Source organism: Streptomyces avidinii (assembly GCF_014650695.1).
GTDB classification, from domain to species: domain Bacteria; phylum Actinomycetota; class Actinomycetes; order Streptomycetales; family Streptomycetaceae; genus Streptomyces; species Streptomyces avidinii.
Genome location: NZ_BMVL01000012.1, coordinates 1 through 57,671, shown reverse-complemented (window position 1 = coordinate 57,671; position 57,671 = coordinate 1). Strand labels below are relative to the sequence as shown.

General features: G+C 71.3%; 45 protein-coding genes, 2 pseudogenes and 1 riboswitch (1 of these 48 running past the window's edge). Of the genes and pseudogenes, 28 read left to right on the top strand and 19 right to left on the bottom strand.

The genetic code is table 11. The features are described 5' to 3' along the window. From IE257_RS27570 to IE257_RS27545, 6 genes are all read left to right on the top strand, one after another. On the top strand, nt 1–275 hold the 3' end of the coding sequence (locus IE257_RS27570) for an ATP-binding protein (protein WP_189972602.1). Its footprint begins 1,252 nt before the window's first position; 275 of the gene's 1,527 nt are visible here — the last part of the coding sequence; its start codon lies beyond the left edge, outside the window; the stop codon is at nt 273–275. A gap of 12 nt (nt 276–287) precedes the next feature. Then, nucleotides 288–629 (top strand): nuclear transport factor 2 family protein, encoded by a 342-nt coding sequence (locus IE257_RS27565; RefSeq protein WP_030388488.1) that lies wholly within the window; start codon nt 288–290, stop codon nt 627–629. Between the two features lie 112 nt (nt 630–741). Further along, complete coding sequence (locus IE257_RS27560; protein ID WP_229920696.1) at nt 742–1,389, top strand: TMEM175 family protein; 648 nt, start codon at nt 742–744, stop codon at nt 1,387–1,389. Nucleotides 1,390–1,461: 72 nt separating this feature from the next. Next, nucleotides 1,462–2,763 (top strand): IS701 family transposase, encoded by a 1,302-nt coding sequence (locus tag IE257_RS27555; protein WP_189972601.1) that lies wholly within the window; start codon nt 1,462–1,464, stop codon nt 2,761–2,763. Continuing rightward, a complete protein-coding gene (locus IE257_RS27550) occupies nt 2,763–3,914 on the top strand; it encodes an XdhC family protein (RefSeq protein WP_189972600.1) in 1,152 nt (383 codons plus the stop codon). The genes IE257_RS27555 and IE257_RS27550 overlap by 1 nt, the downstream gene beginning before the upstream one ends. Before the next feature lie 145 nt (nt 3,915–4,059). After that, on the top strand, nt 4,060–5,502 hold the full coding sequence (locus tag IE257_RS27545; RefSeq protein WP_189972599.1) for a GuaB1 family IMP dehydrogenase-related protein: 1,443 nt from the start codon (nt 4,060–4,062) through the stop codon (nt 5,500–5,502). A gap of 61 nt (nt 5,503–5,563) precedes the next feature. Here the strand turns inward: IE257_RS27545 and IE257_RS27540 are convergent, their stop codons facing one another. The 8 genes and pseudogenes from IE257_RS27540 to IE257_RS39530 form a co-directional block, all read right to left on the bottom strand. After that, on the bottom strand, nt 5,564–6,805 hold the full coding sequence (locus IE257_RS27540) for a histidine kinase (RefSeq protein WP_189972598.1): 1,242 nt from the start codon (nt 6,803–6,805) through the stop codon (nt 5,564–5,566). After that, entirely contained in the window at nt 6,802–8,532 is a 1,731-nt protein-coding gene (locus IE257_RS27535; RefSeq protein WP_189972597.1) for a sodium/solute symporter, read from the bottom strand. Before IE257_RS27535 ends, IE257_RS27540 begins: the two co-directional genes overlap by 4 nt. Nucleotides 8,533–8,637: 105 nt before the next feature. Continuing rightward, nucleotides 8,638–8,913, bottom strand: coding sequence for a hypothetical protein (locus IE257_RS27530; protein ID WP_189740415.1), 276 nt, complete (start codon nt 8,911–8,913; stop codon nt 8,638–8,640). Nucleotides 8,914–9,121: 208 nt separating this feature from the next. Then, on the bottom strand, nt 9,122–9,955 hold the full coding sequence (locus IE257_RS27525; RefSeq protein WP_189972596.1) for a LytR/AlgR family response regulator transcription factor: 834 nt from the start codon (nt 9,953–9,955) through the stop codon (nt 9,122–9,124). Nucleotides 9,956–10,072: 117 nt separating this feature from the next. Then, nucleotides 10,073–11,032, bottom strand: coding sequence for an SCO0930 family lipoprotein (locus tag IE257_RS27520; RefSeq protein WP_189972734.1), 960 nt, complete (start codon nt 11,030–11,032; stop codon nt 10,073–10,075). 117 nt (nt 11,033–11,149) lie between these two features. Continuing rightward, complete coding sequence (locus IE257_RS27515) at nt 11,150–12,163, bottom strand: GDSL-type esterase/lipase family protein (RefSeq protein WP_229920694.1); 1,014 nt, start codon at nt 12,161–12,163, stop codon at nt 11,150–11,152. A 14-nt stretch (nt 12,164–12,177) separates the two neighbouring features. Next, nucleotides 12,178–12,963: an SDR family NAD(P)-dependent oxidoreductase gene (locus IE257_RS27510; RefSeq protein WP_229920693.1), complete on the bottom strand. Its 786-nt coding sequence runs from the start codon at nt 12,961–12,963 to the stop codon at nt 12,178–12,180. Between the two features lie 197 nt (nt 12,964–13,160). Beyond that, nucleotides 13,161–13,274, bottom strand: a pseudogene (locus IE257_RS39530) (LLM class flavin-dependent oxidoreductase); the annotation flags it as partial. 482 nt (nt 13,275–13,756) lie between these two features. Between IE257_RS39530 and IE257_RS27500 the strand changes: the two are divergent. Further along, nucleotides 13,757–15,211 (top strand): amino acid permease, encoded by a 1,455-nt coding sequence (locus IE257_RS27500; RefSeq protein WP_189972595.1) that lies wholly within the window; start codon nt 13,757–13,759, stop codon nt 15,209–15,211. Between the two features lie 10 nt (nt 15,212–15,221). Next, nucleotides 15,222–15,677: an Lrp/AsnC family transcriptional regulator gene (locus IE257_RS27495; protein WP_030388502.1), complete on the top strand. Its 456-nt coding sequence runs from the start codon at nt 15,222–15,224 to the stop codon at nt 15,675–15,677. A gap of 57 nt (nt 15,678–15,734) precedes the next feature. Here the strand turns inward: IE257_RS27495 and IE257_RS27490 are convergent. Further along, nucleotides 15,735–16,438, bottom strand: a pseudogene (locus IE257_RS27490) (GNAT family N-acetyltransferase). Between the two features lie 561 nt (nt 16,439–16,999). Between IE257_RS27490 and IE257_RS27485 the strand changes: the two are divergent. From IE257_RS27485 to IE257_RS27475, 3 genes are all read left to right on the top strand, one after another. Next, nucleotides 17,000–17,404: a glutathione S-transferase family protein gene (locus IE257_RS27485; protein ID WP_189972594.1), complete on the top strand. Its 405-nt coding sequence runs from the start codon at nt 17,000–17,002 to the stop codon at nt 17,402–17,404. Between the two features lie 189 nt (nt 17,405–17,593). After that, on the top strand, nt 17,594–18,394 hold the full coding sequence (locus IE257_RS27480) for a carbon-nitrogen hydrolase family protein (RefSeq protein ID WP_189972593.1): 801 nt from the start codon (nt 17,594–17,596) through the stop codon (nt 18,392–18,394). A 42-nt stretch (nt 18,395–18,436) separates the two neighbouring features. Continuing rightward, nucleotides 18,437–20,134 carry a flavin monoamine oxidase family protein gene (locus tag IE257_RS27475; RefSeq protein ID WP_189972592.1) on the top strand — a complete coding sequence of 566 codons (1,698 nt, stop codon included), beginning with the start codon at nt 18,437–18,439 and terminating at the stop codon, nt 20,132–20,134. A gap of 145 nt (nt 20,135–20,279) precedes the next feature. On the opposite strand, the gene IE257_RS27470 is transcribed toward IE257_RS27475, so the two are convergent. Both IE257_RS27470 and IE257_RS27465 read right to left on the bottom strand, forming a co-directional pair. Beyond that, complete coding sequence (locus IE257_RS27470) at nt 20,280–20,741, bottom strand: SUKH-3 domain-containing protein (RefSeq protein ID WP_189972591.1); 462 nt, start codon at nt 20,739–20,741, stop codon at nt 20,280–20,282. Then, nucleotides 20,738–26,992: an RHS repeat domain-containing protein gene (locus IE257_RS27465; protein ID WP_189972590.1), complete on the bottom strand. Its 6,255-nt coding sequence runs from the start codon at nt 26,990–26,992 to the stop codon at nt 20,738–20,740. The genes IE257_RS27470 and IE257_RS27465 overlap by 4 nt, the downstream gene beginning before the upstream one ends. A gap of 528 nt (nt 26,993–27,520) precedes the next feature. On the opposite strand from IE257_RS27465, the gene IE257_RS27460 reads away from it, so the two are divergent. Next, entirely contained in the window at nt 27,521–30,385 is a 2,865-nt protein-coding gene (locus tag IE257_RS27460) for a DNRLRE domain-containing protein (RefSeq protein WP_229920692.1), read from the top strand. A gap of 99 nt (nt 30,386–30,484) precedes the next feature. On the opposite strand, the gene IE257_RS27455 is transcribed toward IE257_RS27460, so the two are convergent. The 3 genes from IE257_RS27455 to IE257_RS27445 form a co-directional block, all read right to left on the bottom strand. After that, nucleotides 30,485–31,126 (bottom strand): DUF5995 family protein, encoded by a 642-nt coding sequence (locus tag IE257_RS27455; protein WP_189972588.1) that lies wholly within the window; start codon nt 31,124–31,126, stop codon nt 30,485–30,487. 75 nt (nt 31,127–31,201) lie between these two features. Continuing rightward, a complete protein-coding gene (locus tag IE257_RS27450) occupies nt 31,202–32,623 on the bottom strand; it encodes a uracil-xanthine permease family protein (protein ID WP_189972587.1) in 1,422 nt (473 codons plus the stop codon). Between the two features lie 82 nt (nt 32,624–32,705). Further along, on the bottom strand, nt 32,706–33,953 hold the full coding sequence (locus IE257_RS27445; protein ID WP_189972586.1) for an MFS transporter: 1,248 nt from the start codon (nt 33,951–33,953) through the stop codon (nt 32,706–32,708). A 55-nt stretch (nt 33,954–34,008) separates the two neighbouring features. Between IE257_RS27445 and IE257_RS27440 the strand changes: the two genes are divergently transcribed. Next, nucleotides 34,009–35,166, top strand: a complete 1,158-nt coding sequence (locus tag IE257_RS27440; RefSeq protein WP_189972585.1) for an ROK family transcriptional regulator — start codon at nt 34,009–34,011, stop codon at nt 35,164–35,166. Nucleotides 35,167–35,216: 50 nt separating this feature from the next. On the opposite strand, the gene IE257_RS27435 is transcribed toward IE257_RS27440, so the two are convergent. The 3 genes from IE257_RS27435 to IE257_RS27425 form a co-directional block, all read right to left on the bottom strand. Continuing rightward, nucleotides 35,217–35,987: an SDR family oxidoreductase gene (locus IE257_RS27435; protein ID WP_189972584.1), complete on the bottom strand. Its 771-nt coding sequence runs from the start codon at nt 35,985–35,987 to the stop codon at nt 35,217–35,219. Between the two features lie 52 nt (nt 35,988–36,039). Further along, the gene (locus IE257_RS27430; protein WP_189972583.1) at nt 36,040–36,939 is read right to left on the bottom strand and encodes an RNA polymerase sigma-70 factor; all 900 of its coding nucleotides are present in this window, start codon (nt 36,937–36,939) and stop codon (nt 36,040–36,042) included. A 95-nt stretch (nt 36,940–37,034) separates the two neighbouring features. Then, nucleotides 37,035–39,407 carry a chitinase C-terminal domain-containing protein gene (locus tag IE257_RS27425; protein ID WP_189972582.1) on the bottom strand — a complete coding sequence of 791 codons (2,373 nt, stop codon included), beginning with the start codon at nt 39,405–39,407 and terminating at the stop codon, nt 37,035–37,037. Between the two features lie 286 nt (nt 39,408–39,693). Next, a riboswitch (FMN riboswitch) is annotated at nt 39,694–39,824 on the top strand. A gap of 148 nt (nt 39,825–39,972) precedes the next feature. On the opposite strand from IE257_RS27425, the gene ribD reads away from it, so the two are divergent. The 10 genes from ribD to IE257_RS27375 all read left to right on the top strand — a co-directional run bounded on the left by ribD (nt 39,973) and on the right by IE257_RS27375 (nt 48,681). Next, nucleotides 39,973–41,112 carry a bifunctional diaminohydroxyphosphoribosylaminopyrimidine deaminase/5-amino-6-(5-phosphoribosylamino)uracil reductase RibD gene (gene ribD, locus IE257_RS27420; RefSeq protein ID WP_189972581.1) on the top strand — a complete coding sequence of 380 codons (1,140 nt, stop codon included), beginning with the start codon at nt 39,973–39,975 and terminating at the stop codon, nt 41,110–41,112. Continuing rightward, a complete protein-coding gene (locus IE257_RS27415) occupies nt 41,113–41,736 on the top strand; it encodes a riboflavin synthase (protein WP_189972580.1) in 624 nt (207 codons plus the stop codon). Further along, the gene (locus IE257_RS27410) at nt 41,733–42,386 is read left to right on the top strand and encodes a nicotinamide mononucleotide transporter family protein (protein ID WP_030388520.1); all 654 of its coding nucleotides are present in this window, start codon (nt 41,733–41,735) and stop codon (nt 42,384–42,386) included. Before IE257_RS27415 ends, IE257_RS27410 begins: the two co-directional genes overlap by 4 nt. Beyond that, a complete protein-coding gene (locus IE257_RS27405; protein ID WP_189972579.1) occupies nt 42,383–43,672 on the top strand; it encodes a bifunctional 3,4-dihydroxy-2-butanone-4-phosphate synthase/GTP cyclohydrolase II in 1,290 nt (429 codons plus the stop codon). The genes IE257_RS27410 and IE257_RS27405 overlap by 4 nt, the downstream gene beginning before the upstream one ends. A gap of 98 nt (nt 43,673–43,770) precedes the next feature. Then, nucleotides 43,771–44,256 carry a 6,7-dimethyl-8-ribityllumazine synthase gene (gene ribH / locus IE257_RS27400; RefSeq protein ID WP_007262951.1) on the top strand — a complete coding sequence of 162 codons (486 nt, stop codon included), beginning with the start codon at nt 43,771–43,773 and terminating at the stop codon, nt 44,254–44,256. 35 nt (nt 44,257–44,291) lie between these two features. Then, nucleotides 44,292–44,570 (top strand): phosphoribosyl-ATP diphosphatase, encoded by a 279-nt coding sequence (locus IE257_RS27395; RefSeq protein ID WP_052875834.1) that lies wholly within the window; start codon nt 44,292–44,294, stop codon nt 44,568–44,570. Between the two features lie 56 nt (nt 44,571–44,626). Next, complete coding sequence (gene hisG / locus IE257_RS27390; RefSeq protein ID WP_030388523.1) at nt 44,627–45,475, top strand: ATP phosphoribosyltransferase; 849 nt, start codon at nt 44,627–44,629, stop codon at nt 45,473–45,475. Nucleotides 45,476–45,569: 94 nt separating this feature from the next. Beyond that, a complete protein-coding gene (locus tag IE257_RS27385; RefSeq protein WP_189972578.1) occupies nt 45,570–46,034 on the top strand; it encodes a PH domain-containing protein in 465 nt (154 codons plus the stop codon). 200 nt (nt 46,035–46,234) lie between these two features. Next, nucleotides 46,235–47,641, top strand: a complete 1,407-nt coding sequence (locus IE257_RS27380) for a hemolysin family protein (protein WP_189972577.1) — start codon at nt 46,235–46,237, stop codon at nt 47,639–47,641. Beyond that, nucleotides 47,638–48,681 (top strand): hemolysin family protein, encoded by a 1,044-nt coding sequence (locus tag IE257_RS27375; RefSeq protein WP_189972576.1) that lies wholly within the window; start codon nt 47,638–47,640, stop codon nt 48,679–48,681. Before IE257_RS27380 ends, IE257_RS27375 begins: the two co-directional genes overlap by 4 nt. 52 nt (nt 48,682–48,733) lie before the next feature. Here the strand turns inward: IE257_RS27375 and IE257_RS27370 are convergent, their stop codons facing one another. Further along, a complete protein-coding gene (locus IE257_RS27370; protein ID WP_189972575.1) occupies nt 48,734–50,653 on the bottom strand; it encodes an AAA family ATPase in 1,920 nt (639 codons plus the stop codon). Between the two features lie 378 nt (nt 50,654–51,031). Beyond that, complete coding sequence (locus tag IE257_RS27365) at nt 51,032–51,664, bottom strand: uridine kinase family protein (protein ID WP_189972574.1); 633 nt, start codon at nt 51,662–51,664, stop codon at nt 51,032–51,034. A 152-nt stretch (nt 51,665–51,816) separates the two neighbouring features. Between IE257_RS27365 and IE257_RS27360 the strand changes: the two genes are divergently transcribed. The 5 genes from IE257_RS27360 to IE257_RS27340 all read left to right on the top strand — a co-directional run bounded on the left by IE257_RS27360 (nt 51,817) and on the right by IE257_RS27340 (nt 56,318). Next, the gene (locus IE257_RS27360; RefSeq protein ID WP_189972573.1) at nt 51,817–53,214 is read left to right on the top strand and encodes a C39 family peptidase; all 1,398 of its coding nucleotides are present in this window, start codon (nt 51,817–51,819) and stop codon (nt 53,212–53,214) included. A gap of 96 nt (nt 53,215–53,310) precedes the next feature. Continuing rightward, complete coding sequence (locus IE257_RS27355; protein WP_189972572.1) at nt 53,311–53,742, top strand: SPW repeat protein; 432 nt, start codon at nt 53,311–53,313, stop codon at nt 53,740–53,742. A 253-nt stretch (nt 53,743–53,995) separates the two neighbouring features. Beyond that, nucleotides 53,996–54,148 carry an SCO1431 family membrane protein gene (locus IE257_RS27350; protein WP_106977581.1) on the top strand — a complete coding sequence of 51 codons (153 nt, stop codon included), beginning with the start codon at nt 53,996–53,998 and terminating at the stop codon, nt 54,146–54,148. A 161-nt stretch (nt 54,149–54,309) separates the two neighbouring features. Continuing rightward, nucleotides 54,310–54,999: a TetR/AcrR family transcriptional regulator gene (locus tag IE257_RS27345; RefSeq protein ID WP_189972571.1), complete on the top strand. Its 690-nt coding sequence runs from the start codon at nt 54,310–54,312 to the stop codon at nt 54,997–54,999. Nucleotides 55,000–55,145: 146 nt separating this feature from the next. Further along, a complete protein-coding gene (locus tag IE257_RS27340) occupies nt 55,146–56,318 on the top strand; it encodes an acyl-CoA dehydrogenase (RefSeq protein WP_189972570.1) in 1,173 nt (390 codons plus the stop codon). Nucleotides 56,319–57,671 lie beyond the last annotated feature (1,353 nt).

The window sequence follows — 57,671 nt, the reverse complement described above, 5'->3', positions numbered from 1 at the left end:
TCGTCGACACCGGCCGCGGCATCCCGGCGGCATCGCTGCCGCGGATCTTCGAACCCTTCTACACCACCAAGGACGTCGGCAAGGGCACAGGCCTGGGGCTGCACCTCAGCTACCGCATCGTGACCCAGCGCCACCACGGGTCGATCACCGCCCGTTCGCGTCCCGGCGAAACCCGGATGGTGGTCCGCCTGCCCTTCGCGGGCGGCGCCCAGTCCTGCGTCTCACCTGCGGCAACACCCGAAACGGCACCCATCGTGGGCACCTCTCCCAGCTGAAACGGAGTCGACATGGCCAAGTACGACATCTCCACACTGCACCCGGTGTTCGTCCGTCAGATGGAGGCACTCGCCGCCCTGGACATCGAGGCCGTCATGAAGAACTACACCGAGGACGCGGTGCTGCTGCGCTTCGAGGGGGTGTCGGTCGGGATCGAAGCCGTTCGCGAGACGTTCACCGGCTATCTCACCGTGAAGCCCACGCTCGTGGAACTCCAGGAGTACATCGAGACCGAAGACACCATCTTCTACCGGGCGATCATGAACCTGAACGGTGAACCGGAGCATGCGTTCGGGACGCTCGTCGTCCGCGATGGCCGAATCTGGCGCCAGACAGCCGGATTCGGCGGCTGACGGCCGAAATCTGGGTAGCGTGTGCGGGGAGGGCGCCGCAACGTCCTCCCCGTATGTGTGGCGCGCCGTGCGGGCAAGCCGCTTATATGCAAGAAGTGGCAAAGGGGAGGCAATGGAAAACGAAACCGGGCGGATCGAAGCCTTCAGTGATGGCGTATTCGCCATCATCATCACGATCCTCGTTCTGGAATTAAAGGTTCCGGAAGAAACCGGATCGGACTTCTGGCTCGGGGTCCGGGAACAGTGGCCCCATTACGCCGCTTACGTCGTGAGTTTCCTCATCATCGGTGTGATGTGGGTGAATCACCACACCATCTTCAGCCACCTCAAGAGGGTCGACCGCCCCCTGTTGTTCCTGAATCTCCTGGTACTGATGGTGGTATCGGTGATTCCGTACACCACCAATGTGCTCGCCGAGCACCTCATGGAGGAAGGCGGCTCCGCCAACGCCGCCGCGGTCCTCTACAGCAGCGTCACCGTGGCCTACGCCATGGCCTTCCTGGCCTTCTGGTGGTACGTCACCCGGGTCGGCCACCTCTTCCACGAACGGGTGGACAAGGAAGGCGCCCGAGCCACTCGGGTGCGCTTCGGCCTCGGTGCCATCGCCTACCCCCTGACCGTGCTGCTCGCCTTCTACTCCGCAACACTCACACTTGTCGCCCACTTCCTGGTCGCGATCTACTATGCGGCGAACCAGATCCCGATTCCTCTCGTGGTAGAGGAAGAGCGGCTCGAATCTGCCAGCGACCTCAGGAAGTAGCCGCCGGGGCCTACGGCCGTTCTGCGCGGTCAAGTAGGGTATTGGATCTAGCTGGTCGCGGGGGAGGCCCAGATGGCTCGCGTAGTCCTGCCGGAGGATTCCACGGCGGAAATCTCCGAAATGATCGACGTCCTGATCTCTCTGCTCTTCGAATCCTTACCCCGGCGGGACCAGCGAAACTGGGCCCGCGTTTATCTGAACGGTCTGGTGCGGACCGCCGGAAAGAAAACAATTCGTAACATCGCCGGAACAGGGGCCAGTTCCGTCGAGCAGAGCCTCCAGCAGTTCATCAGCAAGTCCCCCTGGGACTGGACCCCGGTCCGCCGCTCCCTCGCCCAGCACCTCGAACGCACCGCGCAGCGCCCCCTGGCCTGGGTGCTCCAGCCCATGGTCATCGAGAAGGCCGGAGACCGGTCCGTCGGCGTCGGCCGGCAGTTCGTCCCCCAGCTCGGCCGCACCGCCAACTGCCAGCAGGCGAGCGGCATCTGGCTCGCCTCCAGCGAAGCCAGCTTCCCGGTCGAATGGACCCTCACCCTCCCCGGGCCCTGGACCAGCGAACTCCTGCGCCGCCGCCGGGCCGGCATCCCCGACACCGCCCGCTCCCTCACCCCCGCCCAGGACGCCGTACACGCCGTCCAGCGGATGGCCGCCACCTGGCAACTCCAGCGCCGGCCCGTGGTGATGGAGGTCGCCAACAGCGACCTGCCGCAGAGCATCGAGTCCTTCACCCTCCAGGACATCCCCTTCGTCTTCAAGGTCGACGGTTCCCTCCCCGTCTCCTTCGGCGGGGCCGGCCGGCACAAACCCGGTCCGCACACCGCCCCCGCCCGCGAACTCATCGACTCCCTGCGCTCCCAGCGCCGCGTCGTCGAATGGACCCGGCACGGCCGCGCCGAGGGCGCCGTCACCCTGCTGACCTCGGCCTCGATCTTCGCCACCCCCTGCGAGGACCGCCCCGTACCCGCGCCGCCCACCCCGCTGATGCTGGTCGGAGCCTGGACCGAAGCCGCCCTGCTGCCCTCCGAGTTCTGGATCACCAACATCGGCGACCGGCCGCTCGCCCAGCTCTTCCTGCTCGCCAAACTCACCGACCGCGTCTCCCTCGACTTCGCCGAGACCTGCGAACCCGTCGGCATCCGGGACTTCGAGGGCCGCTCCTTCCGCGGCTGGCACCACCACGCCACCCTCGCCAGCGTGGCCCACGCCGCGAAACTGCTCGGTGCGCGCCCGAAGCTGCCGGACGGATACCCCGGACCCACCCGGTCCGCCGCCGCCACGGCCCGGCCCCCCGCGGTCAGACCGGCCACCCCTGCCGTACTGCCGCCGCGCCCGCACGTGCCCGGACAGACCCCGCGCCGCGAATACATCCGCTGATGCTCGACATAGCCGACGAGCTACGCGCGTGGTGCGCCGCGCAGCGCGAGTTCGCCCTGGCCACCGTCGTCGCCGTTGCTGGGAGCGCTCCCCGCGGACCCGGCGCCTCCCTCGCCGTCGACGACCGGGGCACCGCCCTCGGCTCCATCTCCGGAGGCTGCGTGGAATCCGCCGTGCACGAGCTGTGCCTCGGCGCCCTCGCCTCCGGCGAAGGCGGCCTGCACCGCTTCGGCTACAGCGACGAAGACGCCTTCGCCGTAGGCCTGACCTGCGGCGGAGTCCTCGACGTACTGGTCACCCCGGTCCGCGGGCTCGACCCGGTCCGGTCCGTGCTCGGCTCGGTGCTCGACGCCGCCGCCGGGGGAACCCGGGCCGCGCTCGCCCGGGTGGTCTCCGGACCGCCGACCCAGCTCGGCCGCGCGCTCGCCGTCCACGCCGACGGCTCCTACGAGGGCGGGCTGGCGGGCGGACCCGACCTGGACCGGGCCGCCGCCCGGCAGGTACGGGCCCTGCTCCTGGCCGGGCGCACCGGCACCGCCGAGCTCGGCACGGCCGGCGGACTCTGCGGGCAGCCGCTCACCCTGCTGGTCGAATCGGCCGCCGAGCCGCCCCGGCTCCTCGTCTACGGGGCCATCGACTTCGCCGCGGCCCTCGCGCGGATCGGCGCCTTCCTCGGCCACCGGGTCACCGTCTGCGACGCCCGGCCCGTCTTCGCCACCGCGGCCCGCTTCCCCGACGCCGACGAGGTGATCGTCGACTGGCCGCACCGGCACCTGGCCGCGGAGCGGGCCGCGGGCCGCCTGGACTCCCGTACCGCGGTCTGCGTCCTCACCCACGACGCCAAATTCGACGTACCCCTGCTGGAACTCGCGCTGCGGCTGCCCCTGGGCTACGTGGGGGCCATGGGATCACGGCGCACCCACGCCGAACGCGTCCGACGCCTGCGGGCCGAAGGCGTCACCGACGCCGAGCTGGCCCGCCTGCGCTCACCCATCGGCCTCGACCTCGGCGGCGCCACCCCCGAGGAGACGGCCCTGGCCATCGCCGCCGAGTTCACCGCCGTCCGGCACGGCGGCTCGGTGCTCCCGCTGGCCCGCCGCCGCGGCCCCGTCCACCGCCGGACCCGGCCCGCCGGGACCAAGGTCCCGTAGGAAACGACCATCCGGCCCGGCCCGTCCTGGACGATCAGCCCGGGCGGCGTGAACTCCAGGTCGTGGGAGAATGAAGTACGTGCGTTTCCTCGGCTGTCCTGCCGGGGCGTAGACGGATCCTTCGATCGACTGGGATGTTCAGCACGTGCGTTTCCTCAATGACCTGAAGCCGCCGTACGACCTGACGTACGACGATGTGTTCATGGTGCCGAGCCGCTCCGCGGTCGGTTCCCGTCAGGGTGTCGACCTGTCCTCGCCCGACGGCACCGGCACCACCATTCCCCTTGTCGTGGCCAACATGACCGCCATCGCGGGCCGCCGGATGGCCGAGACGGTCGCCCGCCGCGGCGGCATCGTCGTCATCCCGCAGGACATCCCGATCGAGGTCGTCACCGACGTCATCTCCTGGGTGAAGACCCGCCACCTCGTGCTCGACACCCCGATCACGCTGGCGCCCACCCAGACCGTCGCGGACGCGCTGTCCCTGCTGCCCAAGCGCGCCCACGGCGCCGGCGTCGTCGTCGACGCCGAGGGCCGCCCGATCGGCGTCGTCACCGACCACGACCTGACCGGTGTGGACCGCTTCACCCAGCTCTCCGAGGTCATGTCGAAGGAGCTGCTGCTCATCGACGCCGACATGGACCCCCGCGAGGCCTTCAACCAGCTCGACGCCGGCCACCGCAAGCTGGCCCCGGCCGTCGACGAGGACGGCAGGCTCGTCGGCATCCTCACCCGCAAGGGCGCACTGCGCGCGACGCTCTACACCCCGGCCACCGACGCGAACGGCAAGCTGCGCATCGCGGCCGCCGTCGGCATCAACGGCGACTTCGTGGCCAAGGCCAAGCAGCTGCTCGACGCGGGCGTGGACACGCTCGTCATCGACACGGCGCACGGCCACCAGGAGTCGATGATCAACGCGATCAGGGCCATCCGCGCCCTGGACCCGCAGGTCCCGATCGTGGCGGGCAACATCGTCGCCGCCGAGGGCGTCAAGGACCTCATCGAGGCCGGCGCGGACATCATCAAGGTCGGTGTGGGCCCCGGCGCCATGTGCACCACCCGCATGATGACCGGCGTGGGCCGCCCGCAGTTCTCCGCGGTGCTGGAGTGCGCGGCCGAGGCGAAGAAGTACGGCAAGCACGTGTGGGCCGACGGCGGCGTCCGCCACCCGCGCGACGTGGCCATGGCGCTGGCCGCCGGTGCGTCCAACGTGATGATCGGCTCCTGGTTCGCCGGTACCTACGAGTCCCCGGGCGACCTCCAGCAGTCCGCCGACGGCCGCCTCTACAAGGAGTCCTTCGGCATGGCCTCCGCCCGCGCGGTGCAGAACCGCACGAGCGAGGAATCGGCGTACGACCGTGCCCGCAAGGGTCTCTTCGAGGAGGGCATCTCCACCTCGCGGATGTTCCTCGACCCGGCCCGCCCGGGTGTCGAGGACCTGATCGACTCGATCATCGCCGGCGTCCGCTCCTCGTGCACCTACGCCGGTGCCGGCTCCCTCGCCGAATTCGAGGAGAAGGCCGTCGTCGGCATCCAGTCCGCCGCCGGCTACGCCGAGGGCAAGCCGCTGCACGCCAGCTGGAGCTAGGCCGCCTCGTGGTCCCTCCGGGTCCGGGCCCTGCCCGGGCCCGGCCACCGGGGCCCGTCCGTCAGGGGCGGGGAGGCCGGTGACCCGAGGGCGAGCTGTGCACGCCCGCACGGTACTTGGGAATGCGCAGGGTGACCTTCATGCCCGCCCCGACGCCCGTCTCCATCACCGGACCGTACTCGTCCCCGTACACCTGCCGGATCCGCTCGTCGACATTGGGCAGCCCGATCCCGGAGGAGCCGGCGCGCTCCCCGGCCAGGATCCTCCGCAGCAGCGCCGGATCCATCCCGACCCCGTTGTCCTCCACCGTGATCACCGCCTCCGAGCCCGCGTCCTGTGCCGTGATGGTGATCCGGCACTCCTCGGTCGAGTCCTCCAGCCCGTGCTTGACGGCGTTCTCCACCAGGGGCTGCAGGCACAGGAACGGCAGCGCCACCGGCAGCACCTCCGGCGCCACCTGGAGGGTCACCTTCAGCCGGTCGCCGAACCGGGCACCGGCCAGGGCCAGATACTGCTGGACGGAGCGCAACTCGTCGGCCAGCGTGGTGAAGTCGCCGTGCCGCCGGAAGGAGTACCGGGTGAAGTCCGCGAACTCCAGCAGCAGCTCCCGCGCCCGCTCCGGATCGGTCCGGACGAACGAGGCGATCGCAGCCAGCGAGTTGAAGATGAAGTGCGGGGAGATCTGCGCCCGCAGCGCCTTGATCTCCGCCTCCATCAAACGGGTCCGCGACCGGTCCAGCTCCGACAGCTCCAGCTGTACGGACACCCACCGCGCGACCTCCGTCGCGGCCCGCACCAGCACCGCCGACTCCCGCGACCCGTACGCCACCAGTGCGCCCAGCACCCCGTCCTCGCCCGTGAGCGGGGCCACCACCGCCCACTTCAGCGGACAGTCGGGCCGCTGGCACTCGGTCCGCACGCTCTGACTGCGCCCCGACGCCAGCATCACCGCCACCCGGGCCATGGCCCGCCGCTCATGGTGGTCGGCGCCCGGACCGTCCCAGGCCAGCACCGACTCCCGGTCGGTGAGGCACAGCGCCTCCGTGCCCAGCAGCGACCGCAGCCGCCGGGCCGCCTTGCGGGCCGCGTCCTCCGTGAGCCCGGCCCGCAGCGGGGGAGCGGCCAGCGAAGCCGTGTGCAGGGTGTGGAAGGTGGCCCGCTCCACCGGGGTCCCCAGGTCCGTTCCCGCCGCCCGCTCGCCGCGCCGGGCGTGCCACCGGCCGGCCGCCCAGCCCGCCCCCAGCAGCAGGACCGCACCCGCCGCCGCCGGCAGGGCCAGGAGGGCCGGCGCCACCCCGCTCACCGCGGGCCCCCCGCCCGTTCCCCGGCCACGACCTCCGGCAGGTGCAGCCGGGCCAGGGTGGCCGCGGTCCCGGCCGGGATCCGCGACCGGGTCGCCAGCGACACCACCACCATCGTCAGGAACCCGAGCGGCACCGACCACGCCGCGGGCCACGCCAGCAGCGTGTGCAGCCAGCCCGGCGGGGCCAGATCGGCCCGGGTCGCCAGGACCGCGCTCAGCGCCGCCCCGCCGCCGGTGACCAGCCCGGCCACCGCACCCGGCGGGGTCAGCCCGCGCCACCAGATGCCCAGCACCAGCAGTGGACAGAACGAGGACGCCGACACGGCGAAGGCCAGGCCCACCGCGTCCGCCACCGGCACCTGCGTCGCCGCCACGCTCCCGGCCAGCGGCACCGCGATCGCCACGACCGCCGCCGAACGGAAACTGCGCACCCCCCGGGCCGGCAGCACGTCCTGGTGCAGCACCCCGGCCACCGCCATGGTCAGCCCGGATGCCGTCGACAGGAACGCCGCGAAGGCGCCGCCGGCCAGCAGCGCGCCCAGCAGATCACCGAGCAGCCCGCCGAGCATTCGCTCGGGCAGCACCAGCACCGCCGCGTCCGCGTCGCCGGTCAGGGCGAGCTCGGGGGCGTAGATCCGGCCCAGCGCCCCGTACACCGGCGGCAGCAGGTAGAAGACCCCGACCAGCGCGAGCACGACCAGCGTGGTGCGGCGCGCGGTCCGCCCGTCGGGGCTCGTGTAGAACCGCACCGCCACGTGCGGCAGGCCCATCGTGCCGAGGAACGTCGCCAGGATCAGCCCGTAGGTGGCGTACAGCCGGTACTCGCGCAGGCCGCCGGACATCGGCACCGACCAGGTGGACACCCCGGGCCGGGCCTGCGTCCGGGTGTCCGGAACGGGTGTGTCCGCGGCGAACTCCAGCCGCGCGTGGGCCCGTACGGCATGCTCACCGGCGGCCAGGGTCAGCGGGGCCGACACATAGCCGCGCCCGTCCACCTGCCCGGTCACCGTCACCGTCAGCGGCTGCGCCACGGACAGCCGCACGTCCTCCGCGACCGTCACCGAGGTGTGCTCCCGGAAGACGGCCGGGGCGTCGAAGGTGGCCCGCGGCGCGCCGTCCCCGGCCCACGCCGCGAGCAGGAAGAAGGCCGGTACCAGCAGCGCCGTGAGCTTCAGCCAGTACTGGAAGGCCTGGACGAAGGTGACCGAACGCATCCCCCCGGCCGCCACCGCCACCGTCACCACGAACGCGACGACCAGCCCCCCGACCCAGTGCGGGGCCCCGGTCAGGACCTCCAGGGTCAGCCCGGCCCCCTGCAACTGCGGCAGCAGGTACAGCCAGCCGACCCCCACCACGAACAGCACCGCGATCCGGCGCACCACCAGCGACTCCAGCCGCGCCTCGGCGAAGTCGGGCAGCGTGTACGCGCCGGAGCGGCGCAGCGGGGCCGCCACCAGCACGAGCAGCACCACGTACCCGGCGGTGTAGCCCACCGGATACCAGAGCATCTCGGGCCCCTGGAGGAGCACCAGCCCCGCCACCCCGAGGAAGGACGCCGCGGACAGGTACTCGCCGCTGATGGCCGCCGCGTTCAGGCGGGGCCCCACCGTGCGCGAGGCGACATAGAAGTCGGAGGTGGTCCGGGATATCCGCAGGCCCAGCGCGCCGACCAGGACCGTGATCACGACGACGACGGCGACCGCGGTCAGCGCGTACGTCTGGTTCACCGGTCGGTCCTTCGGCAGGGGGAGGGGTGTCCGGAGTCTATGCACGCCCCCTGACCGGGCGACAGGTCCGATTCGGACCGCCCACCGGACCCGCCGGAGAGCGGGTCACAGCGCCGGGTCGCGGTGCTCCGCGCAGTCACGCAGGGCGATCTCCAGCTCCACGTACGACTCCTCCGCGCGCCGGAAGGCCAGCGTCAGGGCGGCCTCCGCGCGCGGCGGCACCTGCTCGCGGACCCCCTCGCGGGCCTCGTACAGGACATCGGCCCAGCGGGCGGCGGCACTGCGCAGCCGGGCCAGCAGCACCTCGGCCTCGGCGGGTCCGGCGGGCCGGGCGCGGGGCAGCCCGCTCAGGGCGTCGACCAGCGCCTGGATCTCGGACATCTCGCTCCTCCCGCGCCGGAAGATCCACGATACGCAGGAGCCACGACCCCGGAGGGCCGATCGGACGAGCGGTGCGGCCGACGGCTCCGGCGGATCGCCGTACGCCCCTCCCGGCGCGACGAACGGCGCCGCCCAGCGCCGGACGGTCGCGGGCGAAGGGCACGAGGCGGGCGGCGGGCGGCGCACGGCGCCCGTGCGGCTGCCGGTTTCAGCCGGTCGCCTGCCGCATCAGAAGATCCCGCAGCTCCCGCGCGTGCCGGCGGCTCACCTGGAGCTCCGCCGCCCCCACCCGGACGCTCGTGGTCCCGGCCTCCAGCCGCAGCTCGTCGATCCGGGCCAGCGCCACCAGATGCCGGCGGTGGATGCGTACGAACCCGCGCGCCGCCCAGCGTTCCTCCAGCGTGGACACCGGGATCCGGACCAGGTGGCTGCCCTCGTCGGTGTGCAGGCGCGCGTAGTCGCCCTGTGCCTCGACGTAGGAGATGTCCGCGATGGCCACGAAGCGGGTGACCCCGCCCAGTTCGACGGCGATCTGGTCGCCGCCGCGGTCGGCGACCGTGACCTCGGTGACCGGGCGGCGCGGCACCGCCGCCGCGCCCGCCGGCGGGACCTCGGCGGCCCCCGCCGGGGCCGCCGCGGCCTCCTCGGAGCGGCCCAGCTGCTCGCAGGCCCGCCGGACGGCCTCGGCGAGCCGCTCGGGGCGCACGGGCTTCAGTACGTAGTCCACGGCCTTGAGGTCGAAGGCCTGCACGGCGAAACCCTCGTGGGCGGTGACGAACACGATCAGCGGCGGCCGCACGAACCCGGCCAGCAGCCGGGCGATGTCCAGCCCGGTCAGCCCGGCCATGTGGATGTCCAGGAAGACCACGTCGATGCCGTCGGCCCCGGCGGGGCCGGACTCCAGCGCCCGGGTGACCCGGCGCAGGGCCTCGGTGGCGTCCGAGGCGCCCTCGGCGCTGCGCACCCGGGGGTCCGAGCGCAGCAGGTAGAGGAGTTCCTCCAGGAGCGGCTTCTCGTCGTCGACGGCCAGTACGCGCAGCATGCGGCCGAGTCTAGAGAGGACTCCGTCCGGGCGGAACGGGGAAAGGGCGCGGCCCCCGCCCAGGGGGGATGTGGGCGGGGGCCGCGCGAACGGGGTGGGGGGAGGGAGTGGCCGGGACTACTGGACGGTGATGAGCTTGCCGTCGGGGGACACGGCGTACCAGGTGCCGCCCACGCCCTGGCCGTTGATGTCACCGGGCTTCTTGTCACCGCTGAAGGTGTAGACGGGCCAGCAGTCGACGCTCTGCTGCTTCTGGCCGTCCGGGCGGTTGAGCACCGTGTAGTTCTTCTCGACGATCCCCTTGTCCTTGGCCTTCTCCACCGGCGCGACGACCGGCCACTTGGTCAGGCAGTCGCCCACGCACTTGGAGGTCATCGGCCACTGGGTGTCCGGCTTGAACCGGTAGACGGTCATGCCCTTGCCGTCGACGATGTGGTCGCCCAGCTTGGGGTCCTTGGCCACCGACAGCTTCCCGTCGGCCTCGGCGGCGCCGCCCTCGGCCGGAGCCGGGGCCGCTGCCTCCGCCTTCGCGGCCTTCTTCCCGTCGGGCCCGAACGCGAACCACACCCCGCCGACGCCCTGGCCGTTGACGTCGCCGGCCTTGGCGTCCTTGTTGTAGCGGTACGCGGGCCAGCCGGCCACCGTCAGCTGCTTGCTGCCGTCGGTGCGCACGACCTCGCCCAGCAGCGCCGGGTCCATGCCGGCGGCGGCGGTGGCGTCGCCCGCGGCGACGACCGGCCAGGTCTTCGCGCAGTCCCCGTCGCAGTTCGACTTCGGCGGCTTGGCCGTGTCCTTGTCGAAGCGGTAGAGGGTGAGACCGGCGCTGTCGGTGAGCACCTGGCCGAGCTGGTCGTTGGGGGCGGCGGTCAGCTGACCGGCCGGCTTGGCGCCCGCGGCGCCCGCGGCGCCCGCGGCGCCGTCGGCGGCGGCCGGGGCCTGCCCGTAGTCCTGGGCGGCGGCGGCCCCGACCGGCTTGGTCGTGTCTGCGGCCTTGTCGTCCGTCGGGCCGCAGGCCGTCGCCGCCAGGACGACGACGATCGCGGCCGTGGCCAGGGTGGTTCCGCGCTTGATGCCCATCTTGATCTCTCCCACTTCGGTGTCCTTCGCGTCCGCCACCGGGGTGGCGTCAACTCTGCCCAGGACACGCCGCGGTGGGCGAGATCTGTTCAACCCGTCCGGTGTGGGCTGTTTCACTCACCCCACGCCGAACCCGGAGCGCCGCAGGGCCGTGGCCACAGCGAGGCCGAGCACCTGGTGTCCGCTGTCGTTGGGGTGCAGCCCGTCCGCCAGGTGCTCGGGTCCGAGCAGGTCACGGCCCGGGAGCACGGCCAGCCGGTCGTCCCCGGCGGCGATCCGGTCCCGGGTGGCGCGCTCCATCGCGTCGCGCAGGGCGCCCAGCGTGGCGCCGAGTTTGTTGGGGGTGCGCTCGGCGTCCGGCCGCAGGACGGGGGAGACCAGCAGGAGCGGGGTCCGCGGGTGGCCCTGGCGGACCAGTTCGAGGAAGGCGCGCGTGGTTTCGTACAGCAGGGGCGCCGAAAAGGGCACCCGGGACCAGCAGTTGGTGCCGAAGGCGAGGGTCAGGGCATCGGCGGGCAGGCCCGCGAGCTGTTCGGCGGTGGTCAGTTCACCGCGAGCGGCGCCGGCGTAGCCGAGGTTGACGGTGTCCCAGCCGAGCGCCCGGCCGGTGACGGCGGGCCAGCCGTGCGCGGGGCGGGTGGACCACCACCCCTCGGTGATGGAGTCGCCGTGCACCACCCAGCGCGGGGCGGGCGGCGCCGGGGTGAGCGGCCCGCCGATCCCGCGCAGGCCGAGGATCAGCGGGGACTGGGTCTCGGGCGGGTGGACGGTGAACGGACCGCTTCCGCCGCCCAGGCCGATCCGTACGACGGCTTCCGCGGCCGGTTCGGTGAACACCTCGGTGACCACCCCGTGCCGGTCCCAGAGCGCGAAGCCGTGCGCCAGGTCGCGCAGCGCGTCGGTGGGGCCGGGCAGGGTCGCCCGGTAGCGGATCTCCACGGCCCGCGCGGTCTCGGTGGTGAACTCCAGCCGGACCCCGATGGGCAGGGTGGAGCGCTCGCCGGTGTCCCAGGGCAGCCGCATGGTGTCGGCCGGGTCGGCACGCACCGGACGGCCGCGGTCCAGCCAGGCGACCCCGCGCAGGAAGGGCTGCGCGTCCTGCCAGGGCGACGGCTCGTCAGGGCCGCCCACCGGTCCCGGTGGTATCACAGGTCGCCTCCGATCATCGGGTACGGGAACTTCACGCCGACCCCGCCGTCCACCACGAGCGTCTGCCCCGTGACGTACGCGGACAGCGGCGAGGCAAGGAAGTACAGGGCGGCCGCGATGTCCGCGGTCTCGGCGACCCGGCCCAGCGGGGCGTTCTCCGCGTTGCGTCGCCGCCCTTCCGTGCCCAGCAGCGCGGCGACCCGCGGGGTCCACACCACCCCCGGTGCCACCGCGTTCACCCGTACCCCGCGCGGACCCAGTTCCACCGCCGCGGAGCGCACCAATGACATCAGGGCGGCCTTCGCGGCCCCGTAGGCCGCGTGCTGCGGGGCGGCGGTCAGCCCGGAGACGGAGGCCACGAAGACCAGCGGGCCGCCCCCGGCGGCCGCGACGGCCTCGCCGCCGTACTGCACGGCGAGCAGGGCGTGCCGCAGGACGACGTCGAAGTGCCGGTGCCAGCCGGCGTCGTCCAGCGCGGGCAGCCCCGCGTACCGGGCCGTGCCGACGATGTCGACGACCCCGCCCACCGGGCCGCCCAGCAGCCCCGGAGCCTCCCGGAAGAGGTCGCGCACGGCGGCGCGACGGGTCACGTCGCAGCGATAGGGGAGGCCCCCGGTCTGGGCGGCGACGGCCGCGGCCCGGTTCCCGTCGAGGTCCACGCACAGCACGCGGGCGCCGCCGGCGGCGAGCGCGTGGGCGCTCTGGCGCCCGATGCCGTTTCCGGCGCCGAACAGGACCATGCGGCGGCCGTCGAGGCGGTGCAGGGCCGCGTAGTCCGGCACGGGGGAGGGCCGCCCGGTACGCAGCCACCTGCCGGGCCATCGCCTCCAGCGGCTGCATGATCGAGAACGACAGCAGCCCGAGCCCGGCGGCCCCGGCCACCTCGGCGGAGCCGGGGGAGGCGGCCGCCATCCAGGCCGGGGGGGTGCGGGTCCTGCACGGGCTTGGGGGTCACCATCCGGCGCGGGAAGCGGAACCGTTCGGAGGCGTACTCGAAGTACTCCTCCCGCCACATTCCGGTCACGATCCCGATCGCCTCGCGCCAGTCCTCCCGGGACCGCTCCCGGTCCACCCCGAAGGCCGCCTGCTCCATGGGCGTGGAACGCCCGGTGCCCGGTCGGTGAGCCGGATCTTCCCCCGGACTCCGTCCGGGAGGGGCCCCCGGACGGCCTCCCGGTAGGCCCGCTGCTCGGCGGTGCGCCGGCCGTGCGGATGGGTCCCGGGCCCCGGTCTCGGCACGTCGATCTCGTAGAGCACGTCCAGGTCCATGGCGGCACGCTGCGGCAGATCTGACGAAGTGTCAAGAAAAGGGCGCGGACGGGGTTGCGCAGCGATCGATCATCCACACGCAACAAACGACTGTCAGTGACAGATCCGCGCAATGATCGTGCGTCAATGTGCAAGGATGGTGCATTACGGGCGGTATCACTCAGCTCGTAGGCTCACTCGCTGTACGTGGAGTGGCGTGGACCGCCTGCTCGGCGGTTCCCCATGCCCAGGCTGGCTCCTGCCCGCCCGCTCCGGACCGCTGCGGTCGAAGCCTTATCCCCACCCGCAGTGTCAAAGGAGTCACACGTGCTCGAAACCGGCCAGGCGCCACCGCTCACGTCCGAGCCCAGTAGGCCCGTCCACCCGCTGATGCGCCGCAAGCCCGTCGAGCAGCTCGTCGCCGAGGGCGGCCAGGGCGAGGGCGGTTCGCTGCGCCGCTCGCTCACCATGTGGCAGCTGACGATGATCAGCATCGGCGCCACCCTGGGCACCGGCATCTTCGTCGTCCTCGGCACCGCGGCCCCCAAGGCCGGCCCCGCCGTGACGATCTCCTTCGTGATCGCGGGTCTGACCGCCCTGTTCTCGGCGCTCTCCTACGCGGAGCTCGCCGGATCGGTCCCGGTCTCCGGGTCCTCGTACTCCTACTCCTACGCCACCATGGGCGAGCTCGTCGCCTGGATCTGCGGCTGGTGCCTGGTCCTGGAGTACGGCGTGTCCGTGGCGGCGGTCGCCGTCGGCTGGGGCGAGTACCTCAACGAGCTGCTCGACGGGACGATAGGCATCACCATCCCCGAGCAGGTCTCCGCGCCCCTCGGTGACGGCGGCCTGATCAACCTGCCCGCGCTCGTCGTGGTCCTGCTCGCGATGGTCTTCCTGATGCGCGGCGCCAAGGAGAGCGCCCGGATCAACTCGATCATGGTCGGCGTGAAGATCGTCACCCTGCTGCTCTTCATCGGCATCGGCTTCATGGGCATCAAGGCCGGCAACTACGCCCCGCTCGCCCCGCTCGGCGTCACCGGCATCAGCGCCGCCGCCTCCACGCTGTTCTTCTCGTACATCGGCTTCGACGCCGCCTCCACCGCCGGTGAAGAGGCCAAGAACCCCAAGCGCGACCTGCCCCGCGCGATCATGCTCTCGCTGCTGATCGTCACCGTGCTGTACGTCCTCGTCGCCTTCGTCGCCGTCGGCGCCATGCCGTGGCAGGACTTCGAGGGCACCGAGGCCGCGCTCGCGCAGATCATGACCGACGTCTCCGGCCACACCTTCTGGGGTGTCGTCCTCGCCGCGGGCGCCGTCGTCGCCATCGCCTCCGTCGTCTTCGCCGTGCTCTACGGCCAGACCCGCATCCTCTTCGCCATGTCCCGCGACGGCCTCGTTCCCAAGGTCTTCGCCAAGGTCAACCCGAAGACCGGCGCCCCCCGCGCCAACGTGGTGATCGTCTCCCTCTTCTGCGGAGCCCTCGCGGCCTTCATCCCGCTCGGCAAGCTGGCCGACGCGACCAGCATCGGCACGCTCTTCGCCTTCGGCCTCGTCAACGTCGCCGTCATCATCCTGCGCAGGACCCGCCCGGACATGCCCCGCACCTTCAAGGTGGCGCTGTTCCCGATCACGCCGATCCTCGGCGTCATCGCCTGCGGCTACATGATGTTCAGCCTCGATACCGCCACGTGGATCGTTTTCGGTGGCTGGATGGTCGCGGGCCTCGTGTTCTACTTCCTGTACGGCATCCGCCGCTCCCGACTGGCCACAGCAGAGAAGTGATCCACCCGCAGTGCGACTGAACGATCTCGACGAACGCATCGTGCACGCCCTCGCCGAGGACGCCCGGCGTTCCTACGCGGACATCGGCTCCGAGGTCGGGCTCTCCGCCCCCGCCGTCAAGCGGCGCGTGGACCGGCTGCGCGCCGAGGGCGCCATCACCGGCTTCACCGTCCGGGTGGACCCCGCCGCCATGGGCTGGGAGACCGAGGGTTTCATCGAGATCTACTGCCGCCACAACACCTCGCCGGACGACATCCGGCGAGGGTTGGAGCGGTACCCCGAGGTAGTGGCCGCGTCGACCGTCACCGGCGACGCGGACGCCCTCGTCCAGGTCTTCGCCTCCGACATGCGCCACTTCGAGCGGGTCCTGGAACGCATCGCGGGCGAGCCCTTCGTGGAACGCACCAAGTCGGTGCTCGTCCTCTCCCCGCTACTGCGCCGCTTCACCTCCGGCGCCCCTGCCTAGGACGTCTCCTTCGGATCCTGCCGGGCCCCCAGGGCGACCTGGGCGGGGCGGCCCCGCTCAAGTGGTGCGCAGGCCCAGGAAGACGGGGCTGCGGCGCAGGGTGAAGCCCATCGCCCCGTAGAGCCGGATCGCCCCGGTGGTCGACGCCGCCGCGTGCAGGAACGGGCTGTCCCCGCGCTCGCGGGCCGCCGCCGCGACCGCGCGGACCAGCCGGCCCGCCAGTCCCCGGCCCAGGTGGTCCGGGTGGGTGCACACCGCGCTGATCTCCGACCAGCCCGCCGGCCGCATCCGCTCGCCGGCCATCGCCACCAGCCGGCCCTCGTGGCGGATCCCGAGGTACGTGCCCAGCTCGACCGTCCGGTCCAGGAACGGGCCCGGCCGGGTCAGCCCCACCAGCTCCAGCATCTCCGGTACGTCGGCGCGCCCCAGCGGGACCGCTTCCGGCTCGGCCCCGGCCCGTACCGCACGGCCGTCCAGCTGCACACCCGCCACCGTCATCAGCGTCCGCCACCCCGGCGGCGGGATCGCAGCCCGGTCAGCCAGACCTCTTCCCCGGAGCCCGCCAGCGCTGCCAGGTCCGCCCACGCCCGCGGGTCCAGCGGATCGGCGAGCGCCGAGAAGGGAGACGTGTCCGGCGCGTAGCGGGCCGCCATGCCCGCGGGCCCGAACTCGGCGAAAGCGCGGTGCGTGCCGGTCAATGCAGCCCAGACCGGGTTGTCGAGTACTTCACTGCCGCACAGCGTGCCGGTCTCGGGGGACATGGGTGCGCAATTCCTTCCGTGGGGCGGCGGCGTCCGGGTCGTGACCGCCTTCTTGACGGCCCCCGGCGCCGCCACGAGACTGCGGGGGACGGCCACGACGGACCGGCCCGCCACCGGAAAGCCCAACCAGCACCGGTCGGGGGCGGCCGAGGGACAGAACGGGGGTGGGGGGACGTGGAGACAGCCGCAACGGCACACCCGCACCCCCACTCGTACCCGCACACGCGTCCCCGGGCCCTGCGGAGCTGGTGGCTCACCAGGCGCCTGCACATCGACCTCCTGCGGGTGTGCAGCGCTTTCGGCCCGCGCGGCTGACCCCCTCAGAGACGAGTGACCCGGACCGGGCGCACACCGCGCCGCCCGGAGCCCCGCCGTCCGGACCGTCTCGTCCGGATCCTGCCGGGCCCGGCCCGCCCGCACGGCACCTCGCTGCGTTGTCGGGGCGCCCGAGTACGTCCAGTACACGAGCGCCCCTCCGCCTTGCGAGGCACCGCACCGGGCGAACCGGGCTCATCCGGCAGGCCCGAAAGAGACGGCCCAGTCCTCCACCCCAGGAGAGTCATGTCGCACACCGTCCTGCCCCGCACCCGCAGCGTGCTGCCCCTTACCGGCCCGGTCCCCGCCCCGCGCGGCCGCATCGGAGCCGGCTTCTCACCCGTCCCGCACCGCTACCACCTCTACCTCCGCGCCGGCTGTCCCCGCTCGCAGCAGGTCACCGACGCCCTCGCGGCGCTGGGCCCGGCCGACTCGATCACCGCCACCGTCCTCGGTCCGGACCCCCTCGGGGCCGAGTACACCGCGCTGCGCCTGACCTACGAGGCCACCGGCCACCACTTCGACGGCGCCCTCACCGTCCCCGCCCTCGTCGACACCTGGAGCGGCCGCGTCGTCTCCGACCACACCCCCGATATCCTCGACGACCTGCGCCTCCTGGCCGGCCACCCGGCCTTCCGTACGGGCGCGTAGCAGGGGCCGCTCCGGGCTCGCACGGGAGCCATGACGGGGCGCCCGAGGCGCCCGCGCAACGAATCGCCGCGGCACCCGCGGAACACGCAACGAATCGATGCGCGGAGCGCAACGCTCACGGCTTGTCGGGGTCGAACGCGCGAACGTACCGTTTTATGACCCCCACCCCGCCTGTCACAGAGGTAGCCCATGCCCCCGCTGCGCACCGCCCTCCTCCAGAGCTCCGGCGTTCTCGGCGACCCCGCCGAGAACCTCAAGGCGCTCGACGAGGCAGCGGCGCGCGCCGCACAGAGCGGGGCCGGGCTGCTGGTGACCTCGGAGATGTTCCTGACCGGCTACGCGCTGGACCTCCAGGACATCCCCGGCCTCGCCGAACCGGCCGACGGCGCCTCCGCACGGGCCGTCGGCGAGATCGCCCGCCGCCACCGGGTCGCCGTCCTCTACGGCTACCCGGAGAGCGCGGACGGCGTCGTCTACAACGCCGCCCAGCTCATCGGCCCCGACGGCGCGGCCCTGGCGAACTACCGCAAGACCCACCTCTTCGGCTGCTTCGAACAGGACGCCTTCACCCCCGGCGACACCCCCGTCGTCCAGGCGGACCTGAACGGCCTCCGCATCGGCATCATGATCTGCTACGACGTGGAGTTCCCCGAGAACGTCCGGGCGCACGCGCTCGCCGGCACCGACCTCCTCCTGGTGCCGACCGCGCAGATGCACCCGTTCCAGTTCGTCGCCGAACAGCTGGTGCCCGTACGGGCCTTCGAGAACCAGATGTACATCGCGTACGTCAACCGCACCGGCCCGGAAGGCGAGTTCGAGTTCGTCGGACTCAGCTGCCTGGCGAGCCCCGACGGGGTCACCCGGACCCGGGCCGGCCGCGGCGAGGAGCTGGTGTTCGGCGAGGCCGATCCCGAGCTGCTGTCGGCCTCGCGCGAGAACAACCCGTACCTGCGCGACCGCCGACCCGGGCTCTACGCCTCCCTCGTCTAAGACCTCTCTTCCCCCAGCCCTGCCGCAAGGAGACGTACCCCCATGACGTCCACGGTGCCCACCACCGCCGTCCCGCACAGCGACGGACAGCCGCCGATCACCATGTTCGGCCCGGACTTCCCGTACGCGTACGACGACTTCCTCGCCCACCCGGCGGGCCTCGGCCAGATACCGGCGACCGAGCTCGGCACCGAGGTCGCCGTCATCGGCGGCGGGCTGTCCGGCATCATCTCGGCGTACGAGCTGATGAAGATGGGCCTGAGGCCCGTCGTCTACGAGGCCGACCAGATCGGCGGCCGCCTGCGCACCGTCGGCTTCGAGGGCGCCGAGACCGAGGGCCTCACCGCGGAGATGGGCGCCATGCGCTTCCCGCCGTCCTCCACGGCCCTGCAGCACTACATCGACCTCGTCGGCCTGGTCACGGAGCCCTTCCCGAACCCGCTCGCCGAGTCCACCCCCTCCACGGTCGTCGACCTCAAGGGGGAGTCGCACTACGCCGAGACGATCGCGGACCTCCCGCAGATCTACCGCGACGTGTCCGCCGCCTGGAACGCCTGCCTCGACGAGGGCGCCGACTTCTCCGACATGAACACCGCGATGCGCGAGCGGGACGTCCCGCGCATCCGTGAGATCTGGGCCAAGCTCGTCGAGAAGCTCGACGACGAGACCTTCTACGGCTTCCTCTGCAAGTCGGAGGCCTTCAAGTCCTTCCGCAAGCGCGAGATCTTCGGCCAGGTCGGCTTCGGCACGGGCGGCTGGGACACCGACTTCCCGAACTCCATCCTGGAGATCCTGCGCGTCGTCTACACCGAGGCCGACGACCACCACCGCGGCATCGTGGGCGGCTCGCAGCAGCTGCCGCTGCGCCTGTGGGAGCGCGAGCCGGAGAAGATCGTGCACTGGGACCGGGGCACCTCGCTGTCCTCCCTGCACGGCGGCACCCCGCGCCCGGCGGTCACCCGCCTGCACCGCACGGCCGGCAACCGCATCACGGTCACCGACTCCTCCGGCGACATCCGCACGTACCGCGCCGCGATCTTCACGGCCCAGTCCTGGATGCTCCTGTCGAAGATCGAGTGCGACGACACGCTGTTCCCGATCGACCACTGGACGGCGATCGAGCGCACCCACTACATGGAGTCGTCCAAGCTGTTCGTCCCCGTCGACCGGCCGTTCTGGCTGGACAAGGACGAGGAGACCGGCCGCGACGTCATGTCGATGACGCTGACGGACCGGATGACCCGCGGCACGTACCTGCTGGACAACGGCCCTGACAAGCCCGCCGTCATCTGCCTCTCGTACACCTGGTGCGACGACAGCCTCAAGTGGCTGCCGCTGTCCGCGAACGAGCGGATGGAGGTCATGCTGAAGTCCCTCGGCGAGATCTACCCGAAGGTCGACATCCGCCGCCACATCATCGGCAACCCGGTCACCGTCTCCTGGGAGGACGAGCCCTACTTCATGGGCGCGTTCAAGGCCAACCTCCCGGGCCACTACCGCTACCAGCGCCGCCTCTTCACCCACTTCATGCAGGACCGCCTCCCCGAGGACAAGCGCGGCATCTTCCTCGCGGGCGACGACATCTCCTGGACGGCCGGCTGGGCCGAGGGCGCGGTCCAGACCGCCCTCAACGCCGTCTGGGGCGTCATGCACCACCTCGGCGGCTCCACGGACTCCACCAACCCGGGCCCGGGCGACGTCTACGACGACATCGCCCCGGTCGAACTCCCCGAGGACTGACCCCCCCCGGGTCCTAGGGCCACGGGCCGTCCCCGCGCGAGCAGCGCGGGGACGGCCCGTTCTCATTGCCCGGCACGTCTGAGGCGTCCGGAACGGCAGAAGCCCTGCCGGAGAATCCGGCAGGGCTTCCGTGGACGGAGATCCGTCAGGGTTCTATGAGGTACGCCTTGTCCCAGTTGTCCGAGATCAGTGCGGTCATCGACGGGAGGAACCCGTGGCCGACCCGCTGGACGCCCGCGACGTCGCCGAAGTAGATGTCGCCGTCATCCGACAGGAGGACCGTGCTGTCACCGAAAGCCGTTCCGACAGGGAGCAATCCCTTGCCGGCGATCTTCGCGTAGTACCCGATGCGGATGATGTGCTCGTTCAGGGCACCCTCGATACTGATCTCCAGTTCAGTCTCGGATCTACCCTGGTGCAGCCACGAGATGGTGATCTCTCGATACTGTTCCAGGAAGTCGAGCAGGCGGGGAGTGACCTCGTATCCCTCTTCCCGGTACTGGTCGCAGATCGTCTCGACGTCCAGGTCCCCGTACTCCACGGCCGTCGCCCCGGGAAGGGCTTCTACGACCTCGTCCAGGTTCGGACGCTCGTTCTCGATGTTCATCCGGTCAGTACGTTCCTCACTACTGAGAAGATCCATGTCGAGCAATTTTCACATGCGCCGAACTTTTTTCCCTTGGTGTTTACGGTGGCTATGTCCAGGTTCTTCAGTTTCGCTCCGTCGTTGAGGGCATTGGTGCACATGCGTGCCTCCGCGCAAACCTGTGGCGGTCGCCCCTTGGGGTGCTGGGAAGTCCTCGGGAGAAGGTTCCGCACGGTCGGGTGAAGGTTGTCCGGAGAGCCGCTTGCGCCGAGATACGTCTTGCCGGTGGTGGAGTCCCGACCAACGCTGAATGCACCGGGCGCGTGACTTCGCTCCCCTCTGGCATGCTCGGCCAGCATCTCAGTGATGTGATCCTTTCCAATGTCCATCAGCTCTTTCTTGAGTTCGTCGTTCGGTCCCTTCTTCGGGGCGTTCTGCTGCTGCTTCGGCGGTTTCTGATTGGCCTTCGGGGCCTTCTTCGCGGCCGCCTGCTGCTTCGGCGCCGCCTTTGCCTGCGGCTTCTTGGCGACCTGCTTCGCCGCCTGCTTCTTGGCCGCCTGCTTGGCGGCTTCCTTCGCCGCCTGCTTCTTGGCGGCTTCCAGTGCCACCTTCTTCGCAGCCTCGATCGCTGCCTTCTTCGCCGCTTCCTCCGCTGCCTTCTTGGCGGCTTCGGCAGCAGCCTTCTTGGCGGCTTCTATAGCGAGACGCTTCGCGAGCTCGGCTGCTGCCCTCTTGGCGGCCTCGATAGCGGCGCGGCGGGCGATCTCCATCGCGATGCGCTGGGCGGCGATGCGGATGGCTATGCCGACGAGGATGGGGATGATCTTGCCGTCGGGGTCCGAGATGGACACCGGGTTGTTGTTCGCGTACGCGTACCCGTTCATCTGCTGCGGGTCGTCGATGTCGATCAAGGGGTCGACCGACAGGAAGCGCCCGGTGGCCGGCTCGTAGGAGCGGACGCCCAGCTGGGTCAGACCGGTGGAGGCGTCGACTGTGCCGCCGACGAAGCCCTTCTGGTCCGGCCACGCCTGCGGCGCGGCGCCCCGTGTCTCACCGTAGGGGGTCATGTCCCGCCGGGTGGCGGTCATCGAACCCGCGGCGTCCACCGAGATGGTCGCGGTGTTGTGGTGGTCGGCGGAAAGGTAGGAGACCTTCCCGTCCGAGGAGCGGACGGCAACTGTCGAGCCGCTGAACCCGTACCCGCGGGTGGCCTTCGTGCTGCCGTCCGGAGCCAAGGCCACCTCGGTGGTGCCCAGGTAGAGCGTGGTGCCCGAAGGGTCCTTGCGCAGCAGGCGGTTGCCCTCGGCGTCGTAGACGTACTCGGTGACCTTGGTGCCCTCGGTGACCTTGGTGAGCTGCCCCTCGGTGTCCCACTCCAGCTTCTGCTCGGAGTTTCCGACCTTGCGGAGGGTGGTGTTGCCGGTGGCGTCGTAGGCGTAGGAGTCCTTGCGGGTCCCGGTGGGCTCGACGACGTCGACGCCGCTCAGGGCGTGCGGCTGGTTGCCCTTGGCGGCCGGGTAGGTGTAGGTGCGGCGGGTCTCGCCGTTGCCGACGTCGTGCTTGGTCTCGCTGGTGCGGTTGCCCGTCGGGTCGAACGTGTACGAGTGCCAGTACGGCGACACACCGCCGACGGTGGCCGCGGACGGTCCGCCCGCGCAGGTCGTCTTCGCGGTCCAACCCTCGGTCATACGACGCAGGTAGTCGTAGGAGAAGCACTGCGTGTCGCGGGTGGTCCCCTCGCGCAGTTCGCTGAGAGAAGTGATGTTGCCCGCGGGGTCGTAGGCGTAGTCGACCTCGGACAGAGCGGACGGTGCGACCTCACGGTCCGCGAACGACTTGGTGACCCGGCGGGTCGAGTCGTCCAGGTAGTTGGTATGGATCATGCGCTTGCCCTTGGCGCCCTGCATGTACTGCATGAGCTCGCCGAAGGGGGTGTAGCGGCTACTGCTGACGTACTCGGCCGCGCCCTTGAGGGTGCTGGGCACCCCTGCGGCGTTGTAGCCGAAGTCCACCTTCTCAGCGGCGAGTCCGCCCACGGCGGGCAGGTGCGCGGAGACAGGCTTGCCGACGCTGTCGTAGTCGACCTTGGACTCGTAGCTTCCGGAGAGCTTGCCCAGCCCCTCCGGAACCGTGGTCCTGGATCCGGTTGCAGTTCCGCTGTCGTCGTAGCCGAGGACCGAAGTGGTGTACGCCTTGCCGTCGACGTGGCGGGTCGAGGACGTCGGTCGGCCCTTGGACAGGGTGTCGTAGGTCCACTCGGAGAGCTTCTGTCCCGAAGGCCCCCCGTCGCGCACCGCGAGGCGGCGGCCGAGTTTGTCGTAGGAGGCGTGCACGGTGTTGCCGCGGGCGTCGGTCGTCGAGACGGGCTGGTCACCGTCGTCGAAGGTGTACGTGGTGACGCCGCGATCGGGGTCGGTGTCCTTGGTCTTGCGACCGCGCAGGTCGTACTCGTGCGTCCAGGTGTTGCCGACCGGGTCGACGACCTTGAGCAGCTCACCACCGGGGCCGTGCTCGTAACGGGTGCTGTCGTACGCGCCGCCGGCCTCGCGGCCCTTGTACTGGCGCAGTTCGACGGTGTTGCCGCGGGCATCGCCGATGGTGGTGGTGACGGTCGCGCCCTGGGGCGGGACGACGTGCTGACGGTCACCGCCGTAGACGGTCGTGCTGCGCCACTTCTCCGTGCCGAGGCTGTAGAACAGCTCGGCGGTCTTGCGCCCGGCACCGTCGTACAGGTATCCGGTCTGGCGGATGATCTGGTTGTCCGGGACGGAGACCAGGGTGGTGGCGGGGTTGCTCTTCTCCAGGTAGGGACCCGATGCCTTGACCTGCAGGCCACGGGAGTCGTACACCGTGTCGGTGACGACGCGGCCGGAGCGCGCCTCGTCGTTCTGGTTGAGATCGGCGCGCGTGGCCTGGGTCTGACGCGGGCGCATCAGACCGTCGTACAGCTCGTGGCTGACGGTGTACGTGTCGTCCGCGAGGCGGGTGCGGGTGGTGACGGCGGAGGGGCCGTCCTTGCGCGTCAGGTACGAGACCTCGACGTCGGGCTTCTGGTCCCGGGTCCGTCCCGCCGACCAGCCCTTGGTCAGGCGGCCGAGGGCGTCGTACTCGGACTCCTCGCGGCGGCCGTCAGCGTCGATCTCGGTCAGGGTCCGGCCCCGGGTGGGGTCGATGATCTCGGTCTCGGTGTGCCCGAGCGCGTTGGTCGTGACCACCTGGTGCGGCATCTCGCCGGTGGCCGGGGTGTACGCGGTGCCGGACGTGTTGCCCAGGACGTCCGTGGTCTCCACGGAGCGGCCGTACTGGTCGAACTTCTCCGTTCCGGTGACCACGTAGCGCGGCTGCCCGCCGACGTACTCGGCCAGCTCCTCCGCAGCCGTGGCGTCGCCCCGCTCCGGAGTTCCGCCGAAGCCCTTGCCGTCGTAGTGGGTGCGCTCGTCGGAGATGACGTGCGCGGGCCGCTGGACGGTGGCGCCGCAGGCGACCGAGACGGTCTCCTGACGGGAGACCAGGTCGAGCAGGTGCTTGCCCGCGTTGCGGGCATACTCGGTGCGGACGCAGCGGTCGTCGCCGGCGGTGGAGGTGTCGCCGAGGTCGTAGACCTTGGTGATCAGGCCGTGCTCGTCGTAGGTCTTCTCCACGGCGGTGCGCCGGAGGCCGCCCTCGACGGCGGTGCGGGTGCGCTGCGCGCCGTTGTTGAACCGGTGCGCGGTCAGCGGAGTCGTGCCGGTGCGGTTGCGCGTCGCGGTCGCGGCGCTGATGAACGGCTCGTACGAGGTCGCCGCGATCAGCGGGCCGCCGTCACCGTTGTAGCTGAGGGTCTCCCGGGTACCACCGGCCTGCGAGAGGTGGTCGGTGATCTGGTTGCCCTCGGAGTCGGCGACCTTGACGGTGCGCGTGCCGCCGGAAGCGGTGCGGTCGCCGTCCAGGCCCCGGAAGTAGACGTTCTCCGAACGCGTGCGCTGGTCGGCGCCGTCGCCCGTGCGGGTGATGACCTTGCCGTAGCCGCGCCACTGGTTCCAGGTGCGCTCGGTGTCGCGGAGGAACTCGGAGGTGTCGTACGCCCAGGCCGGGGCACCGGAGTACTCGTACCGGGTGACGGTCGACGGGGATCCGCCGACGAGGTCGTTCTCGATGATCTGGGTGGCGACGTACTTGTGGAAGTAGTCCTTGTACGGCTTGGGCCGCCCGTCCGGGCCGATGGGCTGCCCCGGAGCGGACCAGTTGACCGGATAGCAGCGCAGGGTGTTGTCGGCGTCCGAAGCCGGCAGGGTGCCGTCGCGGTTGCACTCGGGCGCGGAGTAGGTGACGCCGATCAGACCACCGGATTCGGTGCTGATGGCGTTGATCCGGTAGCGGATGAAGGGCGGCAGGCCCTCCAGGCCGTCCACGCGGTTGGCCAGCTGCTGGCCGGAGAAGGTGATCTCCGGGGTGCTGAGGTCACCGTTGGTCTTGCCGGTGTGCTTGACCGAGGCCAGCCACAGGCCGTTGCTCGTGCCGTCGCCGGTCTGGGGGAAGGAGTGGGTCAGGTCCCAGCGGTCGACGTCCTTGTACGCACCCCGGGTGAGCACCTGGGTGCTGATGGCCGAGAACCGCTTGCGGGTCCAGAAGGTCGGGGAGTGCTGGTTCTTGCACTCCTTGCCGGGCGCGCAGTACTGGTCGACGGGGACGTCGGGCCAGTTCTTGGCGTTCTCCTTGGTGAACTTGGCGTCCGAGCAGTCCGCGCCGGGCAGGCAGCGCTCGCCGGTCTCGATCAGCACCTTGGCCGGGGCCTTGGTGCCGTACTCGGCGCCGGTCCGCAGGCCGTACTCGACACGGCTGAGGTGGCCGCCGCGGGTGTACTCGACGCCCTGGAGCTTCTTGTCCGCGCCGTAGCGGTTGGTCTCCTTGGCGTAGTAGTAGACCATGGCGTTCCCGCTCACGTCGGAGACGTGGTCGAGGTTGTACCGCCAGGCGCGCTGCTTGCCGCCGTCCTTGCCGTACAGCGGGACGGTGAACGCGGAGTTGGTCTCCTGGTCGCCGGCTTTCCAGTTGCCCGGCCGGTTGAGACCGAAGGTGAAGACCGTGCCGGAGACGGTGGTCAGCCGGAAGTAGCCGCCTTCGGCGTCCCCGTTGCTGGCACCGGTGAGGTACTCGATCCTGGAGCCGTCGTCCTTGACGCCCTTCCAGGTGCCGGTGGCATCATCCCTGACCAGCTCGGTGCCCGAGCCGTTGAGGGAGAGCATGGCGTTCTCGGAGGCGAAGCACAGGTCGCCCTTGCCGTCCTTGTAGGCCACTCCGGAGCCGGGGACGTCCGAGCAGGGCTGGAAGCGCCGCTCGATGAAGCCGCCGGAGGTGAGCTCGAACCCGTCGCCCGCCTGCGAGGGCTGGGTGTTGCCGGCGGCCATGCGGCCGTCCACGCTCTGCGCAGAGTAGTTCAGCCCGAGCTCGGGAGAGAGATCTCCGGGAGCCTCCGGGGTGGACATGGGGTAGGTCCAGTTGAAGTCACCGGAGGCCCCGCCGGACTGCCAGCTCGATGTGGGGGCGAGGGGTGTCGCCTTGAAGTCCCCGCCGGTGCCGGAGGCACCTCCCTCGGCGGCCAGGACCATAGGAGCCGCGGCGGCGGCGCTCATCGCGGAGAGCTGCTGAGGTGATTTGGTGCCAGAACCGGTACCGGTACCCGGCAGGGCGATCCGGGCGGTCAGCGTCTTGTTCTTGACGTCATTTCCGCTGTCGACCGGGGTCGCGGTTTTGCACTCGGCCTTCTCCGGCGTGGTCAGCACACAGGCCGGGTACTGCACGACGCGCATGCGGCCCGCGAAATTCGCGCCGAACGCTCCCGCGAACGCGGAGTAGTCGACGGCGAGTTCGACCTTGCCGGGCGAAGGGGCACCCGCGCCCGCTTCCACGGCCATCAGCACACCGTTGATGCCGGCCTTCTCGGCGTGGGCCTGGTTCTTGACCGAGACCTTCACATTGGCCGGGGCGGCCGGAGCGGCCGCCGTTCCCGCTCGGGTGAACGGGACTGTCGTGGAACGGATTCCGACGGGAAGGCCGCCGACGTCACTGCGGGCGGGAGCAGCGGTCTGCGCTCGCGCAGCCACGGTGGAGCCGGGCTCCAGGAATGCATCGCCGCCCTTGGGCCAGGTGACCTTGGGAGCCTTCTTCTGGGCGTTCTGCGCTGCTTCGTTCTTCGGCGCGGACTTCAGCGGGACCGAGGCGCCGGCGAGTACCGGTTCGCTCTGGGTGGCGCGGACCTTGAACTTCTCGGTGGCCGCGGCCGCGGTGCTCACGCCTGCCGAGACCAGCAGGGCGGAGCTGACCGTAATGGCAATGGCCTGGGCGGAACGGCGAATGTATTTGGGCCAGTTCCATACGTTGTCGGAGCTCCAATGGGGCTCGGTTCTCCGGGGTATTTGCGACGGACTCACGCAGTTCCTCTATGCAGATCGAGGCGCGTTGACGATCAACGCTCCTATCACGCACACAGTAAACGATCAATCCCGTCACGGTCATGTATAAGTCAAGGTAGTCCCAAAGTGGAACCGGACTAACCCCTTCCGATGGGTCTGTAAACCCAGGGGAAGGTCAAGGATGAGTATAAGTATGATCTAGTTCCGTAAGGTTCTGGGTGCGTGTGATCTTCGGCTCGCCCTCGGTCATCCGCCCGCTAGGACGCGGAGCCCCTGAACTCTTCACGCGTGCCGCCGACGAGGCGGTCGCCAATCCGATCGCCGTCACCCTTGGATGGTTTCGCCATGCACTCCGCCCCTCCCTCGAGGAGCCCACGACGACCACAGGCCTGGCCGAACGCCCTGGCCGTGCTCGCGCTCACCGGTCTGTGCGTCAGCCTGACGCCCGCCCACGCGACTTCCGCCCCCACGGCTTTGCCGACCGTGGACGTGAAGGGCATGACGCCGGAGCAGAAGGCGCAGAACAGCGCTCGCTCCAGCGGGAAGCCGGTGGAGATCCTGGAGCAGCGGACGGAGGACACCCGTACCCTCGCGAACCCTTCCGGAACCTTCACCCTGGAGCGCCACACCAGCCCCAAGTGGGTCAAGAAGGCCGGTAAGTGGGTGGACCTCGACGCCTCCCTCCAGGTCTCTGCCAAGGGAGTCCTGACCCCGAAGGCCTCGCTCCTTCCCCTCTCGCTGTCCGGTGGCGGAACGGGACCGCTGGTCAGCCTCACCGACGGGGACAAGGAGATATCCCTGACCTGGCCCCAGGCTCTGCCGAAGCCGCGGATCAGCGGAGACACCGCCACCTACCCCGAGGTGCTCCCGGGAGTGGACCTGAAGGTCCGCGCCGGTATCGAGGGCTTCTCCCAGGTCCTCGAGGTCAAGTCGGCCGAGGCGGCCGCGAATCCGAAGCTCACCGAGATCGGCTTCGGCCTCAAGGCCAAGAACCTCGCCGTGGCCGCCGACGGCCATGGCAACCTGACCGCCAAGGACGCCGCCGGGAGAATCGTTTTCGGTGGGCCGACCCCGACCATGTGGGAGTCGACGCCGACCGCCGGGCAGCAGAAGGTCGCCTTGCTGGCCCGGAGCGCCCCCGCTGCGCAGGACGGCAGCGCCCCCGCGGCGCAGGACGGCAGCGCCTCCACCGCCTGGGAGCCGGGTCTGAACGCCAAGCAGGCCCCGATGGCCACCACGGTGGACGGCACCACCCTGAAGGTGGTTCCGGACCAGAAGATCCTCAAGGGCAAGGACACCGTCTACCCGGTCTTCATCGACCCGTGGATGAGCGGCGGCCGGATCGCCTGGACCCGGGTGTACAAGAAGTTCCAGGACACCGCGTACTGGAACAAGAACGAACTGGCCCGCGTCGGCTACGAGAACGAGTCCAACGGCCTCTCCCGGTCGCTGTACCGGATGGACACGGCCGGGATGGCCGGTAAGAACGTCATCCGGGGCACGTTCTCCACCCAGCTCGAATGGTCCTGGTCCTGCGAGGCCCGACCGGTACAGCTCTGGTTCACCGGAGCGATCAGCTCCAGCACCACGTGGCGGAACCAGCCGGGCTGGACCCAGCACCTTGCCACGGTGAACACGGCCAAGGGCTGGGGGCCCAACTGCCCGGCCGGCGGTGTGGAGTTCGACGTCACCAACAAGATGAAGGAAGTGGCCGCGGCAGGCTGGTCCGACGTCACCCTGGGGCTGAAGGCGGAGAACGAGTCCGACACCTTCGGCTGGAAGAAGTTCCTCAACAGCGCCACCCTCTCCGTCGAGTACAACCAGACGCCGAATCCCCCCGGCGAGCTGCAGATGACTCCGCAGCCCACCGCCCAGGGCTACATCGGCAAGACCAACCTCGCAACCGGTGTACACCTGCGCGCACGGATCTCCGACCCCGACAGCGGGAACGTCACCGCCCGCTTCCGCGTGCACTACGTCGACCGCGGCGGCTGGTTCAACGAAGCCACCGTCAATGTCCCCAGCGGTGGTACCGCCGACTTCCGCATCCCCGACACGTGGTTGCCCTGGGACGAGTCGTACGCCTGGGAAGTGCAGGCCGACGACGGTACGAGCGCGTCCGCGTGGCAGGGCGGCGGCCGGTTCACCGTGAAGCGGACCACTCCGCCGGCCCCGAAGATCGAGATCGATCCTGTCAAGGGCATCGCCACCCTCACCGCCGAAGGCGCCACGGGCGGGGAGCACATCCAGACCTACCGGTTCGGCATCAACACGGATCAGCCCACCCGACGGGTGGAGGCCTGGCACGGGAAGGCCGCGGTACTGCTGCCCAAGATGGGTGAGGGGCGCTACGAGATCAAGGCCTACGCCACCGACAAGGCGGGCAACGACTCCGAGGCCACTCTCAACAGCGGCCTCCAGTGGGACGACAACAACACGGCCACCTCCCTCGCCGATGCCACCACCACCCAGGGCGGCCACATGGTCGCGGTCGTCGAGGGCCGTGTGTGGCACGGGTTCACCGGAGGCAGTGTCGAAGACACGACACCTGTCGCGGGCGCGCTCCCGAACGTCGAACAGGTGGCCACCATCGGCGCCGACAGCCAGCTCCACGTGCTGGCACTGGCCGACGGCAAGATCCACCACGCCGTGCGGCTCCCTGGTTCCTGGCAGGCCTGGGGTGACGCCACCGCCGCTGCCGGCGGGCTGCCGAGGGTGACGCAGATCGCCGCGGCCCAGGACGGCTGGAACATGGTCGTCGCAGCCGTTGCGGACGGCAAGGTCTACCTGACGACGCGCCATCCCGACCGTTGGGACCCCTGGCGGCTCGTCCCGGGTACCCCCGCACAGGTCGACCAGATCGCCCTCGCCTCGGTAAACGACCAGCCGCAGCTGGCGATCCTCTCCGCCGGCCTGGCCTACCACGGGGGTCAGGCGAGCCCCGGAAACTGGTCCGCTTTCACGCAGCTTCCCCTCACGAAGCCGCTGACCTCGATCGACGCATCGGCAGCCGCCGGCACCGGTGGGGAGTTCCAGCTCGGCGCGGCCTCCGAGGGCCGCATCCACCACATCACCCGCAGGGCCGACGGCAGCTGGACCGCGTGGGGAGACGTGACCGCGCTCGTGGGCGATCCCGGCTACATCCGCAAGCTCCTCGCCACCCCCGTGGGGGACGGTTTTCGGCTGACCGCCATCGCCAACGGCACCATCAGCCAGACCACCCGCACGGCCAACGGCCACTGGAACGGCTGGAAGGACATCTACCAGCCGTAACGGGACCGCCGGACCGGGCGCTTCGAACAGCGGGCCGTCCCTCCCACGACAGGTGGGGGAGACGGCCCTGTCGTGTTTCCCCAGCCCACCGACGGCGTGTCAGCCCCGCGGGGTCAGCAGGCAGCGGCCGACCAGCCCCACGCCCGCGTCGAGGGAGTCCGTGAACTCCTCGGCCAGTTCCGGTACCCGGCGCAGCGTCCACAGGAGCCGGGCCGCCGACCAGGCGCCGGCGCGGGCGCGCTCCAGGCTCCACGAGCCGACCAGGTGGGTCAGGGGGTCGGCGACCTGCAGGAGGTCCGGGCCCGGCATCAGGTCCTCCCGGATGTGCTCCTCCAGGGAGATCAGGGTGTCGCCGACCCGGTCGAAGTCCGCCTCCAGGGCCCGTGGTTCGCAGCCCAGCTCACCGCACGTGGCCACCACGGCGAGCGCCAGGTCGTGGCCGATGTGCGCGTTGATCCCGGCCAACGCGTGCTGGAGCGGCCGGATCCCGGGATGGCGGCGGTACTGGAGCAGCGGGCGCCAGCAGGCCGGGGCCCGCTCCGCCTCCACCGCCGTCAGGTACCGCTCCGCGAACCGCACGCTGAGGGTCTGCGCCCGCCGGGGCGCCGGGAACCCGCCGTGCTCGATCCGCCGGTGCAGGGTCTCCGTCACCGTCAGGTAGACCCGGTTGAAGACGGCGACGCCGTCCTGCGGCGGGAGCCGCTCCTCCAGGGCGCGCATCCGCGCCAGCACCGCATCCATGGGGGCAGAGTCGCAGGCGCCGACGCGGATCCGGGGAACTTGGCCGTACGCTTCCCCGGTTCGGGCGAAACACCGTCAACGGGGCTTGTCCTGGCCGTCCCCGGAGCCGTCCCCGGAGCCGTCCCCCGAGTCGTCGTCGTAGGCGGAGGTGCCCTCGTCGAGCAGGGGCTCCTGCTTGAGGTGCGCGGGCGCGAGGTAGCGCAGTGCGTGGTAGCCGGTGATCACCACGATCGTGCCCAGGGCGATGCCGCCCAGCTCGAAGGTATCGGTGATCTGCAGCTTCACACCGCCGATGCCGATGATGATGCCCGCCGCGGCCGGTACCAGGTTCAGCGGGTTGCGCAGGTCCACCCGGCCGGTGATCCAGATCTGGGCGCCGAGCAGGCCGATCATCCCGTAGAGGATGACGGTGATGCCGCCGAGCACCCCGCCCGGGATCGCGGCGACGATCGCGCCGAACTTGGGGCACAGGCCGAAGAGCAGCGCGAAGCCGGCGGCCGCCCAGTAGGCCGCAGTGGAGTAGACCCGGGTGGCCGCCATGACGCCGATGTTCTCGGAGTAGGTGGTGTTCGGCGGGCCGCCGACCGCCGTGGACAGCATCGATGCGGCGCCGTCCGCCGCGATGGCCGTGCCCAGCTTGTCGTCGAGCGGGTCGCCGGTCATCTCGCCGACGGCCTTGATGTGCCCGGCGTTCTCGGCGATCAGCGCGATGACCACGGGCAGGGCGATCAGGATCGCCGACCACTCGAAGGCGGGCGCGTGGAAGGACGGAAGGCCGATCCAGTCGGCCTTGGCGACCGCGGAGAGGTCGAGCCGCCAGTGGTCGACGGCCGCTTCCCCGCCCACCGTCGAGTGGATCATGCCGAAGAGCAGGTCGAAGATCCAGGAGATGCCGTACCCGAAGAGCAGGCCGAGGAAGATCGCGATGCGCGACCAGAATCCGCGCAGGCAGACCACGGCCGCCCCGGTGAACAGCATGGTCAGCAGCGCCGTCCACTGGTCCTGCGGCCAGTAGGTGCTCGCCGTCACCGGCGCCAGGTTGAAGCCGATCAGCATCACCACCGCGCCCGTCACCACCGGCGGCATCGCCGCGTGGATGATCCGGGCACCGAACCGCTGAACCGCCAGGCCCGCCAGGAACAGCGCCACACCGACGACGAAGACGGCGCCCGTGACCACCGCGCTGTCCCCGCCCGAGGCCCGGATCGCCGCCGCGACACCGACGAACGACAGCGAACAGCCCAGGTACGACGGGACCCGGCCGCGCGTGGCGAGGAGGAAGATCACCGTCGCCACGCCGGACATCATGATGGCCAGGTTCGGGTCCAGACCCATCAGGACCGGAGCGACGAAACTCGCTCCGAACATCGCCACGACGTGCTGGGCACCCAGCCCGGCGGTCCGCGGCCACGACAGCCGCTCCTCCGGCCGGACCACCGCGCCGGGGGCGGGAGTCCGCCCGTCTCCGTGCAGGGTCCAGCCCACGCCGAGGCCCATGTTCCACTCCGTTTCTCCGGCTGCTGCTCACACATCGAGGCCGCAGCGCACGGAGTGCGTGCCGCTGCGGCCGGTCGACATATTACGGCCGGGTTTGGGCAGGTTCGTCGAGGTCGGTGGCCCCGGACCCCGCCGTGGCCCCGCCGGGGCCGCCCCCAGCCTGCCCGACCGGCGGTCCCTGGCGCAGTACCGTCGCGCCCGCGATCAGCGCGAACGCCAGCAGGGTGACCAGCCCGAAGGACACCACCAGCGAGGTCGCGTCCGCGACGGCGCCGATCGCCGACGGCGCGATCAGCCCCGAGGTGTAGGTGATCGTCGCGACACCCGCGATGGCCTGGGCCGGCGCCGGCCCGCTGCGCCCCGCCGCCGCGAAGGCCAGCGGGACCACCACCGCGATGCCGAGCCCGATCAGCCCGAACCCGGCCAGCGCACCGGCAGGATGCCGGACCCCGACCACGAGCAGCCCGCCCAGGGTGGCCAGCACACCGCCGGCCCGGACCGTGCGCACCGCCCCGAACCGGTCCACCACGCGGTCGCCGACCAGCCGGGCCACGGCCATGGTCAGCGCGAAGGCGGTGGTGGAGGCGGCGGCCAGGCCCGCGTCCGTGTGCAGGACGTCCCGCAGGTAGACCGCAGACCAGTCCAGGCTCGCGCCCTCGGCGAACACCGCGCAGAAGCCGACGGCCCCGATCAGGAACGCCGACTTGGGAGGCAGTGCGAAGTGCGGCGGCGCCGGCGCCTCCTGGTCGCTCCTCAGGTCCAGCACACCCCCTGCGGCGAACAGGCCGGCCGCCGTGAGGGCCAGCGCGGCGACCAGGTGGTGCAGCCGGGCGTCCGCCCCGGTGTGCGCGGCGACCGTACCCGCGGCCGAGCCGAGCAGGGCGCCCACGCTCCACATGCCGTGCAGCGAGGACATGATCGAGCGGCCCAGCCGGTTCTCCGTCTCCACGCCCAGCGCGTTCATCGCCACGTCCGACATTCCGGCGGTGGCTCCGTAGACGAAGAGCACGAGACACAGGGTCGGCAGGTTCGGGGCGAGGCTCGGCAGGATCAGCGAGAGGGTCCACAGCGCGAGCAGCACCCGCAGCGCGGTACGCGCGCCGAGCCGGTGGTTGATCCGGCCCGCCAGCGGCATCGCGAGGGCCGCGCCCACCGCGGGCGCGGCGAGGGCCAGACCCAGGGTGCCCGCGCTGAGCTGGGCGTGCTCCTGGATCCAGGGGATACGGGTGGCGAAGGAGCCGGTGACGGCGCCGTGGATGCAGAAGACGGCGGCGATGGCGTAGCGGGCATGGCGCAGGCGCGCCGGGCTGAGGTCGGTGTCCCCGGTCATGAGGATTAAACTATCAGGGACCCTGCCTGATAGATAATGGGCCCGACTCCCTAGGATGGGCGCCGTGATTCCTGCCCCCGCCAGCACCCAGGTACCGGCCCCCGCCTCGCCCAGCACGGCCCGGGCCATCAACGACCGCCTCGCCCTGCAACTCCTCCAGGAGTCCGGGCCACTGACGGCCACCCAGCTCAAGACCATGACCGGCCTCTCCCGCCCCTCCGTCGCCGACCTGGTCGACCGGCTCACCGAAGCCGGACTCATCGAGGTCGCCGGCGAATCCGGCGAACAGCGCCGCGGCCCCAACGCCAAGCTGTACGGGATCGTCGCCGACCGCGCCCACCTCGCCGCCCTCGACGTGCGCACCGACCGCGTCACCGCCGTCGTCACCGACCTCCTCGGCCGCCCGCTCGCCCAGGCCGCCCTGCCCGTCGGCGCCCCCGAGGACGCGGTGGCGGCCCTGCTGCGCACCGCGCGCGAGGCCGGGGCCGCCGAACTGCACACCGTGGTCGTCGGCGCCCCGGGCCTGGTCGCCCCGGCCACCGGCGAACTCCGCGACACCACCGGCCTGCCGGCCTGGCACCGGGACCTGGTCACCGCCCTGCAGCGGAGCCTGCCCGCCGTGGTCGTCGTCGAGAACGAGACCAACCTGGCCGCCCTCGCCGAGCAGCGCCTGGGCGTCGCCCACGACCTGGACTCCTTCGTCCTGCTGTGGCTCGGCGCGGGCGTCGGCGCGGCCGTGGTCCTGGACGGCCGGCTGCGCCGGGGCGCCTCCGGCGGGGCGGGCGAGATCGGCTTCCTCCCGGTGCCCGGCACCGGCGGCCTGCCCTCCGCCGCGGACTGCGGGGGCGGGTTCCACGCCCTGGTGGGCCGCGAAGCGGTGACCGCGCTGGCGCGCACGCACGGATTCGCAGGGACCGTGGAGGAGGCCGTGGCCGGGGCGGCGGGGGAGGCGTTCCTCGAAGCCCTGGCCGAACGCCTCGCACTGGGCGCGGCGGCGGCCGCGGCGATCCTGGACCCGGGCTGCGTGGTCCTGGCGGGCGAACTGGGCCGGGCGGGCGGCCCCGCCCTGGCCGCGAGGGTTGCCCACCGCCTGGCGAAACTGACCCCGGTGCCGACGGAGGTCCGCGCGACGACGCTGGGCGACCCGGCGGTCCTGGCGGGAGCCGAACTGGCGGCGCGGGAGGCCGCGCAGGCCGTGCTGTTCGGCGGATAGGGGATCGCCCGGTACGGGGTGGCCCCGGCCCCGGAGCCACCCCGCACCCGTCAGTCCCGCCCCGCCGCAGCCCCCGCCGCTGCCGCGAACTGCGCGAAGGTGCCCCGGCCCACCGCGTGCGACGGGGCCAGGTTGCCGCCCCGCCTGAAGGCGGCGTAGGCCTTGCCCGCCAGGGGGATCGGGAGCACCCGGCGGCGACGACCCGTCGCCGCCAGGTAGGTGCGGGCCAGCTCCGGCAGGGTGCGGATCTCCGGGCCTCCCATGTCCGTGACCCGGCCCGCCGGGGTCGGGACCGCCAGCTGGGCCAGGCGGTCCGCCACCTCCCCGACGGCGATCGGCTGCACCCGCACCCCGCCGGGCACCGGCACCGGCACGAGCGGCAGCTTCGCCGCCATGTCCACCACCTGCGCCACCAGGTCGTGGAACTGCGTCGTGCGCAGGATGGTCACACCGAGCCCGGAGCGCTCCAGCAGCTGCTCCACCTTCAGCTTCGTCCGGTAGTAGCCGAACGGCACCACGTCCACCCCGACGATCGAGATGTAGACGATGTTGGTGACGCTTCCCGCCCGCCGGGCCGCGTCGATGAGGTGCCGGGTGGCGACCTCGTCGTTCCTGCCCCCGCCACGCGTGTTGCTCGCGCAGTGGACGATCACCTCCGCTCCGGCCGTCGCCGCGTCCAGCCCGCTGCCGTCCATCAGGTCGACCGGGTATTCGGGGGAGCGCCGGCTCAGGACGCGGACCTCGTGGTCCGCGTCCCGGAGCCGTGCGACGACCGGTGCGCCCAGGGTGCCGGTGCCTCCGGTGACGAGGATGGTGCTCATGCGTTCGCCTTTCGCCGATGCGGTGCCTTCACCGGCGGAGACCGGACAGCCCTCAGGAACGTGACAGCTGCCGCCGGAGGAATTCCAGCTTCTCCGGGTTGAGCACCGTGCTGAGACCGCTGACCAGCCCGTTCTCGAATTCCACCAGAAGAACGGCACTCTCGCCGAAGAGCAGCGCCGGCGATCCGTTGATCTCCGCGACGCTGACCGGCAGGTCCCCGGCGTACTTCTTGAGCACCCCGACCGCGAACCGGGCCACCTTCTGCCGGCCCAGGATCGGCCGCAGCGCCGCACTGACCACGCCTCCGCCGTCCGAGACGAACCGGACGTCGGCCGTGAGCAGCCCCTCCAGCCGGGCCAGGTCCCCGCCGCGCGCCGCCGTCATGAAGGTCTCCACGAGGCTCTGCCACCGTTCGGGGTCCGGCGTGAAGCGGGCCTCCGCAGTGGCAGCCCGGTCCGTGGCCACCCGGCCCGCGGCCCGCCGGTAGAGCTGCCGGCAGTTGGCCTCGGTGAGGTCCAGGACCGCGGCGATCTCCCGGTGGCTGTAGGCGAAGGCCTCGCGCAGCACGTAGACGGCCCGCTCGACCGGGGTGAGCTGCTCCAGCAGCACCAGCAGGGCCAGGGACACGCTGTCCCGCTGCTCCGCGGAGTCCAGCGGGCCGAGGGTGCCGTCGTCGGTGCGGACGGGCTCCGGCAGCCAGGGGCCGACGTACTCCTCGCGCCGGACCCGCGCCGAGGTGAGGGTGTTGAGGCACAGGTTCGTGACGACCTTGGCGAGCCAGGCGCCCGGGTGCTCGACGGCCTCGCGGTCCGCGGACGCCCAGCGCAGGTACGCGTCCTGCACGGCGTCCTCGGCCTCCGTGGCGGAGCCGAGCATGCGGTAGGCGATGCCGAACATCCGGGGACGGTTTTCCTCGAAGTCCGCGTCGGACGCGGTGACGTGTGTGATCACCCGAGCAGCGTACGAGGCCGGGTCCGGCGGAACGTGCGAGGACCCGGTGGCCGCCGGGCCACCGGGTCCTCACGTTCACTCATGCATCATGAAGGTCAGCAGGCGCCCTGGTCCTTCCAGACACCCCATTCACCCGTGGTGCCGGGCTCCTCGTTCTGCGTCCACCACTGGGCCTTCCAGTTGCGGCCCTTGTGGGAGACGAGGTTGCCGCTGTTGTAGACCGTGCCCGCCACGTACGCCGGGTTGGTGCAGGTCCCGCCCGGAGGCGTGGTCGGCGGGGTCGTGGGGGGAGTGGTCGGCGGGGTGGTCGGAGGAGTCGTCGGGGGAGTGGTGGGCGGCTGGGTGGAGCCGGGCTGCACCAGCGTCGTGCCGCGCGCCAGGTCCCCGGCGAGGGCGTAGGTGGTGCCGGAGATGTTCACCGTCCAGTTCGACGGGGTGGACACCGGCAGGTAGTAGTTGAACGCCAGGTCGACGGAGGCGCCCGGGGCCAGGGTCTGCCAGGCCGGGAGCTTCAGGGAGACCCGCTGGAAGTCGCCCTTCAGGCCGCCGACGTTGTTGCCGGTGTGGCCGCTGCTGATCACCGTGGTGCCGAAGCCGGACTGGTCGGAGGCGTTGTTCGGGGCCGAGGTGCCGTAGTCGAACCGGAACTCGGTGCCGCCGGGCAGCGTGGCGTTCGTGTTGTTGGTGATCTTCAGCTTCGGGGTGAGCGGGTAGTTGGAGTCGCCCAGCTTGAACTCGGTGAACTCCGTCCTGATGTCAACGGCCTGGGTCGGCAGGGCGGTGGCGCCCGCCTTCTTCGCCCCGTAGGGGGAGGCCGACTTGAACTTCTGGTACATCGTGTCGGTGAGCGTGTCGCCCATCTCGTACTGGCCCTTGGCGGCGTTGTACGCGTAGTCGCCCGCGAGCTCCCAGACCATCGTGCCGCCGATGCCCCTGTCGACCACGTAGTCGGCCTTGGCGGCCACCGACTGCTCGTCCTCCGTCGAGAGGAAGACCTTCTTCTGCGCGTTCCACAGCCACGGCGCCACCAGGGTGGAGTCGTACTTGCGGACGTAGGTGCCGGTCAGCGCGGTGTTCCCCGGGAAGCCGTACGTGGTGACGTAGTCGCCGACGACGCCCTTCTCCAGGTTCTTGGCGTGCCACATCGGGTTGGAGCCCGCCGGGGACTCGACCCCGTTGGTGTCCTTGTCGTGCCACAGGTTGTCGATGCCGACCGCGCCGTCGCCGCACTTGGTCAGGCCCGCGCCGGCCGGGCAGGTGGTCGCGGGAGCCTTGCCCCACAGGCCGTCGGTGCCGCCCTGCACGTTCTTGAAGCCGCGGGTGTAGTAGGGCAGACCTATGTTGATGCGGCCGCCCGGCATCGAGCCGCGGAAGTAGTGGTAGGCCCAGTCGGTGTTGAGGTAGCCGATGCCGCCGTACTGCGAGGTGGAGTAGACGCCGGCGGCGGCGAGTTCGCCGTCCTTGCCGTCGTCGAAGAGCGAGGCGTTGGGCCCGACGTACTCGTTCCAGGCGCCGTGCAGGTCGTAGGACATGATGTTGACGTAGTCCAGGTACTTCTGGACCTGGAAGGTCTCCATGCCGCGCAGCAGGTATCCGGAGGAGGGGGCGGCGACGGAGAGCAGGTAGTGCTTGCCGTCGGCGGCGCCCGCGCGGTCGAGCTTCTCGCGCAGCGACTTCATCAGGGCCGCGTAGCCCTGGACCAGACCGGCGCGGCGGGCGTTGGCCAGCTGCCAGTCCAGCGGGTTGCCGGCGTCCTTCATGGTGGTCGGGTACTCGTAGTCGATGTCGACGCCGTTGAACCCGTACGTGCGGATGAACTCGACGGAGGAGTCGGCGAAGGTGTCGATGCCGGCCTGGTTGACCGAGCCGTCGGCGTTCGTGGCCATCGAGTAGAAGCCGCCGGAGGCGACCCGGTTGCCGTCGTCGCCGAAGTAGCCGCCGGTCTCCGCCCAGCCGCCGACCGATATCAGCGTCTTGACGTTCGGGTACTGCTTCTTGAACTTCGTCAGCTGGTTGAAGTGGCCCTTGTAGGGGAGGGCCGGGTCCATCTCGGCGCCCGCGACGCCGGGCCAGGTCATTCCGGTGGCGGCGTTGTTCACGCTGTCCGAGCCGACGGAGATCTTGTTGTCGGCGCCCACGTGGGCGAAGGCGTAGTTCAGGTGGGTGACCTTGGACCACGGGATGTTGTTGGCGAGGTAGGCGGGAGCGCCGTCCTTGCCTGTGCGCCAGCCGGTGAAGTAGCCGATGACGCGGCGCTGGTGGTCGGCGCCCATCTTCTCGCGGCCTTCGGAGTCGTAGACCGAGCAGTACGGGACGTCGACGCCGGCGGTCCTGTAGAGCCCGTCGGGGCGACAGCTCTCGTTGTCGGCCGCGTGCGAGACGCCCGCCGAGAGCCCGCCCACCAGGAGTCCGGCGATTGCGGCGCCGGATGCCAGGAGCATCGCTCTCGTACGTGTGGGGGACAGCATTGTGCCTCCTGGGGAGGGGAGGATGCAGGACACAAGTGGACACAACATGAAGCAACAGGGGTGGTGCACAAGCGTGTTGGCCCGTGACGTGCGCACATCTGACGGGCTGTTCCCGGGAAGATGAAGGGAACGTTAAGAGGACTAGACCACCCCGTCAATAGGTCTGGACCAACCCCGTCCCACTTGACAAAGTCCGCACGGGTGGCGACTCGCTGTGAGCCAGGCCACACCACATCGCCCGCATGGTGGGCGATCGCGCGTGGCAGACTGGCTGGAGTACCAGTAGCAGCGCACTCCGGGGTCGGTGCAATTCCGAACCGGCGGTTATAGTCCGCGACCCGTCCGCAGCCAGCGGCCGGTTGACCAGGTGAGATTCCTGGACCGACGGTTAAAGTCCGGATGGGAGGCAGTGCGCGGCGGGCCAGTCACCGGTACGCCGCCGTCGGCGGTTCGTCGGCATATCCCTGCGGATATGCCGGGTCGAACCGTTTTTCCGGCCTCGGCGTTCCCGTGTGCTGTACCGCTTCATCTGTCGTATCCCGACAGGCCCCGGAGTCCGTGCCCGATGAGGCAGGAGGACCCGGTGGCGACACACGCCGCGCACGCAGCACCCGACGCGGACACCCGTGCCATGCGACGGGCCATCGAGCTCGCCGCCCGCGGACTCGGCTCCACCAGTCCCAACCCCGTCGTCGGCTGCGTCATCACCGACGCCTCGGGCGCCATCGTCGGCGAGGGCTGGCACGAGCGGGCCGGCGGCCCGCACGCCGAGGTCCACGCCCTGCGCACGGCAGGCCCGGCGGCCCGCGGCGGCACCGCCTACGTCACCCTCGAACCCTGTAACCACACCGGCCGTACGGGGCCCTGCGCCCGCGCCCTCGCCGACGCCGGGATCGCCCGCGTGATCTACGCCGTCTCCGACCCGAACCCGCAGGCCAGCGGCGGCGCCACCACCCTGCGCGCGGCCGGGATCGAGACCGCGTCCGGACTCCTCGCGGACGAGGCCGAGGCGGGCAACGCCGCCTGGCTGACCTCCGTACGCCTCGGCCGGCCGCACGTCACCTGGAAGTACGCGGCCACCCTCGACGGCCGCAGCGCCGCCGCGGACGGCAGCAGCCGCTGGATCACCTCCGCCGAATCCCGCGCCGACGTCCACCGACTGCGGGCCGAGAGCGACGCCGTCCTCGTGGGCGGCGGCACCCTGCGCGCCGACGACCCGCACCTCGCGGTGCGCGGTGTCGAAGGCGCCGCGCAACCCCTGCGGATCGCCCTCGACACCCGCGCCGCGATCCTGCCCACCGCCCGCATCCTCGACGACGCCGCGCCCACCCTGCTCGTCGTCGGCGAGGACGCCGACACCCGGCACCTGACCGGCGTCGAACTGCTCCGGCTGCCCCTTCACGACGGCCGCATCGGCGTCCAGGACCTCCTCGCCGGCCTGTTCCTGCGCGGTGTGCGCTCCGTCCTGCTGGAGGGTGGGCCAACGCTGGCCGGCGCCTTCCTGGAGGGTGGCGCCGTCGACCGCGTCACCGGCTACCTCGCGCCGGCCCTGCTCGGAGCGGGCCCCGCGGCCCTCGCCGACGCCGGAATCAAGAACATCTCCGGTGCGTTGCGCCTCGACATCACCGAGGCCGTCCGCATCGGCCCCGATCTCCGCATCACCGCAGTCCCCGTCCCCGTCACCCCCGCCACCAAGGAGCACTGAGTGTTCACCGGAATCGTCGAAGAACTGGGTGAGGTCACCGCTGTCGAGCAGCTCCAGGAAGCCTCCCGCTTCCGGCTCCGCGGCCCCCTCGTCACCGAGGGCGCCAAGCACGGCGACTCCATCGCGGTCAACGGCGTCTGCCTGACCGTCGTGGAGACCGCGGACGGCGAGTTCACCGCGGACGTCATGCAGGAGACCCTGAACCGCTCCAGCCTCGGCGCCCTCACCAAGGGCTCCCGGGTCAACCTGGAGCGCCCGATGGCCCTCGGCGGACGGCTCGGCGGCCACCTGGTCCAGGGACACGTGGACGGCACCGGCGAGATCCTCTCCCGGACCCCCTCCGAGCACTGGGAGATCGTCAAGGTCGCCCTCCCCGCGAACCTCTCCCGCTACGTGGTCGAGAAGGGCTCCATCACGGTCGACGGCGTCAGCCTCACCGTGGTCGAGGCCGCCGCCGATTGGTTCACCATCAGCCTCATCCCCACCACCCTCGCGCTGACCACCCTCGGCCACAAGCAGAGCGGCGACCCCGTCAACCTGGAGGTCGACGTCCTCGCGAAGTACGTCGAGCGCCTCCTGGCCGCCGGCGTGAACCCGCTGCACGCGACGGGAGAAGCCCGGTGAACGCCCTGACCTGGCTCAACGCGGAGGCCTTCACGGTCTTCGGCCAGAAGGTCATCTGGTCCGACATGATCGGCAACCTGATGGGCCTCGCCGCGCTCGCCCTCGGCTGGCGCCGCTCCATATGGACCTGGCCCGCCCAGCTCCTCTCCGGCCTGATCCTCATCGCCGCCTACGCCTCCGCGCACCTCGCCGGCGGCGTCGGCAAGCAGCTCCTCGTCATCGGCGTGGCCGTCTGGGGCTGGCGCGCCTGGCAGCTCGGGCGTCAGAAGGCCCAGGACGGCTCCATCGCCGTGCGCACCGCCACCTGGAAGGAACGCGGTCTGCTCCTGGCCGGCGCGGCGCTCGGCACCCTCGCCGTCGGCGGCCTCTTCACGCTCTTCCCGAACCTCTCGTGGAGCCCGTGGGCCGACGCGTACATCTTCGTCGGCACCATCGTCGCGATGGTCGCCCAGGCCCGCGGCCTCGTCGAGTTCTGGTTCGCCTGGCTCCTCGTCGACCTGGTCGGCGTGCCCCTCGCCTTCAACAACGGACTGGCCTTCTCCGGCCTCGTCTACGTCGTCTACTTCGCCCTCGTGCTGTGGGGCGCCTACGACTGGTACCAGCGCTCCCGCACCACCCCCGCCCCGGCCCTGGAAGGAGCAACGGCATGACCAGCCTCAAGCCCGTGCCCGACATCCCCGAAGAGACCTTCCGCCTCGACCCCGTCGAGCAGGCCATCCGCGACATCGCGGCGGGCCGCCCCGTCGTCGTCGTCGACGACGAGGACCGCGAGAACGAGGGCGACCTCGTCATCGCCGCCGAGAAGGCCACCCCCGAGATCATCGCGTTCATGATGAGCGAGTGCCGCGGCCTGATCTGCGCCCCCATGGAGGGCGCCGAGCTGGACCGGCTCGAACTCCCCCAGATGGTCCAGAACAACACCGAGTCGATGAAGACCGCCTTCACCGTCTCCGTCGACGCGAGCGCCGCCCACGGCGTCTCCACCGGAATCTCGGCCGCCGACCGCGCCACCACCCTGCGCCTCCTCGCCGACGGAGTCTCCGGGCCCGCCGACTTCGTCCGCCCAGGTCACGTCTTCCCGCTGCGCGCCAAGCCCGGCGGCGTCCTGGTCCGCAACGGCCACACCGAGGCCGCCGTCGACCTGGCCCGCCTCGCGGGCCTGCGCCCGGCCGGTGCCATCGTGGAGATCGCCGGCGAGGACGGCGTCATGCTGCGGCTGCCCGAGCTGATCCCCTTCGCCCGCAAGCACGGCCTGACGATCATCTCCATCGAGGACCTGATCGCCTACCGCCGCTCCGCCGAGCCCACCGTGCGCCGCGAGGCCGAGGTCAGCCTGCCGACCGCCTTCGGCGAGTTCACGGCGTACGGCTACCGCTCCACCGTCGACGGAGTCGAGCACGTCGCCCTCGTCCACGGCGAGATCGGCGACGGCTCCGACATCCTCGTCCGGATGCACTCCGAGTGCCTGACCGGCGACATCTTCGCCTCCCAGCGCTGCGACTGCGGCCCCCAGCTGCACGCCTCCATGGAACGCATCAAGGCCGAGGGCCGCGGCATCGTCGTCTACCTGCGCGGTCACGAGGGCCGAGGCATCGGGCTCCTGTCCAAGCTGCGCGCGTACGAACTCCAGGAGCGCGGCCGCGACACCCTCGACGCCAACCTGGAACTCGGCCTGCCCGCCGACGCCCGCGACTACGGAGCCGGCGCCCAGATCCTCGCCGACCTCGGCGTGCACGGCGTCCGCCTGATGACCAACAACCCCGAGAAGTCCGAAGCCCTCGTCCGGCACGGCATCACGGTCACCAGCCGCGAGCCGATGCCGATGGAGGCCGGCGAGCACAACCTGCGGTACCTGCGCACCAAGCGGGACCGGATGGGCCACGACCTGCCCTGGCTGGACGGACCCGTCACCACCTCCGCCTGCGGCAACCAGTAGGCACGCACCACCACCCGTACGTATTTCCACCACCGGTCTCCACCGACCGGTTTCCACCACCGGCCATCCACCGACACGAACCACCGAGGAGCAGAGCTGTGAGCGGCAAGGGCGCACCCGAACTGAGCGTGAAGAACTGCGGAGACCTCCGAGTCGCCGTGATCGCGGCCCAGTGGCACGAGAAGGTCATGGACGGACTGGTCGACGGAGCCCTGCGGGCCCTGCACGAGCTGGGCATCGACGAGCCCACCCTGCTCCGGGTCCCCGGCAGCTTCGAGCTCCCGGTCGTGGCGAAGGTACTGGCCGGTCGCGGTTACGATGCCATCGTCGCCCTCGGAGTGGTCATCCGCGGCGGCACCCCGCACTTCGACTACGTCTGCCAGGGCGTCACCCAGGGCCTGGTACAGGTGTCGATCGACACCGGAGTCCCCGTCGGCTTCGGAGTACTGACCTGCGACAACGACGAGCAGGCGCTGGACCGCGCCGGCCTCGAAGGGTCGAACGAGGACAAGGGGCACGAAGCGGTCACCGCCGCCGTCTCCACCGCCATGACCCTGCGCACCGTTAGCGAACCCTGGCGCTGAGTGGCGTAGGGGAACCCCGTATTCTGAGGACCATCATGGCGAACGAATCCTCCAAAACCTTCGAAGAGCTCTTCACCGAGCTCCAGGCCAAGGCCAACGGCGACCCCAGCACGTCCCGCACCGCCGAGCTCGTCGGCAAGGGCGTCCATGCCATCGGCAAGAAGGTCGTCGAGGAGGCCGCCGAGGTCTGGATGGCCGCCGAGTACGAGGGCAAGGAAGCCGCCGCCGAGGAGATCTCCCAGCTGCTCTACCACGTCCAGGTGATGATGGTGGCGCGCGGGATCTCCCTCGACGACGTCTACGCGCACCTCTGAGCCAGGCACGCACACCCGCCCGCAATCCCGTATATCCACGCCCCAAAGGAAGCCCCATGCTGCGCATCGCCGTCCCCAACAAGGGTTCACTCTCCGGACCGGCGTCGGCGATGCTCCATGAGGCCGGCTACCGGATGCGCAAGGAGTCCAAGGAGCTCGTGGTCGTCGACCCCGAGAACGAGGTGGAGTTCTTCTACCTCCGCCCCAAGGACATCGCGATCTACGTCTCCTCGGGCAAGCTCGACATCGGCATCACCGGCCGCGACCTGCTGCTCGACTCCGGCGCCAGCGCCGAGGAGATCCTCCCGCTGAACTTCGGGCGCTCCACCTTCCGCTACGCCACCAAGCCCGGCACGGCGAAGGGCCCCGAGGACTTCACCGGCATGACGATCGCGACCTCGTACGAGGGAATCGTCGCCAAGCACCTCGCCGAGCAGGGCATCGACGCCTCCGTCGTCCACCTCGACGGCGCGGTCGAGACCGCCATCCAGCTCGGCGTGGCGCAGATCATCGCGGACGTCGTCGAGACCGGCACCAGCCTGCGCAACGCCGGTCTGGAGATCATCGGCGAGCCGATCATGACCTCCGAAGCCGTCGTCATCCGCAGCAACGCCTCCGACCCCGAGGACCCGCGCGCCCAGCAGTTCCTGCGCCGCCTGCAGGGCGTCCTGGTGGCCCGCAGCTACGTGATGATGGACTACGACTGCCGCGCCGAGCACCTGGAGCGCGCGGTCGCCCTCACCCCCGGCCTCGAGTCGCCGACCGTCTCCCCGCTGCACAACGAGGGCTGGGTCGCCGTCCGCGCGATGGTCCCCGCCAAGGAGGCCCAGCGGATCATGGACGACCTGTACGAGCTCGGCGCGCGCGCGATCCTCACCACCTCGATCCACGCCTGCCGCCTCTAGCGGGCCCCCGGCACCCCCTGGCGGGTGCCCGGCGCGCCGCACACCGGCACGCCGACCGCCCGACCCGCACGTCACCTCCAGAAGGCAACGCACCATGGCCGAGTCCGCCGCCCAGCCCGTCACGCCCGCCCTGCCGGTCACCTTCCGGCCGACCCGCACCCGGGTCGTCCTGCTGGGCGTCGGCCTCGCCATGTTCACCACCATCACGGCGATCGCCCTGCTGCTGGAGAACCTCAGCCCCGGCGAGCGGATCAGCTTCGTCTTCACCGCCGTCCTGCTGAGCTCCGTACTCGTCCTGCTCAGCCGCCCCAAGGTGGTCGCGGACGAGGCCGGCGTCACCGTCGTCAACCTGACCACCACCCGGCGCCTGGAGTGGGCCCAGATCCTGCGGGTCAACCTCCGCCCCGGCGACCCGTGGGTCTTCCTCGACCTCAGCGACGGCACCAGCCTGCCCGCCCTCGGCATCCAGCCCGGCGTCGCCAAGCAGCAGGCGATCGGCGACGCACGCGCCCTGCGCGCACTGGCCGAGGCGCGCGGAACGGGCCCGAACGACCACTGAGTCGGCCCATCCTCCCGGCTGCGTACCGTTGCGGCCGGGATCTCAATGACTACCCTGGTGGCGGGGCGCAGCTGTGCGCCCTCCCACCGGCCCCGGGACCTCGTGGCCCGTGGGCACCTTCGACTTGAGGAGTGACTCCCTCCAGCAATGGACGGATCGTCCGGTAGTACCCGCGCCGCCCTCCCCCCGGAGGCGGCGGCATGACCATCCCGCTACTTCTGCTCGCGGCGGCCTTCGCCCTCATCCTCGCCAACGGTTTCTTCGTGGCGGCCGAATTCGGCCTCGTCACCGTGGAGCGGGCCGAGGCCGAACGCGCCGCAGCCGACGGTGACCGCCGTGCCCGCACGGTGGTCAAGGCCCTGAGGGAGCTGTCCTTCCAGCTCTCCGGCACCCAGCTCGGCATCACCATCACCTCCCTCGTGGTCGGCATGCTCGCCGAGCCCGCCCTCGCCGCACTGCTGGCCGGGCCGCTCGCCGCGACCGGCCTCCCCCGGGGAGCCGTCTCCGGCGTCGCCGTCGTCATCGGCATGCTGCTCGCCTCCGCCGTCCAGATGGTCGTCGGCGAGCTCGTCCCGAAGAACTGGGCGGTCTCCCGGCCGCTCCAGGTGGCCCGCTTCGTCGCCGGCCCCCAGCACGCCTTCTCCCGGGCCTTCCGGCCGGTGATCGCCGGTCTCAACGCCGTGGCCAACCGCCTCGTGCGCCTCCTCGGCGTGGAACCGACCGAGGAGATGGCCTCCGCCCGGACCCCCGGCGAACTGCTCTCCCTGGTCCGCCATTCGGCCCAGGCCGGCGCCCTGGAACAGGACACCGCCGACCTCTTCGTACGGACCCTCTCGCTGGGCGAGCTCACGGCCCAGCACGTCATGACCCCCCGGGTGAAGGTCAGCGCCCTGATGCACACGGCCACCGCGGCCGACGTGCTCAACCTGACCCGCGCCACGGGCCTGTCCCGGTTCCCGGTCTACCGCGACCGCATCGACGAGGTCACCGGCGTGGTCCACCTCAAGGACGCCCTCGCCGTGCCCGAGTCCGAGCGCGACCGCACGAGCGTGAGCCGGATCTGCGTCGCCCCGCTGCTGGTGCCCGGCTCCCTGCCGGTGCAGCCGCTGCTGGAGCGGCTGCGCAGCGAGCAGCCGATGGCCGTCGTCGTCGACGAGTACGGCGGCACCGCCGGCGTCGTCACGCTGGAGGACATCGTGGAGGAACTCGTCGGCGAGGTCCGCGACGAGCACGACTTCGCCGAGGACGACGGCCCCGAACTGGCCGCCGTACCGGCGGAGGACGGCCGCCCCTCCTGGGAGGCCGACGGCAGCTGCCGGGTGCAGACCCTGCGCCGGATAGGCCTCGAAGTGCCCGAGGGGCCGTACGAGACCGTCGCCGGGCTCGTCGCCGACCTCCTCGGCCGGATCCCCGCCCCCGGGGACCGAGCCGAGCTCCCCGGCTGGAAGCTGTCCGTCCGCCGCGTCGGCCGCAACCGCGCCGAACGCGTCCGGCTGGTCCGGCTGGCGGCGGTACCCGCGGCCGGTACGTACCGGCCGGCCTCCGCGGCCGACGGCGCGACCGCGTTCGAACCCGAGCGGGCCGAGCTGGAAGGCGCCGCCCGATGAACGCGCTCCAGCTCCTCTTCGCCCTGCTGCTGGTCCTCGCCAACGGCTTCTTCGTCGGCGCGGAGTTCGCACTCGTCTCCGTACGGCGCAGCCAGATCGAGCCCCTCGCGGCCGAGTCCAAGAGGGCCCGCCAGGTGCTCCACGGCCTGGAGAACCTGCCCCGCATGATGGCCGCGGCGCAGTTCGGCATCACCATCTGCTCGCTCACCCTCGGCGCGGTCGCCGAGCCCACCGTGGCCCGGCTGCTGGAGCCCCTCTTCCACGCCGTCCACGTACCGCAGGGCCTGATCCACCCCCTCGGCTACGCGTTCGCGCTCAGCGCCGTGGTCTTCCTGCACCTGGTGATCGGCGAGATGGTGCCGAAGAACCTGGCCATGGCCGCCCCCGAGAAGACCGCCCTGTGGTTCAGCCCCGGCCTGGTCGCCTTCGCCCGCCTGTGCGGGCCGGTCACCACCGCGCTCGGCGCCTGCGCCAAGCTCGTCCTGAAGCTCTTCAAGGTGGAGCCCAAGGACGAGGTCGAGGCCGTCTACACCTCCGCGCAGCTGGGCCGGCTCCTCAAGGACTCCCGGCAGGCCGGACTCCTGGAGCCGGTCGAGCAGGAGCGGCTGGAGGACGCACTGGAACTGGGCAGCCGCCCCGTCACCGACGTCCTCCTCGGCCCGGACCGGCTGGTCACGGTCGGCCCGGAGGTGACCCCGCGCCAGATCGAGCAGCTCACCGTGCGCACCGGGTACTCCCGCTTCCCCGTCCGCGCGGAGAGCGGTGCCTTCATGGGCTACCTGCACGTCAAGGACGTACTGGACCTGGAGAACCGGGAGCGGGCCGTGCCCCAGCGGGTCTGGCGCCGGATGACCACGCTGTGCGCCACCGTCCCGCTGGACGACGCCCTCGGCGTCATGCGCCGGGACGCCACCCACCTCGCGCAGGTCGCGGACCAGACCGGCCGGGTCCTGGGCCTGGTCGCCCTGGAGGACGTCCTGGAAATGCTGGTCGGCGAGGTCCGCGACCCGTCCCACCGGGTCCCGGCCGGCCGCATGTAGACCCCGCGCCCCCGAACGACGGCGGGGCTGGATCCACCAGCCCCGCCGACGCCTACAACGCCGGGGGATCCGGCCTTTCCTGGGGGCCGCGGCCCGACAGGACCTCCCCGTACGCCTGCATCAGGTCCGGCAGCCGGAGCGTGGCCAGGTCGTCCCGCGACGGCTCACCCGCGAAGCCCGCCAGCCGCAGGTCCCGGTACGCGCAGCTCTTCTCGTACAGGGTCCGCAGGAACCGGCCGTTGCCGAGCTCGTCGATCCAGCCCTGCTCCACCACGTGCCCGCTGATGCTGTGCAGCTCCTCCAGCGCCTCCTCGTCCCAGTGGTCCCCGTTCGCGTCCGCCAGCACTCCGCCGATCGCGGTCAGTTCCAGCGGCCGGTAGCTGGGGAAGTCCACCCGGGTGGTGAAGCGCGAGGACAGTCCCGGATTGGCGGCGAGCAGCCGGTCCATCCCGGCCGGGTAGCCCGCCAGGATCACCACCAGGTGGTCGCGGTTGTCCTCGGCCCGCTTCAGCAGCACCTGCAGGGCCTCGTCCCCGTACGCGTCGCCCTTGCTGTAGCCCGAGTTCGACAGCGAGTACGCCTCGTCGACGAACAGCACCCCGCCGATCGCCGAATCGATCAGCTCGTTCGCCTTCACCGCGGTCTGCCCGAGGAACTCGCCCACCAGGTCGGCCCGCTGCGCCTCCACCAGATGGTCACCGCCGAGCAGGCCCAGTGCGTAGAAGACCCGGCCCAGGATCCTGGCGACGGTCGTCTTGCCCGTACCGGAGGGGCCGGAGAACACGAAGTGCCGCTTCGGCGGCTGCACCGGGAGGCCCTGACCCGCTCTCAGCCGCGCCATGTGCAGCTGCGCGGAGAGCGCCTTCACCTGCCGCTTGACCGGCTCCAGGCCCACCATCCGCTCCAGCTCCGCCAGGGCCTCGGCGAGCGCCGCCGGGTCCGCCGGCCCGGCCGGCAGCCCCTCGGGCGTGCCCTGCGGCGGGACGGGCGCCTTGCGCCGCGCCCCCTCCACCCGCCCCGTCGGGGGAGTGGGCGGAGCCAGCGGATCCGGTTCGACCTGGCCGTCCGCCGCGATGTCCTGGACGGGCCCGCCGCCCAGCGCGACCGCCGCGAAGTCCCCGCCGGCCGGGGACGGGCCGTGCCCGGCGTAGCCCCCGTACCCGGTGTATCCCGCCAGGCCCGCCAGATCGGCCACGCCGTCCGTGTCGTCGCCGTCCTCGATGGCCGTCAGCCGGGCCGCGGTGTCCATGAAGGAGGGATCCACCCGGTGCACCGCCCGGTACAGCGGCAGCGCCGCCGCCGTGCGCCCGGTGCCCTCCCGCGCCCGCGCCAGCCAGTACCGCAGTTCCTTGCGCTGGGGCTGCTCGCTGCGGCAACGCATCAGCGCCGCCGCCAGCATCGGCTCCGCCTGTCCGTACATCTCCAGCCGGACCCGCGCCATCCCGCCGAACAGCCCGGCCTCGATGCCCAGCAGCGGATCGTGCACCAGCGGCTCGGTGTGCCGGACCAACTGCTCCCAGTCCTTGACCAGATAGGCGCGGCAGGCGTGCAGGAACCGCACCTGCGCGTCGGCGTCCACCGGTGGCAGCGCGGCCAGAGCCTGGTCCAGCTCCGGCACGTGGCGGCCGTCCAGCCAGTGCGAGGCATGGGCGAGGAGCAGGTCCCGTCGGCTCTCCAGCACGGGTTGCACCCACCAGCCCAGCCAGTACCAGGAGTTCAGCGTCCGCCGATGCCGGGCGCGCTGCTCGCCGAACCGGTCCCGGTGGGCGTACATCCGAAGTAACGCGTTGCCGGTGTCGACCCGGAGCGCGTGCAGGCCGAGCCAGGCGTCGGCCATGGAGGGATCGAGTCGTACGGCCGCCCGGAACTCCTCCTCGGCCTGCGGATAGGCGCCCATCGTGCAGGCGTCGACCCCGCGCAGCCAGGCGAGTTCGGCCGGGGCGTGCATGCTGCCCGGCGTGCCGAAATCCATCACGTCCCCCACAAGCCTGCCCCCGTGGTGCGCGGCAACCCCTGTGACGAGCACATGAGTTGCCCACTGCGCCGATGAAATCAGGGCTGCATCGTACCCGCGGTCACGCACCTTACGTAGGGCGCGACGGGCCCGGTTCCGGCGTGCGCCCCTCGGGCATCCGGTGACTCAGGGTGAATGATCGGGGCGGGATCGGCCCGTGCGGGACCGCCCGGGAGGGGGCCGCGGGCAGAACGAAGCCCCCGATCACGGGGGAACAATCGGGGGCTTCGTGTGCGCGCCGGCCTGTGAAGGCCTCGCATTGAGAACGTAAGGCCGGTGCGGACCCCGGGTCAAGCGGGTCGGCGCGGGCCCGGCGGTGCTGAAATCCGGGGCCGTTCAGGCCCGGGGGAGGTCGTCACGCCCGGTGACGGAAGTGGCGTTTCCCGCCGTCGCTCGAGTCCCGGAAGTCCACTCGTATCCCGTACCGCTCTGGCGTACCAGGGTGTCGGCGAAGGGGCGCGAAGGGTCGTTGGAGAAGTGCGCGCGCTCCGCGCGCTCCCATCCGTCCCAGAAGTCGGAAAGTTCACGCCCGTCCCGGTTTCGCCCTCGCTGCCAGGACTCCTCGCGCGGCATCTCCATCCACAGGAGCCGCGCCAGACGCGGGCGCAACGCCCTCCGCCCTGCTCCGACCCCCTCGACCAGCAGTACCGGCACCGGCTCCAGCACCCGCTCCGGCCCGAAGCGGCGCTCCACCCAGTCGTACGGGGCCCAGCGCGCGGGCCGTCCGGCGGCGAGCGGCTCCAGCACCTGCGCGCGCAGCCGCTCCTCCCAGCCGAACAGCTCCGCATGGCTGGCCACGTCGTCCAGGTGCAGCACGGGCGCCCCCAGCAGCTCGGCGAGCCGCCCCGCGAAGGTGCTCTTCCCCGATCCCGCGTGCCCGTCGATGCCGATCACGCGCACCGGGCCGAGCGAGGGCGCCGCGGCCGCGAGCTCCCGTGCGAGTGACTCAAGTGACTGCTGTGGCTCCACCCGACCAGCCTAGACAAGCCCGACACGAGCCGTGGCTTCGGGCTGCCGACGCCGGGAACTGGAAGGGTGATGCCACCCACGTGCCAGCCACGCGCCACCCACGAGCCGCCGAAGTGCCGCCGGAACGCCGACCCACCCTGGGGGAACACGCGATGACCGAACCCACGCCGCGCAGGGCCGTACTCGTCGCCGCACTGGCGGTCGCCGCCGCGGCCACCGCCGCCACCGTCCCGGGGGGCAGCGCCTCCGCGGCGACCCCTGCGACCCCTGCGACCCCTGCGACCCCCGCGGCCCCGCGGCTGCCGGGCCCCACCGTCGACAACCGCTTCTGGTACTCCTACGCCCACTGGCTCGCCGGCACCCACCGGGGCACCACCGCCGTCGGCGGCTCCCGCCCCGGCCTGGAGATCGCGGCGGCCGTCGGCCGCACCGAGTACGCCGACCCGCACACAGGGCGCAAGGCCACCTGGGAGTACGCCACCTGGACCTCCCCGGTACACCGCTCCACCGTGCCCGCCGCCGAGGCCATCACCTCGTGGAACGCCCGTACCCCGGCCGGAACCTGGATCCAGATCGAACTGCGCGGCACCTACACCGACGGCACCCCCACCCCCTGGTACGTCATGGGCCGCTGGGCCTCGGGCGACGACGACATCCGCCGTACCTCGGTGGACGGCCAGACCGACGGAAGGTCCACGGTCTGGACCGACACCCTGGCCCTCGACGGCCCGGCCGCGGCCGCCGGCCTGCGGATGGCGGCCTGGCAGCTCCGCCTCACCCTCCACCGGCGGCCGGGCGCCGAGCGCGGACCCACCGTATGGCTCGCGGGCGCCATGGTCTCCGACGTGCCGGACCGCTTCACCGTCACCCCCTCCGCCCCCTCCGCCCGCAGCGCCCACGAGCTGAAGGTCCCGCGGTACTCGCAGGAGGTCCACGCCGGCCAGTACCCCGAGTACGACAACGGCGGCGAGGCCTGGTGCAGCCCCACCTCCTCCCAGATGATCATCGAGTACTGGGGCGGCAGGGCCGCCCCCTCCACCCTGACCTGGGTCAATCCGAGGTACGCCGACCCGCAGATCTGCCACGCGGCCCGCTCCACCTACGACGCCGCCTACAAGGGCTGCGGGAACTGGCCCTTCAACGCGGCCTACGCCGCCACCTACCGCGGGCTCGCCGGAGTCGTCACCCGCCTCACCTCCCTGGCCGACCTGGAGACCCTCGTTCGGGCCGGCATCCCGGTCATCACCTCCCAGTCGTTCCGCCCGGACGAGCTCACGGGCGCGGGCTACGGGACAGCCGGCCACCTGATGACCGTCATCGGCTTCACCGCTGCCGGGGACGTGATCGCCAACGACCCCAACTCGCCCGACAACCCGTCGGTGCGCCGCGTCTACCGCCGCGCCGAGTGGGAGAACATCTGGCTGCGCACCAAGCGCACGGGCGTCTCCGGCAAGGTCACCTCGGGCTCCGGGGGCATCTGTTACCTCTATGCCCCGGCTCTCCCGAAGCGGGCGCAGGTCCGCGCGCTGCGCGCGGTGGGGGTGCTGTGAGGAGCCGCGAATTTTTCCGTTGACCAGCGGCGCGGGTAAGCGGAACATAGTGGGGTAAATGGCACATAAAGGCTTCTCAGTAGGAGGCGGCCAGCCATGACCACCCATCCCAGCATCGAGCAGCACCCCGACCTCGCCGAGATGCGTACCCGGTTCGAGCGGGTGACCAGCACCCCCCGCGCGCAGGCTGTCGAAGCACTGGCCCTGATCACGGGTCTGTACCTGGCCGCCTCGCCGTGGATCGCAGGATTCAGCGGCCTCACCCCGCTGGCCATCAACAACCTGATCGCCGGCCTGGCCTTCTGCCTGTGCATGAGCGGTCTGGGTTCCGCATACGAGCGCACCCACGCGATGGCGTGGACGGCGGTCGCCCTCGGCGCGTGGACGATCATCGCTCCGTGGGTCATCGCCGGTGAGATGGACACGACGCGAACGGTGGTCAGCAATGTGATCGCCGGAGGCGTCGCCCTGTGCCTCGGCCTCGCGATGGCGGCGATGGCCGGCCGCAACCGCGAGTCCCGCGTCTGACCGGGGCGCCGGAGGAAGCGCCGGAGCGAGGCGCCGGAAGCCGGATGTGTGAGCGTGCCGGGTCCCGACCGAGCAGGCCGGGGCCCGGCCGTCTGCCGTCCTGGCCGCATGGTCGGCTGCCCCGCGGCTGTCCTCCTTGCCCGTCTCTGCATGCCTCTGCGTGCCACTGTCGGCGTCTGTCGGAGTTTGCGTGACGCATGCCACCCATGGCGTATCTACCGTGAAAGCCGCGAACGCTGGCACATTGGACGCCATGACTGCCGACAGCGCCGCCCCCACCGCCGCCCCCCGGAACCTCGTCCGTACCGGAGGTCCCAAGGACGACTCCTCCTGGCTGGAGCACGTGCTCGGCTGGACCCTGGTGGTCGTCGTCGCCATGTTCGTCACCCAGATCGGCTGGCTCTGAGCCCCTCCCGGGCGTCCCGGATCACGGGGCTGCCGCCCGCAGTCCGTCGGTGACGATCACCTCCGAGGTCACCGGCACCTGCTGAGCGCTCACCCCGGGAGCGCGAAGCCGGGTCTGCCATACTGCGGGCATTCTGTGGCAGTTCGAGACCAGGGCTGAATTTGAATAATAGTCAACAGCGCGGAACGACCCGGCGATCCCAGGTGCGCAGGACCGAACTCATAGCCACCGGGCGCAAGTTGTTCGCCGACACCTCGTACGACGCGCTCTCCATGGACGACATCGCCAAACAGGCAGGCGTCGCCAAGGGGCTGATCTACTACTACTTCACCAGCAAGCGCGGCTACTACCTCGCCATCGTCGAGGACTCCGTCGCCGAACTCGTCGCCCGCGCCGGCGGCGACACCGAGCTCCCGGGCGTGGAGCGCGTCCGCCGCACCATCGACGGCTACCTGTACTACGCCGAGCACCACCGCGCCGCCTACCGCACCATCGTCACGGGCGGCGTCGGATCCGACGCCGAGGTGCTCGCCATCCGTGACTCCGTCCGCGAGGAGCTCGTCGCCACCATCGCCGACGGCGCGTACGGGCGCCGCGCACTCCCCCCGATCGCCCGGCTCGCCCTCGTGGGCTGGCTCTCCGGGGTCGAAGGGGCCACGCTGGACTGGATCGGCGCACTGGGTGACCCGGACCAACCCGACCGTGCCCGGCTCGGAGCCCTACTGGTGCGCCAGCTGCGTGCCACACTGACGGTGATCGAGGAGTTCGTCCCGGAGTGTCCGGCACCTCCCGCTTCCGAGGAGCCGTCCGATCAGCGCGGTGATCTTGTACCGGTGACGGGAAGCCCCTGATCGGGCATACTCAAGCCGCCGCAGCCACTGAACAGCCCCTTCCGTGATCCGGGAGGGCAGCATCGGCTGTGGGATTACCGAGACCCGGCGACGCGTCCCACACCCACGCGCCGCCGCCGTGCCCGACCAGGGAGGAGAGCGCCGCCATGACAGACCGCGCCCCGCAGCCGGTGGACCGACAGCTGCCCACCGAGGAGTCCCGGGACCTCCTCGCCCTCGTACGCGAGATCGCGCAGCGGGAGATCCGCCCCAGGGCAGCCGAGGAGGAGGACTCCGGCCGGTTCCCGCGGGAGGTCTTCACCCTGCTCTCCGAGGCCGGCCTGCTCGGCCTTCCGTACCCCGGGGAATTCGGCGGCGGCGAGCAGCCGTACGAGGTCTACCTCCAGGTCCTCGAAGAGCTGGCCGCGGCCCGCCTCACCGTCGGGCTCGGCGTCAGCGTGCACTCCCTGGCCTGCCACGGACTCGCCGGCTACGGCACCAAGGAGCAGCAGAGCGCCCACCTCCCCGAGATGCTCGGCGGGGGCCTGCTGGGCGCCTACTGCCTCTCCGAGCCGGCCGCCGGCTCCGACGCCGCCTCCCTCACCACCAAGGCGGTGCGCGACGGCGACGACTGGATCATCACCGGCACCAAGGCCTGGATCACCCACGGCGGGGTCGCCGACTTCTACACCGTCCTGGCGCGCACCGGCGCCCAGGGCCCCAAGGGCATCACGGCCTTCCTGGTCCCCGGGGACGCCGAGGGCCTGACCGCGGCCGTACCCGAGAAGAAGATGGGCATGAAGGGCTCGCCCACCGCCCAGCTGCACTTCGACGGCGTACGGATCCCCGACGCCCGCCGCATCGGCGAGGAGGGGCAGGGCTTCACCATCGCCCTGGCCGCGCTCGACGCGGGGCGCCTGGGCATTGCCGCCTGCGCCATCGGCGTGGCCCAGGCCGCGCTGGACGAGGCACTGACGTACGCACTGGACCGCAAGCAGTTCGGGCACCCGATCGCGGACTTCCAGGGGCTCCGCTTCATGCTGGCCGACATGGCCACCAAGATCGAGGCGGGCCGGGCGCTGTACCTCGCGGCGGCGCGGCTGCGCGACGCGGGCAAGCCGTTCTCCCGCCAGGCGGCCATGGCCAAGCTGTTCTGCACGGACGCCGCGATGTCCGTCACCACGGACGCGGTGCAGGTCCTCGGCGGATACGGCTACACGGCGGACTTCCCTGTCGAGCGGCTGATGCGCGAGGCGAAGGTGCTCCAGATCGTGGAGGGCACCAACCAGATCCAGCGCATGGTCATCGCCCGCCACCTGGCGGGCCCGGAGACGCGCTGACCGCGGTCAGTACAGCCCGCTGCTCGTGGTGGGCCAGACCGGGGAGGACGTGAGCCGCGACCACTCCGGATCACGCCGGCCGGGCAGAGTCCGGCCGGCGTCGGCCCACCGCGCCAGTAGATCCCGGTAGATCGGCGGATCCGGCGCTGGTTGTGGTTGCTGCGGTTGTTGCGGTTGCTCGCGCGGACGCTGAACCGATTCTTCGAAACCCGGCGGCACCGGGCGACGCCTTCGGCCCGTTGAAGACTGAAGCATGGTCATACCCGGCCAACGCGGAACCGAAGGCCCGGGTAATCGCCGCCGGGGTGCGCCTATCCGTTCGAGGTGTCGCCGGGGGCGGGGGCGGGGTTTGCGGCTGGGGCTGGGCGGGCGGGGTCGGTGCCGTCTGGGGTGGCTGCGGTGGGCGGGAGCCGCGGGGGCGGTGGTCAGAGTCGCGTATGGGGGTTTCCCGTCAGTCTCATCGTCTCTCCGTGTCGGGCCGGTCCCTCAAGGGCGCTCCTCCTTCGTCGTCGCGTCGCTGCGCGATGGCCTTCGGCCACCCTTGACCGACCGTCCCGCCCCGGAAATCCGAAGACTGCCGGGAAACCCCCAAAGGAACGGGCCGGGCCTTCCTTTCATGGACGGGGACATCAGAGATCCGCGACCCGGCCGGGGTGGGCGCGCTTCCGAGGCCGGGCCCATCGGGAGCGGCCTGCCGGGTCGGGGGAAGCGCATCCAATCGCTACGCGCTCCTCATCTCTCAGCGTCCGACGACCGTCTGGGGTTGGGCATAGGCCGCCCACGACCCGTTGCCGCTTCCCCTTCACGCGTCCGACGACCGGCCGGGGCCGTTGAGAGGGACTGACGGCTGATTCCTCGGCCATGTCGTCGTGGATCCGGGGCGGCGAGGGACTGAGTCCATGAGCAGGGGTCCAGACAGGGGTAATTGGGGCGAATGGCCGGCCTTTTGAGGCGCCTACGTGCGCTGACCCGTCCCCACGACGACATAGCCGCTGTCCGGCGCCTTTCCACCCCCGCGAGGGGCCGGACGCCGTCCATGAGAAGCATCCGAGGCCCGTGGGCGGCCTATGTCCGGCCCCGGACGGTCGTCGGACGCATGTCGAGCGTCGAACCGAGGCCCGTGGGCGGCCTATGTCCGGCCCAAGACGGATCGCAGACGCTGAGAGATGAGGAGCGCGTAGCGATTCGGTGCGCCCACCGCCCCGGAGGGCCGCCCCGGGGTGGGCCCGTCTCTCGGTCACCCCACCCCTGGCCCGCTCGGGCATCTCCGACCACCCCGTCCCCAAAGACTTGGTCCGGCCCGTTCCTTTGGGGGTTTCCCGGCAGTCTTCGGATTTCCGGGGCGGGACGGTC

Excerpts from the sequence above, each read along its gene's own strand:
- IE257_RS27375 (WP_189972576.1), top strand. The coding sequence starts at position 47,638 with ATGAACGCGCTCCAGCTCCTCTTCGCCCTGCTGCTGGTCCTCGCCAAC.
- IE257_RS27450 (WP_189972587.1), bottom strand. The coding sequence starts at position 32,623 with ATGGGCCTCGGCGTGGGCTGGACCCTGCACGGAGACGGGCGGACTCCC.
- IE257_RS27565 (WP_030388488.1), top strand. The coding sequence starts at position 288 with ATGGCCAAGTACGACATCTCCACACTGCACCCGGTGTTCGTCCGTCAG.
- IE257_RS27355 (WP_189972572.1), top strand. The coding sequence starts at position 53,311 with ATGACCACCCATCCCAGCATCGAGCAGCACCCCGACCTCGCCGAGATG.
- IE257_RS27385 (WP_189972578.1), top strand. The coding sequence starts at position 45,570 with ATGGCCGAGTCCGCCGCCCAGCCCGTCACGCCCGCCCTGCCGGTCACC.
- IE257_RS27480 (WP_189972593.1), top strand. The coding sequence starts at position 17,594 with ATGCCCCCGCTGCGCACCGCCCTCCTCCAGAGCTCCGGCGTTCTCGGC.
- IE257_RS27405 (WP_189972579.1), top strand. The coding sequence starts at position 42,383 with ATGACCAGCCTCAAGCCCGTGCCCGACATCCCCGAAGAGACCTTCCGC.
- hisG (WP_030388523.1), top strand. The coding sequence starts at position 44,627 with ATGCTGCGCATCGCCGTCCCCAACAAGGGTTCACTCTCCGGACCGGCG.
- IE257_RS27560 (WP_229920696.1), top strand. The coding sequence starts at position 742 with ATGGAAAACGAAACCGGGCGGATCGAAGCCTTCAGTGATGGCGTATTC.
- IE257_RS27455 (WP_189972588.1), bottom strand. The coding sequence starts at position 31,126 with ATGGATGCGGTGCTGGCGCGGATGCGCGCCCTGGAGGAGCGGCTCCCG.
- IE257_RS27550 (WP_189972600.1), top strand. The coding sequence starts at position 2,763 with ATGCTCGACATAGCCGACGAGCTACGCGCGTGGTGCGCCGCGCAGCGC.
- IE257_RS27485 (WP_189972594.1), top strand. The coding sequence starts at position 17,000 with ATGTCGCACACCGTCCTGCCCCGCACCCGCAGCGTGCTGCCCCTTACC.
- IE257_RS27530 (WP_189740415.1), bottom strand. The coding sequence starts at position 8,913 with ATGTCCGAGATCCAGGCGCTGGTCGACGCCCTGAGCGGGCTGCCCCGC.
- IE257_RS27395 (WP_052875834.1), top strand. The coding sequence starts at position 44,292 with ATGGCGAACGAATCCTCCAAAACCTTCGAAGAGCTCTTCACCGAGCTC.
- IE257_RS27350 (WP_106977581.1), top strand. The coding sequence starts at position 53,996 with ATGACTGCCGACAGCGCCGCCCCCACCGCCGCCCCCCGGAACCTCGTC.
- IE257_RS27435 (WP_189972584.1), bottom strand. The coding sequence starts at position 35,987 with ATGAGCACCATCCTCGTCACCGGAGGCACCGGCACCCTGGGCGCACCG.
- IE257_RS27360 (WP_189972573.1), top strand. The coding sequence starts at position 51,817 with ATGACCGAACCCACGCCGCGCAGGGCCGTACTCGTCGCCGCACTGGCG.
- ribD (WP_189972581.1), top strand. The coding sequence starts at position 39,973 with ATGAGGCAGGAGGACCCGGTGGCGACACACGCCGCGCACGCAGCACCC.
- IE257_RS27370 (WP_189972575.1), bottom strand. The coding sequence starts at position 50,653 with ATGGATTTCGGCACGCCGGGCAGCATGCACGCCCCGGCCGAACTCGCC.
- IE257_RS27520 (WP_189972734.1), bottom strand. The coding sequence starts at position 11,032 with ATGGGCATCAAGCGCGGAACCACCCTGGCCACGGCCGCGATCGTCGTC.
- IE257_RS27475 (WP_189972592.1), top strand. The coding sequence starts at position 18,437 with ATGACGTCCACGGTGCCCACCACCGCCGTCCCGCACAGCGACGGACAG.
- IE257_RS27340 (WP_189972570.1), top strand. The coding sequence starts at position 55,146 with ATGACAGACCGCGCCCCGCAGCCGGTGGACCGACAGCTGCCCACCGAG.
- IE257_RS27525 (WP_189972596.1), bottom strand. The coding sequence starts at position 9,955 with ATGCTGCGCGTACTGGCCGTCGACGACGAGAAGCCGCTCCTGGAGGAA.
- IE257_RS27555 (WP_189972601.1), top strand. The coding sequence starts at position 1,462 with ATGGCTCGCGTAGTCCTGCCGGAGGATTCCACGGCGGAAATCTCCGAA.
- IE257_RS27380 (WP_189972577.1), top strand. The coding sequence starts at position 46,235 with ATGACCATCCCGCTACTTCTGCTCGCGGCGGCCTTCGCCCTCATCCTC.
- IE257_RS27470 (WP_189972591.1), bottom strand. The coding sequence starts at position 20,741 with ATGAACATCGAGAACGAGCGTCCGAACCTGGACGAGGTCGTAGAAGCC.
- IE257_RS27440 (WP_189972585.1), top strand. The coding sequence starts at position 34,009 with ATGGGCGCCGTGATTCCTGCCCCCGCCAGCACCCAGGTACCGGCCCCC.
- IE257_RS27425 (WP_189972582.1), bottom strand. The coding sequence starts at position 39,407 with ATGCTGTCCCCCACACGTACGAGAGCGATGCTCCTGGCATCCGGCGCC.
- IE257_RS27445 (WP_189972586.1), bottom strand. The coding sequence starts at position 33,953 with ATGACCGGGGACACCGACCTCAGCCCGGCGCGCCTGCGCCATGCCCGC.